This window comes from Kitasatospora sp. NPDC029312 (genome assembly GCF_055569215.1).
Window position 1 is genome coordinate 1 of the sequence record NZ_JBVHXY010000045.1, and the last position, 57,671, is coordinate 57,671.

At 73.1% G+C, this 57,671-nt stretch carries 43 protein-coding genes, 5 tRNA genes, 2 pseudogenes and 1 riboswitch (1 of these 51 running past the window's edge); of the genes and pseudogenes, 30 read left to right on the forward strand and 20 right to left on the reverse strand.

All coding sequences use genetic code 11. From position 1 onward, the window contains the following. Window positions 1-150: 150 nt before the first annotated feature. The gene (gene clpB / locus ACZ4WV_RS28825; RefSeq protein WP_465751561.1) at window positions 151-2,772 is read right to left on the reverse strand and encodes an ATP-dependent chaperone ClpB; all 2,622 of its coding nucleotides are present in this window, start codon (window positions 2,770-2,772) and stop codon (window positions 151-153) included. A 72-nt stretch (window positions 2,773-2,844) separates the two neighbouring features. Further along, window positions 2,845-3,846 carry a LysR family transcriptional regulator gene (locus tag ACZ4WV_RS28830; protein ID WP_465751562.1) on the reverse strand — a complete coding sequence of 334 codons (1,002 nt, stop codon included), beginning with the start codon at window positions 3,844-3,846 and terminating at the stop codon, window positions 2,845-2,847. 71 nt (window positions 3,847-3,917) lie between these two features. On the opposite strand from ACZ4WV_RS28830, the gene ACZ4WV_RS28835 reads away from it, so the two are divergent. From ACZ4WV_RS28835 to ACZ4WV_RS28845, 3 genes are all read left to right on the forward strand, one after another. Beyond that, the gene (locus tag ACZ4WV_RS28835) at window positions 3,918-5,048 is read left to right on the forward strand and encodes a TDT family transporter (protein ID WP_465751563.1); all 1,131 of its coding nucleotides are present in this window, start codon (window positions 3,918-3,920) and stop codon (window positions 5,046-5,048) included. Between the two features lie 621 nt (window positions 5,049-5,669). Further along, entirely contained in the window at window positions 5,670-6,662 is a 993-nt protein-coding gene (locus ACZ4WV_RS28840) for a LuxR C-terminal-related transcriptional regulator (protein ID WP_465751564.1), read from the forward strand. 217 nt (window positions 6,663-6,879) lie between these two features. Then, window positions 6,880-7,335: a helix-turn-helix transcriptional regulator gene (locus ACZ4WV_RS28845; protein ID WP_465751565.1), complete on the forward strand. Its 456-nt coding sequence runs from the start codon at window positions 6,880-6,882 to the stop codon at window positions 7,333-7,335. Between the two features lie 7 nt (window positions 7,336-7,342). Here ACZ4WV_RS28845 and ACZ4WV_RS28850 read toward each other — a convergent pair whose 3' ends face one another. The 6 genes from ACZ4WV_RS28850 to dnaK all read right to left on the reverse strand — a co-directional run bounded on the left by ACZ4WV_RS28850 (window position 7,343) and on the right by dnaK (window position 14,116). Continuing rightward, complete coding sequence (locus ACZ4WV_RS28850) at window positions 7,343-7,960, reverse strand: hypothetical protein (protein ID WP_392897097.1); 618 nt, start codon at window positions 7,958-7,960, stop codon at window positions 7,343-7,345. A 586-nt stretch (window positions 7,961-8,546) separates the two neighbouring features. Then, window positions 8,547-9,539: a hypothetical protein gene (locus ACZ4WV_RS28855; protein WP_465751566.1), complete on the reverse strand. Its 993-nt coding sequence runs from the start codon at window positions 9,537-9,539 to the stop codon at window positions 8,547-8,549. Between the two features lie 208 nt (window positions 9,540-9,747). Then, entirely contained in the window at window positions 9,748-10,275 is a 528-nt protein-coding gene (locus tag ACZ4WV_RS28860) for a heat shock protein transcriptional repressor HspR (protein WP_465751567.1), read from the reverse strand. A 7-nt stretch (window positions 10,276-10,282) separates the two neighbouring features. Then, window positions 10,283-11,434: a molecular chaperone DnaJ gene (gene dnaJ / locus ACZ4WV_RS28865; RefSeq protein WP_465751568.1), complete on the reverse strand. Its 1,152-nt coding sequence runs from the start codon at window positions 11,432-11,434 to the stop codon at window positions 10,283-10,285. Between the two features lie 223 nt (window positions 11,435-11,657). Further along, complete coding sequence (gene grpE / locus ACZ4WV_RS28870) at window positions 11,658-12,278, reverse strand: nucleotide exchange factor GrpE (RefSeq protein ID WP_465751569.1); 621 nt, start codon at window positions 12,276-12,278, stop codon at window positions 11,658-11,660. After that, a complete protein-coding gene (gene dnaK, locus ACZ4WV_RS28875; RefSeq protein ID WP_465751570.1) occupies window positions 12,275-14,116 on the reverse strand; it encodes a molecular chaperone DnaK in 1,842 nt (613 codons plus the stop codon). The genes grpE and dnaK overlap by 4 nt, the downstream gene beginning before the upstream one ends. A gap of 369 nt (window positions 14,117-14,485) precedes the next feature. Between dnaK and ACZ4WV_RS28880 the strand changes: the two genes are divergently transcribed. The 4 genes and pseudogenes from ACZ4WV_RS28880 (at window position 14,486) to ACZ4WV_RS28895 (ending at window position 20,306) form a co-directional block, all read left to right on the forward strand. Further along, window positions 14,486-16,711 (forward strand): (Fe-S)-binding protein, encoded by a 2,226-nt coding sequence (locus ACZ4WV_RS28880; protein ID WP_465751571.1) that lies wholly within the window; start codon window positions 14,486-14,488, stop codon window positions 16,709-16,711. A gap of 288 nt (window positions 16,712-16,999) precedes the next feature. Continuing rightward, a pseudogene (gene manB, locus ACZ4WV_RS28885) lies at window positions 17,000-18,073 on the forward strand (mannose-1-phosphate guanylyltransferase); the annotation flags it as partial. Window positions 18,074-18,258: 185 nt separating this feature from the next. After that, a complete protein-coding gene (locus tag ACZ4WV_RS28890) occupies window positions 18,259-19,329 on the forward strand; it encodes a Yip1 family protein (RefSeq protein WP_465751572.1) in 1,071 nt (356 codons plus the stop codon). Window positions 19,330-19,415: 86 nt separating this feature from the next. Then, window positions 19,416-20,306, forward strand: a complete 891-nt coding sequence (locus ACZ4WV_RS28895; RefSeq protein ID WP_465751573.1) for an alanyl-tRNA editing protein — start codon at window positions 19,416-19,418, stop codon at window positions 20,304-20,306. Between the two features lie 111 nt (window positions 20,307-20,417). Here ACZ4WV_RS28895 and dcd read toward each other — a convergent pair whose 3' ends face one another. Both dcd and ACZ4WV_RS28905 read right to left on the reverse strand, forming a co-directional pair. Further along, window positions 20,418-20,993: a dCTP deaminase gene (gene dcd, locus ACZ4WV_RS28900; protein ID WP_465751574.1), complete on the reverse strand. Its 576-nt coding sequence runs from the start codon at window positions 20,991-20,993 to the stop codon at window positions 20,418-20,420. A gap of 72 nt (window positions 20,994-21,065) precedes the next feature. After that, window positions 21,066-21,287 (reverse strand): hypothetical protein, encoded by a 222-nt coding sequence (locus tag ACZ4WV_RS28905; protein WP_465751575.1) that lies wholly within the window; start codon window positions 21,285-21,287, stop codon window positions 21,066-21,068. A 277-nt stretch (window positions 21,288-21,564) separates the two neighbouring features. On the opposite strand from ACZ4WV_RS28905, the gene ACZ4WV_RS28910 reads away from it, so the two are divergent. Both ACZ4WV_RS28910 and ACZ4WV_RS28915 read left to right on the forward strand, forming a co-directional pair. Further along, window positions 21,565-21,638, forward strand: a tRNA-Gly gene (locus ACZ4WV_RS28910). A 301-nt stretch (window positions 21,639-21,939) separates the two neighbouring features. After that, window positions 21,940-22,416 (forward strand): hypothetical protein, encoded by a 477-nt coding sequence (locus ACZ4WV_RS28915; protein WP_465751576.1) that lies wholly within the window; start codon window positions 21,940-21,942, stop codon window positions 22,414-22,416. Window positions 22,417-22,874: 458 nt separating this feature from the next. Here ACZ4WV_RS28915 and ACZ4WV_RS28920 read toward each other — a convergent pair. Continuing rightward, window positions 22,875-23,258: pseudogene (locus tag ACZ4WV_RS28920) on the reverse strand (LuxR C-terminal-related transcriptional regulator); the annotation flags it as partial. Window positions 23,259-23,517: 259 nt separating this feature from the next. Between ACZ4WV_RS28920 and ACZ4WV_RS28925 the strand changes: the two are divergent. The 6 genes from ACZ4WV_RS28925 (at window position 23,518) to ACZ4WV_RS28950 (ending at window position 29,629) form a co-directional block, all read left to right on the forward strand. Next, window positions 23,518-23,943, forward strand: a complete 426-nt coding sequence (locus tag ACZ4WV_RS28925; RefSeq protein ID WP_465751577.1) for a YunG family protein — start codon at window positions 23,518-23,520, stop codon at window positions 23,941-23,943. Between the two features lie 62 nt (window positions 23,944-24,005). Then, window positions 24,006-24,962 carry an NAD(P)-dependent oxidoreductase gene (locus tag ACZ4WV_RS28930; RefSeq protein WP_465751606.1) on the forward strand — a complete coding sequence of 319 codons (957 nt, stop codon included), beginning with the start codon at window positions 24,006-24,008 and terminating at the stop codon, window positions 24,960-24,962. Between the two features lie 171 nt (window positions 24,963-25,133). Continuing rightward, entirely contained in the window at window positions 25,134-25,712 is a 579-nt protein-coding gene (locus ACZ4WV_RS28935) for a flavodoxin family protein (RefSeq protein WP_465751578.1), read from the forward strand. A gap of 429 nt (window positions 25,713-26,141) precedes the next feature. Further along, window positions 26,142-27,293, forward strand: a complete 1,152-nt coding sequence (locus ACZ4WV_RS28940) for an LPXTG cell wall anchor domain-containing protein (RefSeq protein WP_465751579.1) — start codon at window positions 26,142-26,144, stop codon at window positions 27,291-27,293. Window positions 27,294-27,437: 144 nt separating this feature from the next. Then, window positions 27,438-28,670: a hypothetical protein gene (locus ACZ4WV_RS28945; RefSeq protein WP_465751580.1), complete on the forward strand. Its 1,233-nt coding sequence runs from the start codon at window positions 27,438-27,440 to the stop codon at window positions 28,668-28,670. Window positions 28,671-28,852: 182 nt separating this feature from the next. Continuing rightward, entirely contained in the window at window positions 28,853-29,629 is a 777-nt protein-coding gene (locus ACZ4WV_RS28950; RefSeq protein WP_465751581.1) for a MerR family transcriptional regulator, read from the forward strand. Window positions 29,630-29,648: 19 nt separating this feature from the next. Here ACZ4WV_RS28950 and ACZ4WV_RS28955 read toward each other — a convergent pair whose 3' ends face one another. Then, the gene (locus ACZ4WV_RS28955) at window positions 29,649-30,704 is read right to left on the reverse strand and encodes a helix-turn-helix domain-containing protein (RefSeq protein ID WP_465751582.1); all 1,056 of its coding nucleotides are present in this window, start codon (window positions 30,702-30,704) and stop codon (window positions 29,649-29,651) included. Between the two features lie 234 nt (window positions 30,705-30,938). Here ACZ4WV_RS28955 and ACZ4WV_RS28960 point away from each other — a divergent pair, with 234 nt between their 5' ends. Both ACZ4WV_RS28960 and ACZ4WV_RS28965 read left to right on the forward strand, forming a co-directional pair. Then, entirely contained in the window at window positions 30,939-31,616 is a 678-nt protein-coding gene (locus ACZ4WV_RS28960) for an RNA polymerase sigma factor (protein ID WP_465751583.1), read from the forward strand. Beyond that, entirely contained in the window at window positions 31,613-33,052 is a 1,440-nt protein-coding gene (locus ACZ4WV_RS28965) for a hypothetical protein (protein ID WP_465751584.1), read from the forward strand. Before ACZ4WV_RS28960 ends, ACZ4WV_RS28965 begins: the two co-directional genes overlap by 4 nt. 52 nt (window positions 33,053-33,104) lie before the next feature. On the opposite strand, the gene ACZ4WV_RS28970 is transcribed toward ACZ4WV_RS28965, so the two are convergent. Continuing rightward, complete coding sequence (locus ACZ4WV_RS28970; RefSeq protein WP_465751585.1) at window positions 33,105-34,604, reverse strand: aminopeptidase P family protein; 1,500 nt, start codon at window positions 34,602-34,604, stop codon at window positions 33,105-33,107. A 138-nt stretch (window positions 34,605-34,742) separates the two neighbouring features. Then, window positions 34,743-36,218 (reverse strand): PP2C family protein-serine/threonine phosphatase, encoded by a 1,476-nt coding sequence (locus ACZ4WV_RS28975; RefSeq protein ID WP_465751586.1) that lies wholly within the window; start codon window positions 36,216-36,218, stop codon window positions 34,743-34,745. Window positions 36,219-36,837: 619 nt separating this feature from the next. On the opposite strand from ACZ4WV_RS28975, the gene ACZ4WV_RS28980 reads away from it, so the two are divergent. Next, the gene (locus ACZ4WV_RS28980) at window positions 36,838-37,497 is read left to right on the forward strand and encodes a bifunctional DNA primase/polymerase (RefSeq protein ID WP_465751587.1); all 660 of its coding nucleotides are present in this window, start codon (window positions 36,838-36,840) and stop codon (window positions 37,495-37,497) included. 263 nt (window positions 37,498-37,760) lie between these two features. Here ACZ4WV_RS28980 and ACZ4WV_RS28985 read toward each other — a convergent pair whose 3' ends face one another. From ACZ4WV_RS28985 to ACZ4WV_RS29000, 4 genes are all read right to left on the reverse strand, one after another. Beyond that, entirely contained in the window at window positions 37,761-38,744 is a 984-nt protein-coding gene (locus ACZ4WV_RS28985; protein ID WP_465751588.1) for a DUF5926 family protein, read from the reverse strand. 190 nt (window positions 38,745-38,934) lie between these two features. Beyond that, window positions 38,935-39,510, reverse strand: coding sequence for an ATP-binding protein (locus tag ACZ4WV_RS28990; protein WP_465751589.1), 576 nt, complete (start codon window positions 39,508-39,510; stop codon window positions 38,935-38,937). Between the two features lie 227 nt (window positions 39,511-39,737). Then, window positions 39,738-40,562, reverse strand: coding sequence for a glycerophosphodiester phosphodiesterase (locus ACZ4WV_RS28995; RefSeq protein ID WP_465751590.1), 825 nt, complete (start codon window positions 40,560-40,562; stop codon window positions 39,738-39,740). Window positions 40,563-40,641: 79 nt separating this feature from the next. Beyond that, entirely contained in the window at window positions 40,642-41,940 is a 1,299-nt protein-coding gene (locus tag ACZ4WV_RS29000) for a purine-cytosine permease family protein (RefSeq protein WP_465751591.1), read from the reverse strand. A 118-nt stretch (window positions 41,941-42,058) separates the two neighbouring features. Beyond that, window positions 42,059-42,205, reverse strand: a riboswitch (TPP riboswitch). A gap of 383 nt (window positions 42,206-42,588) precedes the next feature. Between ACZ4WV_RS29000 and ACZ4WV_RS29005 the strand changes: the two genes are divergently transcribed. The 5 genes from ACZ4WV_RS29005 (at window position 42,589) to ACZ4WV_RS29025 (ending at window position 47,862) form a co-directional block, all read left to right on the forward strand. After that, on the forward strand, window positions 42,589-44,271 hold the full coding sequence (locus ACZ4WV_RS29005; RefSeq protein WP_465751592.1) for a S1C family serine protease: 1,683 nt from the start codon (window positions 42,589-42,591) through the stop codon (window positions 44,269-44,271). 60 nt (window positions 44,272-44,331) lie between these two features. Continuing rightward, window positions 44,332-44,419, forward strand: a tRNA-Ser gene (locus ACZ4WV_RS29010). 166 nt (window positions 44,420-44,585) lie between these two features. Further along, the gene (locus tag ACZ4WV_RS29015) at window positions 44,586-45,950 is read left to right on the forward strand and encodes an FAD-binding oxidoreductase (protein ID WP_465751593.1); all 1,365 of its coding nucleotides are present in this window, start codon (window positions 44,586-44,588) and stop codon (window positions 45,948-45,950) included. A gap of 456 nt (window positions 45,951-46,406) precedes the next feature. Then, entirely contained in the window at window positions 46,407-46,736 is a 330-nt protein-coding gene (locus ACZ4WV_RS29020; protein WP_465751594.1) for a hypothetical protein, read from the forward strand. Between the two features lie 355 nt (window positions 46,737-47,091). Continuing rightward, complete coding sequence (locus tag ACZ4WV_RS29025; RefSeq protein WP_465751595.1) at window positions 47,092-47,862, forward strand: pyridoxine/pyridoxamine 5'-phosphate oxidase; 771 nt, start codon at window positions 47,092-47,094, stop codon at window positions 47,860-47,862. Window positions 47,863-47,900: 38 nt separating this feature from the next. Here the strand turns inward: ACZ4WV_RS29025 and ACZ4WV_RS29030 are convergent, their stop codons facing one another. Beyond that, on the reverse strand, window positions 47,901-48,965 hold the full coding sequence (locus ACZ4WV_RS29030; protein ID WP_465751596.1) for an EamA family transporter: 1,065 nt from the start codon (window positions 48,963-48,965) through the stop codon (window positions 47,901-47,903). Window positions 48,966-49,117: 152 nt separating this feature from the next. On the opposite strand from ACZ4WV_RS29030, the gene ACZ4WV_RS29035 reads away from it, so the two are divergent. From ACZ4WV_RS29035 to ACZ4WV_RS29045, 3 genes are all read left to right on the forward strand, one after another. Continuing rightward, complete coding sequence (locus tag ACZ4WV_RS29035; RefSeq protein WP_465751597.1) at window positions 49,118-49,984, forward strand: DUF1906 domain-containing protein; 867 nt, start codon at window positions 49,118-49,120, stop codon at window positions 49,982-49,984. Window positions 49,985-50,033: 49 nt separating this feature from the next. Beyond that, window positions 50,034-50,192, forward strand: a complete 159-nt coding sequence (locus ACZ4WV_RS29040; protein ID WP_465751598.1) for a hypothetical protein — start codon at window positions 50,034-50,036, stop codon at window positions 50,190-50,192. 168 nt (window positions 50,193-50,360) lie between these two features. Further along, window positions 50,361-52,022 (forward strand): long-chain fatty acid--CoA ligase, encoded by a 1,662-nt coding sequence (locus tag ACZ4WV_RS29045; protein WP_465751599.1) that lies wholly within the window; start codon window positions 50,361-50,363, stop codon window positions 52,020-52,022. 81 nt (window positions 52,023-52,103) lie between these two features. Here ACZ4WV_RS29045 and ACZ4WV_RS29050 read toward each other — a convergent pair whose 3' ends face one another. Continuing rightward, a complete protein-coding gene (locus ACZ4WV_RS29050) occupies window positions 52,104-55,598 on the reverse strand; it encodes a hybrid sensor histidine kinase/response regulator (protein WP_465751600.1) in 3,495 nt (1,164 codons plus the stop codon). 177 nt (window positions 55,599-55,775) lie between these two features. Between ACZ4WV_RS29050 and ACZ4WV_RS29055 the strand changes: the two genes are divergently transcribed. From ACZ4WV_RS29055 to ACZ4WV_RS29070, 4 genes are all read left to right on the forward strand, one after another. Further along, a tRNA-Ser gene (locus tag ACZ4WV_RS29055) sits at window positions 55,776-55,866 on the forward strand. Window positions 55,867-56,043: 177 nt separating this feature from the next. Beyond that, window positions 56,044-56,119, forward strand: a tRNA-Arg gene (locus ACZ4WV_RS29060). Window positions 56,120-56,150: 31 nt separating this feature from the next. Then, window positions 56,151-56,226 (forward strand) — tRNA-Arg (locus ACZ4WV_RS29065). Between the two features lie 309 nt (window positions 56,227-56,535). Beyond that, window positions 56,536-57,671: the 5' end (the start) of an Ig-like domain-containing protein gene (locus tag ACZ4WV_RS29070; RefSeq protein WP_465751601.1), read on the forward strand. Its footprint extends 1,642 nt past the window's final position; only the first 1,136 of its 2,778 coding nucleotides appear in the window; the start codon lies at window positions 56,536-56,538; the stop codon falls past the right edge of the window.

Genomic DNA, 57,671 nt, shown 5'->3' on the forward strand with positions numbered 1-57,671 from the left:
TGGCCGGCGCCCACCCCCCATCCCACCCACCCCAACCTCCCCGACGCAAACCCCCAGGTTGCGGGAGGGATGACACCCGAACACCAACCCCCCCCCCCCCCCCCCCCCCCCCGGGGGGGGGGGGCCCCCCCCCCCCCGGGCCGGGCGCTGCTACTTCTCCAGCGGTCCGCGGCTGCGGACGGTGAGGTGGTCGCCCTCGTCGTCCCGCTCGACCAGGACGGTGTCCCCGTCGTGCACCTGGCCGGACAGGATCGCCCGGGCCAGCTGGTCGCCGATCGCGGACTGCACCAGCCGGCGCAGCGGGCGGGCGCCGTACGCCGGGTCGTACCCGGTGAGCGCCAGCCAGTCGCGGGCGGCCTCGGAGACGTCCAGGGTGAGCCGCCGCTCGCGCAGCCGCTCGCCGAGGCGGGCCACCTGGAGGTCGACGATCTGGCTGAGCTCGGCGGTGCCCAGCGCGTCGAAGACCACGATGTCGTCGAGCCGGTTGAGGAACTCCGGCTTGAACGCGGCCCGGACGGAGTCCAGCACCAGCGTCTTCTTCCGCTCCTCCGGGATGGCCGGGTCCACCAGGTACTGGCTGCCCAGGTTGGAGGTGAGGATCAGGATGGCGTTGCGGAAGTCCACCGTGCGGCCCTGGCCGTCGGTGAGCCGGCCGTCGTCCAGCACCTGGAGCAGCACGTCGAAGACCTCCGGGTGCGCCTTCTCCACCTCGTCCAGCAGCACCACGCTGTACGGACGGCGGCGGACCGCCTCGGTGAGCTGGCCGCCCTCCTCGTAGCCGACGTAACCGGGCGGGGCGCCGACCAGGCGGGAGACGGAGTGCTTCTCGCCGTACTCGCTCATGTCGATCCGGACCATCGCCCGCTCGTCGTCGAACAGGAAGTCGGCCAGGGCCTTGGCGAGTTCGGTCTTGCCGACACCGGTCGGGCCGAGGAACAGGAACGAGCCGGTCGGGCGGTCCGGGTCGGCGATGCCCGAGCGGGTGCGGCGCACCGCGTCCGAGACCGCCCGCACGGCCTCCGCCTGGCCGATCAGGCGCCGACCCAACTCCTCCTCCATGCGCAGGAGTTTGGCGCTCTCGCCCTCCAGCAGGCGGCCGGCCGGGATGCCCGTCCAGGAGGCCACCACGTCGGCCACGTCGTCCGGGCCGACCTCCTCCTTGACCATCGAGGCCGACGCGGGCCCGGACTCGCCGTCGGCGGTCGCCGCGCGCTCCTGGGCGTCGGTGAGCTCCTTCTCGGCGGCCGGGATCTCGGCGTACATCAGTTTGGACGCCCGCTCGAAGTCCCCGTCCCGCTGGGCCCGTTCGAGCGCACCGTGCAGTTCGTCCAGCCGCTCCTTGAGCTCGCCGACCCGGTTGAGGCTCTTCTTCTCCTGTTCCCACCGCGCCGTCAGCACGCTCAACTGCTCGTTCTTGTCGGCGAGGTCACGCCGCAGACGGGCCAGCCGGTCGACCGAGGCCGGGTCGGACTCCTTCTCCAGGGCCAGCTCCTCCATCCGCAACCGGTCGACGGCGCGCTGGAGTTCGTCGATCTCGACCGGGGAGGAGTCGATCTCCATCCGGAGCCGGGAGGCCGCCTCGTCGACCAGGTCGATGGCCTTGTCGGGCAGGAAGCGGGAGGTGATGTAGCGGTTGGACAGCGTGGCGGCCGCGACCAGGGCGGCGTCCGAGATCTGCACCTTGTGGTGCGCCTCGTACCGGCCCTTGAGACCGCGCAGGATGGCGATCGAGTCCTCCACGCTGGGCTCGCCGACCAGCACCTGCTGGAAGCGGCGCTCCAGGGCCGGATCCTTCTCGATCCGCTCGCGGTACTCGTCCAGCGTGGTGGCGCCGACCATCCGCAGCTCGCCGCGGGCCAGCATCGGCTTGAGCATGTTGCCCGCGTCCATCGCGGAGTCCCCGCCGGCGCCCGCGCCGACCACGGTGTGCAGTTCGTCGATGAAGGTGACGACCTGGCCGTCGGAGGCCTTGATGTCGTTCAGGACGGCCTTCAGCCGCTCCTCGAACTCGCCGCGGAACTTGGCCCCGGCCACCATCGCGCCCAGGTCCAGCGCGACCAGCCGCTTGCCGCGCAGCGACTCCGGCACGTCGCCGGCCACGATGCGCTGGGCCAGGCCCTCGACCACCGCGGTCTTGCCGACGCCGGGCTCGCCGATCAGGACGGGGTTGTTCTTGGTGCGGCGGGAGAGCACCTGGACGACCCGGCGGATCTCGTGGTCACGGCCGATCACCGGGTCGAGCTTGCCGTCCCGGGCGGCCTGGGTGAGGTCGGTGCCGTACTTCTCCAGCGCCTTGTAGGTGCCCTCCGGGTCCGGCGAGGTCACCCGGCCGCTGCCCCGGACATCTTTGAAGGCGGCGAGCAGCGCCTTGGGCGTCGCGCCCTGGTGCACCAGCAGCTCGGCCACCGGCCCGCCCTCGGCGGCCAGGCCGACCATCAGGTGCTCGGTGGAGACGTACTGGTCGTCCAGGTCGTCCGCGCGCTTGCCGGCCTCGGTGAGCACCGCGAGGGTGTCCCGCGCGAGCTGCGGGGCGGCGACCGTCGAGCCCATCGCGCTGGGCAGGGCGGCCAGTTGGCGGCGCGCCTCGGCGTCGATCCGCGCGGCGTTCGCCCCGACCGCCTCCAGCAGGGGCCGGGCGATGCCCTCGGGCTGCTCCAGCATGGCGATCAGGATGTGCACCGGCCTGACGTCCGGGTTGCCGGCCGCGCCCGCCTGCCGGATCGCGGCGGACAGGGCGTCCTGCGTCTTGGTGGTGAACTTGCTGGCGTCCACTGCTGGGGGATCCTCCCTCGTCGTCCTTCACTGCTGCTACCTACAGCATGCACTAACTTGAGTCTATTCCGCTCAACTTTCGATTCGGCCCGCAATCCGCTGCTCGTCCCGGCCTTCCGTCCGGGTGCTTCCGCCCAGGGTCCGGACCTTCCGCTTCAGGGTCGGGCTGTTCGTCCGCCGGGTCAGTCCCAGCAGTTCCCGGGCCGGTCCGCCCGGTCGGTGCCCGGCCGGCCACACCGCGCGCAGCGGCCGCCGCAGGTCCAGCTCCTCCGCCAGCCGGACCTCGACCAGCCGCCGGGTGGCCAGTTCCTCCACCACGGCCAGCTCGCTCAGGCAGACCGGCCCCGCCCCGGTCATCGCCGCCGCCTTCAGCGCGGTGGACGAGGCCAGTTCCAGGCGGGGCCGCGCGGCGCCCCCGTACGGTGTCAGCGCCATCTCCAGCACCTCCCGGGTGCCCGAGCCGGGCTCGCGCAGCACCAGCGGGGTGGCCGCCAGCTCGGCCCCGCTCAGCGGGGTGCGCCGACGCGCCCAGGGGTGGCCGGGCCCCACCACGACCACCAGCCGGTCCGCCGCCACCACCACGCTCGCCAGCCCGGGCGGCGCGGACGGGCCCTCGACGAAGCCGACGTCCGCCTCCCGGGCCAGCACGTGCCCGGCGACCTCCGCCGAGTTCGCCGTCCGCAGCGTCACCGCCGTTCCCGGACTGGCCTCGGCCAGTGCCAGCAGCCAGCCGGGCATCAGGTACTCGGCGACGGTCAGGCTGGCCACCACCCGCAGCTTGGCGTCCCGCCGGTCGCGCAGCGCGTCGATCCCGGCGTCCAGCGCCTGCGCCGCCTCCACCACCTGCCGGGCCCACTCGACGACCAGCCGGCCCGCTTCGGTCGGCCGGCTGCCCCGCGGCGAGCGCTCCAGCAGCGCGACGCCGATCTGCCGCTCCATGCCCTTGATCCGGGCGCTGGCCGTCGGCTGGCTGACGCCCAGCTCGGCCGCCGCCCGGCCGACGCTGCCCAGCCGGGCCACCGCGAGCAGCAGTTCCAGTGCGCCGAGTTCGGGGACGTGCGGGGAGAGAGGCATAGATTCAGCCTATGTCCCCATAGGATCCGCGGCGCTACCGGAGGCCGGGCCGCCGGGGCAGGGTGGTCTCCATGTCCACCTCGGCCGTCGCCCGCCCGCTCATCCGCCCCGCCGACCGTCCCGGCGACCGTTCCCGGGCCGCCCGGTTCGACCTCTCGCAGCTCGGCCCCAACTGGTACGCCGCCGTGATGGGCACCGCGATCACCGCCAACGGCGCCGCGGCCCTGCCGGTACGGCTGCCCGGCCTGATCGGCTTCGGCGAGGTGATGTGGGCGCTCGGACTGGCCGCCCTGGTGGTGCTGGTGGCGGCCCGGCTGGTCCACCTCACCCGGCACCGCACGGCGGCCCGCGCCCAGCTGCTGGACGACCCGGCCACCGCCGTCTTCTACGGCTGCCCGCCGATGGCACTGCTGGCGGTCGGGCTCGGCACCCTGCTGCTCGGTTCCCGGGTCATCGGCACCGGGCCGGCGGTCGCCGTGGACGCCGTGCTGTGGGGCGTCGGCACGCTGTACGCGCTGACCGTCGCCGCCGGCATCCCGTACCTGATGATCACCCGGCACCCGGTGTCCGCCCTGGCGGCCAACCCGACCTGGCTGCTGCCGGTGGTCGCGCCGCTGGTCGCCTCCGCCTGCGGCCCCGTCCTCGTCCCGCACCTGCCGGCCGGTCAGCCGCAGCAGGCCCTGCTGTACGGCTGCGGCGCGCTGTTCGGGGTCGGCCTGCTGGCCACCCTGGTGCTGCTGCCGGTGGTGTTCACCGAGCTGTTCCACACCAAGCCGCCCACCCTGGCGCTCACTCCCGCCCTGTTCCTGGTGCTCGGCCCGCTCGGCCAGTCCGTCACCGCGGTCCACCAGCTCGCCGACGCCGCCCGCCCGGTGCTGCCCGGGCCGGCGCCCGTCCTGCTGCCGTTGGCCGAGCTGTACGGCGTCGCGGTGATCGGCGTCGCGATGCTCTGGCTGGCCGTCGCACTCACCGCCAACCTGCGCGCCCGCCGGGCCGGGATGCCGTTCGCGATGACCTGGTGGGCGTACACCTTCCCGATCGGCACCTGCGTCACCGGCTCCGCCGCGCTCGCCCGGCACACCGGCTTCGGCGGCTTCACCGCTCTGACCACCGGGCTCTACCTGCTGCTGCTCGTCGGCTGGGTGCTCGCGGCGGGGGGCACCGCGGCCGGGCTGGCCCGCGGCCGGCTGCTCGCGCGCTGAGCCCGCCGGGGCTCCCGGGCGCCCGCCGGGTCGGGAGCCCGCCGCGGTTGCAGGAACGCGCAGCTGCAGGATGATCGTGCACCGCCGACCGGCGGAACCGCCGACCGCCGCCCGCACCTCGCGCTGGCCTCGGCCTTTACCGGAATCCGGCCCGCCGCCCGGGCCCGCGACCCCCGCCCGCGTGCAGGTAACTGCAATTGCGTGAACCTGCACTCGGGCGCCACTTGTCCACCGGGCGTCACGGCTGTGAAGGTGGAGGCACGCCAGGTCGTCCGGGCAACCGCAGCCCGATGGTGGCGACTCGCTCTTCAGAACGACCGCGACTGCGACACCCGCAGCCGTGGAACGGGGGGGAAGAGCACCGACCGGGGTCCATGTGTGGTGATGGACGCCGGATCCGGATCCGGCGAGGCGTTGCTGCTCCGCCTCGCCGGAAGCGCCTTGGCATGGCGTACCGATGGCGGTCCCCGGGCACCGGTGTGCGACGGCACCCGGCCCCGGGGGTCCGCCGTTCGACGGGTACCGTGATCACGCCCGGCAACAGGTACCGCGCAAGCCCACGGCCGCGCGTACGGCCGGGGGCAGCACCACGGCAGAGGCGTCCGGCAGGGAGAGTGCGACGTGACGGCGGAACCGGCGGTCACGCCGCACCAGACGGTACCCGCGGGCGGCGAACCCGACGAGGCGGCCCGGCAGTTGTACCTGGCGATCATCGCCGAAGGCGGCCGCATCCCCTTCACCGACGTCCCGGACGGCGACCGCGACGCCCTCCGGCAGCTCCTCGACATCGGCCTGGTCATGGCCAACCGGATGGACCGCTGCTACACCGCCGTCAGCCCGCGCTCGGTCAGCGACCGCCTCGGCGCCGAACTGCGCAGCCAGGCCACCCGCCTGCTGGTCCGTGCGGAGAGCCTCCCCGGAGCCCTGGACACCCTCACCCGCGCCTACGACGGGATGCCCCGCCCGTCCGGCCGCCCCGGCGGCGCGGTCTACGTCGAGGGCCACGTCCACATCCGCCAGCGGATCTCCCAACTCGTCTCCGACTGCCGCTCCGAGGTGCTCACCGCCCAGCCCGGCCACCGACCCGCCGACACCCTGCAGATCGCCCTCGCCCAGGACGTCCAACTCCTCCAGCGCGGCTGCTCGCTGCGCACCATCTACCAGCCGGTCGCGCTCGCCGACCCGCCCGCGCTCGCCTACGCCGAGGAGGTCACCCGGCACGGCTCCCGGATCCGCGTCCTCGACGAGCCCTTCCAACGGCTGATCGTCTTCGACCGCAGCGTCGCCGTCATCGCCGCCAACGACGACAACAGCACCGCCGCCTTCATCACCGACCCGGCCGCCCTCGCCTTCCTGATCGGCGCCTTCGAACGCGACTGGGCCCGCGCCGACACCACCGAGGCCGCCGCCTGCCTCGGCCAGGGGCCCGCCCGCACCATCCCCGACCGCGTCGGCCGCCTCCTCGCCCGCGGCCTCACCCAGCGCGCCGTCGCCACCCGCCTCGGCCTGAGCGAACGCACCGTCGCCGCCCACATCTCCCGACTGCGCGACCGCTACGGCGCCCAGACCCTCTTCCAACTCGGCTGGCTGATGCGGGGCTCCCGCCATGACTGACGAGCCGAGCCCGGCCCGCCGATGAGAGGAGAACGCTTATGACCGACCGCACCCTCGCCCTGCCCGACGAGGCCGCCCGCGACCTGTACCGCGCGATCCTCCGCGAGGGCGGCCGGATCCGGATCGCCGACGTCCCGGAGCAGGACGCGGAGACCGTACAGGCCCTGCTGGACGTCGGGTTGTTGAAGCCGTCCGTCTCACGATCTACGAGGCGTCGGTGCTGTCCGACGGCCCGACGGCCCGGCTGGCGGCACGGCTGGTCGCGGCCGGGTGCCACATCCGGGTCCTGGCCGTGCCGTTCACGAAGATGATGGTCCTCGACCGGACGGTCGCGGTGATCCCTGCCGCTCCGGACGGCAGCAGCGCCGCCTTCGTCGAGGACCCGGTCGTGGTCGGCTTCCTGGCGACGAGCTTCGAGACGCACTGGCAGCAGGCCGAGTGCGTGAACCGGGCAGCGCTGGCGGACGGTTCGAGTGAGTCCGCGACCCAGCGGCAGGTGGGCCGCCTGCTCGCCCGGGGGCTCACGCAGCGGGCGATCGCCAGCCGGATGGGGCTGAGCGAGCGGACCGTGGCCGGTCACATCGCCCGGCTGCGCGAGTCGTACGACGCGGAGACGCTGTTCCAACTGGGCTGGCAGGTGCGGGGCGCCCGGACGGGGGAGTCCGGTGGGTGAGCCCCGCTCAGCCGGTGGCGGCGCCGGTCGGCCAGTAGCCGGGGAGGGCGGACTTCTGCCGGGGGACGTTGAACTGCTCGCCGGGGGCGGTCCAGAAGCCCTCGCGGAGGGAGAGCGCCATGCCGGCCCAGTCCAGGGCGGTCTCCACGGTGTGGTTGAGGGCCTCCTGCGACCAGGTGTCGTCGAAGACCAGCGGCAGGACGGGGGCGACCTGCTCGATGGTGGCGATCAGCGGGTTGTGGGTGATGGCCTCGTCGACGAGCAGGACGATCGGCTTCCGCAGGGCCGACGCCCAGCCCAGCTCCAGGCTGACGCCGGCCGAGAGCGGCGCTCCGACGTAGGCGAAGACCAGGTCGGCGGACTGCAGGGCGCGGAAGTCGGAGGGCACCCGGGGCTCGGGGGCGCGCCCGGCGACGGTCCAGGCGTCGCTGTGGTGCGCGCTGTACACGGCGGCCCCGCTGCGCAGGAGCGTGGTGCGGAGCGTCGTCAGCCGCGTCCGGCTGGCGAGGGTCACCACACTGTCCGCCGGGCCGGTCAGGCGCATCAGCGGCGCGGCCAGGAACACACGTGCACGCCGACCCTCAGGGGCCTGGCTGTCGTGGTGACGCAGGTAGGGCTCGGTCATGTCGACTCCGGGGAAAGGCCGACCGGGTGGGGATGCGGTGCCGGTAGGCGCTGCGGTTGGTTGCTGCTTCGGAAAAGCCGGTGAGTTCAGCCGGATATTTGACGGTACAGCGGCAAGTTTGCGCTTTTCGCTGCACCATCGGGGACGAAATGATCGTCTATCAGCGGTCGCAGCCCCGTCCAGCGTCCCGCCCTGTCATCTGGATGACTGGCAGAGAGATGACGCTCCTTGTGTAGTCGGGGAGATGACACGCTGCGAGGTCTGCGGCATCATGTGGACGCTAGTGCTATTAGATCCAGCTCACGGAGCTCTTGAGAGAAGGAGGGGTGGGTCCGTGTCCCCTATGTACCGACTCGTCCGCACGGTTGCGATTTCGGTTGTCCTCGGCGCGGCTGTGCTGGCTGGGATTCAGGCTGCTGTCGGCGGCGAGCAGGCCGGCGTCTCCCCGACCGCGGCGGTCGCCGTGAGCGACGACATCCACTGGTGAGGCGTGGCCCGTTGGGTCATCAGGACTGGAGGATGAGTCCGTGTCGCGCTGACGGGCCGGCCGAAGTGCTGGAAAAGCCGCTCCTTTGGAAGAGCGTTCCTACACGTCTTCTTCTCGCGGGGAGCGGCCCAGCACATATCCGAGTTGGAAGAGGGAGTCGACGTTGTAGTCCTCCCTCATCTCGGCGATATGCCGGGCGAGCGTCCGCTCACTGATGCCGAGCCGTCGCGCTATGACGCGGTGGTTCGTTCCGGAGAGCAGGAGCTCGATGATGGTCTGCCGGAGTTGCGACACGACCTGGCGCGGGACCGTGCGATCCCCCTCGAACTCGAGCGCCCTGTTCCAGCTCCGCTCGAAGACCTCCTCGGCGAGGAAGTTGATGACGGCGGGGTCGTAGATGAACGCGGCGATGTTGTCGCCCGCCACGGGAATCACCGCCAGTTTCCGATCGACCACGATCAGCCTGGTGTAGGGCTCGTCGAGCGTGCGGAACTGCCAACCGGCCTTGGCCAGCTGAGCCACATAGTCCCTGGTCGGCTGGTGGTAGCGAGTGCTCGCGTGGTAGATCGTCCGCATCGACGCGCCGTGACGGAGCATGTCGAGGTCGCGGTCCAGGAATGCGGTCAGCAGCTCGGCCGGGCGCGGTCCGCCCGGTTGCATGGCGAGTCCCTCCGTCCATCCGCCGGCCGCGGATTGCTGAAGCCGTTGATTGATGAGGGCGCGGCCTCTGACGTATTCGATGGGGCCGCCGGATTGGTTCGGGGCGTGGAAAGCCTCGGCCAGTTCGCTGAGCTCCGTCGGCAGCGCCACCGCGCGCGACAGGAGGTCGAGCGCCTGCCGTTGCCACGCCGAACTCAGACTCGCCGACAGCTGTGTCGGGTCGACGGCGAAATAGGCGTCCGGCTCTTCGTTGTCGAGAATTAGCAGTCCGAGATCCAGCAACTCTTGGAGGGCGGAATCCTCGCCGGTCGCACAGGCATTCCGGCTCAGCCGGCCGCTCTCGCTCACGGCCTTCAGATAGAGCGTGCGGGCGTCCTCCGACAGGACCCGGAGTCCGCCCGGCGCGGCACCTGCTCCTTCTCGCCCACTCATTCTTGGTCTCCTTGTGTTGACCGGACAAGTTAGTCAACGCGCCGGATGGCTACTGCAGCAAGGATCTTAAGCGGCCCGCAGGACCCGGCCGGAGTCGTCCCGGATGGTGACCGCCTCCCTTGCCGCAGCACTCTCTCACCACACGCCAGCCGCCGGCACCCCCCGAACAGGAGGGAGCCGGCGGCTGGCGGGGCGGCGGGGCCGCGGGTCAGCGCTTGGGGCGCCAGACGACGAGGGCGCTGGACTGCGGGGTGGGGGGCTGGTAGGGGACGAGGTCGCGGCGGTAGGAGGCGTGGACGGCGGCCTCGCGCTGCTGGAGTGCGGCGGCGGCGCCCTCCAGGGAGTCGACCAGCTCGGTGATGCGGGCCTGGAGGGCGGCGACCTGGTTCTCCAGCTCGATGATCCGCTTGATGCCGGCCAGGTTGATGCCCTCGTCCTGCGAGAGCCGCTGGACCTCCCGCAACTGCTGGATGTCGCGGGCGGAGTAGCGGCGGCCGCGGCCGGCGGTGCGGTCGGGGCTGACCAGGCCGAGGCGGTCGTACTGGCGCAGCGTCTGCGGGTGCAGGCCGGACAGCTCGGCAGCCACGGAGATGACGTACACCGGGGTGTCTTCGGTGAGCACGTACTGCGGCGGGGCGGTGGCGGTGCGCCGGGTGCGGCGGGTGCCGTCGCCGGGCAGTCCCTCGCCGAGCCCGGGGCCGATCGGGCTGTCGGGGGTCATCGAGTCGGGGTTCATCTGGTCGTCACGCTCCCTTCGCCGCCCGGAACAGGGCGGCTCGTGGGTCGTCGGAGGCGGTGGCCTCGCGGTACTGCTCCAGGGCGTTCAGCGCGTCGCCGGTGACGTGCTGCGGCACCACGACCTCGACGGTGACGAGCAGGTCGCCTCGGGTGCCGTCCTTGCGGGTGGCGCCCTTGCCGCGGGCGCGCATGGTGAGCCCGTTGGCGCTGCCCGGGGGCAGCTTGAGCTTGACGGTGGGGCCGCCGAGGGTGGGCACCTCGATGGTCGCGCCGAGGGCGGCCTCGGGGAAGGTGACCGGGACGGTGACGGTCAGGTTGTCGCCCTTGCGCCCGAAGACCGGGTGCGGGTCGACGTGCACGGTGACGTAGAGGTCGCCGGGCTGGCCGCCGCGTTCGCCCTGGGCCCCCTTGCCCTTGAGCCGGATCCGCTGGTCGGCCTGGACGCCGGCCGGGATGCGGACCTGCATGGTGCGGGCGGAGTTGGCCCGGCCGCTGCCGTGGCAGTCGGCGCACGGGTCGTCGACGATCATGCCCCGGCCGCGGCAGTCCTTGCACGGCTCGGAGAGCGCGAAGGCGCCCTGGCCGCGGCTGACGGTGCCGGCGCCGACGCAGGTCGGGCAGACCCGCGGGGTGGTGCCGGACTTGGCGCCGGTGCCGTTGCAGGTGCGGCAGGGGGCCTGGCTGGTCATCCGCAGCGGGACGGTCGCGCCGTCGACCGCCTCCTCGAAGGAGAGCGTCACCTCGGTCTCGACGTCGGCGCCGCGCCGGGGCTGGGCCTGCCGGGCGCCGCCCCGGTTGAAGAGGCCGCCGAAGACGTCGCCGAGGCCGCCACCGCCGCCGCCCTGGCTGCCGCTGAAGAGGTCGCCGAAGTCGAAGCTGTAGCTGCCGGTGCCGGGGCCGCCGGTGCGGAAGCCGCCGTTGGCGAAGAGGCTGCGGGCCTCGTCGTACTCCTTGCGGCGCTTGTCGTCGGACAGGACGTCGTACGCCTCGGAGATGTCCTTGAAGCGTTCCTCGGCCTTGACGTCGCCCTTGTTCGCGTCCGGGTGGAACTCGCGCGCCAGCTTGCGGTACGTCTTCTTGATCTCGGCGGCGGTGGCGTCCTTGGGCACGCCGAGGACCTTGTAGTAGTCCTTCTCGACGAAGTCCTTGCCGCTCATGCGCCCACCTCGCTGCGCTCGGCAGCCGCTGAGCGGTCCGCGCACCCCTGGATGGTTCGCTCGCTGCGCTCGCTCACGGCTCCCGCCACCTCCCGATGTCCATCGTCACTGTGCTGTCAACCGCCCCTGGAAGAAGAGCCGTTGACAGCGCGCTGCGGAGCCGGCCGCTCGTCTTGCCGGCGTTCGACTCCGCAGCGCACTGGTTGTCAGCTGTCACAGCTCGTCAGCTGTCCGCGCCACCGTCGGACTCGTCCGTGTCGGCGGGCTTCGCCTCGGCGTCCGGGGCGGACGTCGTCTGGGTGCCCGGCTGGGGCTCCGCGACGGCGACCATGGCGGGACGGATGATCCGCTCGCCGATGCGGTAGCCGGGCTGGAGGATCTGCACACAGGTGTCCACGGTGACGTCCGAGGAGTAGCTGTGCATCAGCGCCTCGTGCTGGGTCGGGTCGAAGGGCTCGCCCTCCTTGCCGAACTGCTGGAGGCCCAGCTTGGCGACGACCGTCTCCAGGGACTCGGCGACGGACTTGAAGCCGCCCGTCACCTCGCCGTGCTCGCGGGCGCGGCCGATGTCGTCCAGGACCGGGATCAGCGACTCCAGGATGTTGGAGATCGCGATCTCGCGGACGGTCAGCCGGTCGCGCTCGACCCGCTTGCGGTAGTTCTGGTACTCGGCCTGCAGCCGCTGCAGGTCCCCGGTGCGCTCGGCCAGCTCGCGCTTGACCGTGGCGAGGTCGTCGGAGCCCTCGCCGGCGCCCGCCGAGGCGGCTTCCTCGGCAGCCTTGATCACGGCCTCCTCGGCGGCGGAGTCGTCGCCGGGCTTGCCGCCCTGCGGCTTGTCCGTCATGCCGACGCACCGCCCTTGGGCTTCTCGTCGTCCACGATCTCGGCGTCGACGACGTCGTCGTCCTTGGCCTGCGCGGACTCGCCGGCCCCGGCCGCCCCGGCGGCGTCGGCGTTGGCGTAGAGCGCCTGGCCGAGCTTCTGGGCGGTGGTGGAGACCTTCTCCGAGGCCTCGCGGATCTTCGCGATGTCCTCGCCCTTCAGGGCCTCCTTGAGCTCGCCGATGGCGGTCTCGACCTCGGTCTTGACGTCGCCCGGGAGCTTGTCGGCGTTGTCGGCGATGAACTTCTCGGTCGAGTAGACGAGCTGCTCGGCGGAGTTGCGGGTCTCGACGGCCTCGCGGCGCTTGTGGTCGTCCTCGGCGTACTGCTCGGCCTCGCGGCGCATGCGGTCGACCTCGTCCTTCGGCAGCGAGGAGCCGCCGGTGACGGTCATCTTCTGCTCCTTGCCGGTGCCGAGGTCCTTGGCCGCGACGTGCATGATGCCGTTGGCGTCGATGTCGAAGGTGACCTCGATCTGCGGCAGGCCGCGCGGCGCCGGCGGCAGGCCGGTCAGCTCGAACATGCCGAGCTTCTTGTTGTAGGCGGCGATCTCGCGCTCGCCCTGGTAGACCTGGATCTGGACGGACGGCTGGTTGTCCTCGGCCGTCGTGAAGATCTCGGAGCGCTTGGTCGGGATCGTGGTGTTGCGCTCGATCAGCTTGGTCATGATGCCGCCCTTGGTCTCGATGCCGAGGGACAGCGGGGTGACGTCCAGGAGCAGGACGTCCTTGACCTCGCCCTTGAGGACACCGGCCTGGAGCGAGGCGCCGATGGCGACGACCTCGTCCGGGTTGACGCCCTTGTTGGCGTCCTTGCCGCCGGTCAGCTCGCGGACGAGCTCGGCGACGGCCGGCATGCGGGTCGAGCCGCCGACGAGGACGACGTGGTCGATCTCGGAGAGCGAGATGCCGGCGTCCTTGATCACGTTGTGGAACGGGACCTTGCAGCGCTCCAGCAGGTCCGCGGTCAGCTGCTGGAACTGGGCGCGGGTGAGCTTCTCGTCCAGGTGCAGCGGGCCCTCGGCGGAGGCCGTGATGTACGGCAGGTTGATCGAGGTCTCGGAGGACGAGGACAGCTCGATCTTGGCCTTCTCGGCGGCCTCGCGCAGACGCTGCAGGGCCATCTTGTCCTTGGACAGGTCGACGCCGTGGCCGGCCTGGAAGACCTTGACCAGGTGGTCGACGACGCGCTGGTCCCAGTCGTCACCACCGAGGTGGTTGTCACCGTTGGTGGCCTTCACCTCGACGACCCCGTCGCCGATCTCCAGCAGGGAGACGTCGAAGGTGCCGCCGCCGAGGTCGAAGACCAGAATGGTCTGGTCGTCCTTGTCCAGGCCGTACGCGAGGGCGGCCGCGGTGGGCTCGTTGACGATGCGCAGGACGTTCAGGCCCGCGATCTCACCGGCCTCCTTGGTGGCCTGGCGCTCCGAGTCGTTGAAGTACGCCGGGACGGTGATGACGGCGTCGGTGACGGTCTCGCCCAGGTACGCCTCGGCGTCGCGCTTCAGCTTCTGCAGCACGAAGGCCGAGATCTGCTGCGGCGTGAAGTCCTTGCCGTCGATGTTGATCTTCCACCCGGTGCCCATGTGGCGTTTGACCGAGCGGATGGTGCGGTCGACGTTGGTGACCGCCTGGCGCTTGGCCACCTCGCCGACCAGGACCTCGCCGTTCTTGGCGAAGGCGACGACGGACGGCGTGGTCCGAGCGCCCTCGGCGTTCGTGATGACGGTGGGCTCGCCACCCTCCAGAACGCTGACGACCGAGTTCGTCGTGCCGAGGTCGATGCCGACCGCGCGTGCCATCGTTGGTACCTCCACGGAAGAGTTGAGCTTTACAGGCTCAAGGATGCACTACCTGGCCGGGGCCGTCAACAGCTTTGAGTTCGAGCGGCTCAACTTTGCTGAGCCCGGAAGTCGGACGGAGGTCGGCCGAAGGGCGGTCGGCCCACGGATTTGGGCGGTCGGCCCGCCGGATTCCGCTCGGGCGCGCTCGGGTGCGGCGCGTGGGAGTCACGTGACTGCCGCCATAGCTTGGGAACCTTCTGGTGGCCTGTTGTTGACAGGTAATGTCCGGGCCGTCGGCCCGGAAAGTTACCGACCAGTACACTCACCTCAGAAAACCGTGGAACCACAGACCCTGCTGAACCGCAAGCCGCAGGAGACGGAGAGCCGATGCAGCTAGCAGCGATCGTCATCTCGCTGGTCACCTTCGTGATCGGCACCGCGCTCGCCCTTCGTGCGGCGTGGCACATCTTCCGGGTGGTGCTGACCGGCTCGCCGGACTCCACCCGCTTCGGGAAGCCCGCCCAGCGGGTGAAGACCGTGGCGGTCGAGTTCATCGGCCACACCCGGATGAACCGCTGGGGGATCGTCGGCGTCGCCCACTGGTTCGTCGCCGTCGGCTTCTTCAGCCTGGTGCTGACCATCGTCAACGCGATGGGCCAGCTCTTCGACGCCGAGTGGGAACTGCCGATCATCGGCCACTGGATGATCTGGCAGCTCTTCGTCGAGCTCGTCGGCACCCTGACCACCCTGGGCATCGTGACCCTGATGGTGATCCGCCTGATGAGCCTGCCGTCCAGGTCGGGCCGCAAGTCCCGGTTCGCCGGCTCGATCGCCTGGCAGGCCTTCTACGTCGAGTACACGATCCTCGGCATCGGCCTGTGCATCCTGATGCTCCGCGCCCTGGAGGGCGCCCTGTCCGGCGTCGACTCCTACGGCCCGGAGCACCTGGTCTCGTACCCGATCGTCTCCGCGCTCAGCGGGCTGTCGCACGGCACCCTGGAGAACCTGGTCTACCTGTTCGCGATGCTGAAGATCTGCATCTCGTTCGCGTGGGCCACCACCATCGGCCTCAACCCCTCGATGGGCGTGGCCTGGCACCGCTTCCTCGGCTTCTTCAACATCTACTTCAAGCGCGAGGAGGACGGCGGCACCGCGCTCGGCGGGCTCCGTCCGATGACGAGCAAGGGCCAGCCGATCGACTTCGAGGACCCGGCCGAGGACGCCGTCTTCGGCGTCTCCCAGGTCGAGCACTTCTCGTGGAAGGGCATCCTCGACTTCTCCACCTGCACCGAGTGCGGCCGCTGCCAGTCGCAGTGCCCCGCCTGGAACACCGGCAAGCCGCTCTCGCCGAAGCTGCTGATCATGAGCCTGCGCGAGCACGCCTACGGCAAGGCGCCGTACCTGCTGGCCGGCGGCGGCAAGGACATGGAGGGCACCGAGCAGGCCACCGCCGAGCAGCTCAAGGACGTCCCGGCGGCCGCCCTGGCCGAGGCCGACCGCCCGCTGATCGGCACCGCCGAGGAGAACGGCGTCATCGACCCGGACGTGCTGTGGTCCTGCACCACCTGCGGCGCCTGCGTCGAGCAGTGCCCGGTGGACATCGAGCACGTCGACCACATCGTCGACATGCGCCGCTACCAGGTGATGATCGAGAGCAACTTCCCGACCGAGGCCGGGACGATGCTCAAGAACCTGGAGAACAAGGGCAACCCGTGGGGCATGGCCACCAAGGCCCGCCTGGACTGGGTCAAGGAGCTCAAGAAGGAGACCGGCATCGAGGTGCCGGTGATCGGCGAGGACATCGACCCCGCCGAGGTCGAGTACCTCTACTGGGTCGGCTGCGCCGGCGCCCTGGAGGACCGCGCGAAGAAGACCACCAAGGCCTTCGCCGAGCTGCTGCACACCGCGGGCGTGAAGTTCGCGATCCTCGGCAAGGAGGAGACCTGCACCGGTGACTCCCCCCGCCGCCTGGGCAACGAGTTCCTGTTCCAGATGCTCGGCGCGCAGAACGTGGAGACGCTGAACGCCGCGCTGGAGGACGCCCCGACCAAGCGGATCGTGGCCACCTGCCCGCACTGCTTCAACACCATCGCCAACGAGTACCCCCAGCTCGGCGGGCACTTCGAGGTGATCCACCACACCCAGCTGCTCCAGCACCTGATCGACGAGGGCAAGCTCGTCCCGGTCAACCCGGTCGAGGGCCTGATCACCTACCACGACCCCTGCTACCTGGGCCGCCACAACAAGGTCTACAGCCCGCCGCGCGAGATCATGGACAAGGTCCCCGGTCTGCGCCAGCAGGAGATGCACCGGCACAAGGAGCGCGGCTTCTGCTGCGGCGCCGGTGGCGCCCGGATGTGGATGGAGGAGCGCATCGGCAAGCGGATCAACACCGAGCGCGTGGACGAGGCGCTGTCCCTCAACCCGGACATCGTCTCCACCGCCTGCCCGTTCTGCCTGGTGATGCTCTCCGACTCGGTCAACGGCAAGAAGAACGAGGGCGCGGCCAAGGAGCACCTGAAGGTGGTCGACGTGGCCCAGCTGCTGCTCGACTCGGTCAAGGCGATTCCGCCGGCCGCGGCCGAGGACGAGCCGGCGACGGTCGACGCGTAGCGGCCGCTGTTCGACAGTTCTGCTACAACCGCCCGGCCCGGTGGACGCGCCCAACGCGCCCGCCGGGCCGGGCTTTCGGCGCCACGGCCGACGTCCGAGGACACCGCGGGCGGACGGGGAGTGACGCCGATCGCACAGCCGCCGGACTGGCATTCGGTCGGAAGGAAATACAGTAGGCGCCGGACCGGCCGCGCGCCGGTCGGCCCGTTCCGGACGGGCCGAACACACCGACGGAGGTATCGGCCCACCGGGCCGGGCCGCAGAGACACAAGGGGAACAGCGCAGACCATGACCGAGGCGATCATGCTCGTCGGTGGTAAGGGCACGCGACTGCGTCCGCTGACCACCCACACCCCCAAGCCGATGCTGCCCGTGGCGGGTGTCCCGTTCATCGCCCACCAGCTGGCCCGCGCGGCCGCCGCCGGGGTCACCCGTGTGGTGCTGGCCACCTCGTACCTGGCCGAGGTGTTCGAGGACCACTTCCAGGACGGCACCCCGTACGGGATCGAGCTGGTCTACCTCACCGAGCGCGAGCCGCTGGGCACCGGCGGGGCCATCCGCAACGCCGCCTCCGGCCTGACCTGCGGCCCGGACGAGCCGGTGCTGGTCTTCAACGGGGACATCCTGTCCGGGCTGGACATCGCCGCCCTGCGTGACGGCCACGTGGCCGCCGGGGCCGACGTCACCCTGCACCTCACCCGGGTCGAGGACCCGCGGGCCTTCGGCCTCGTCCCGACCGACGCGGACGGGCGGGTGCTGGAGTTCCTGGAGAAGCCGGAGACGCCGGAGCAGATCGTCACCGACCAGATCAACGCCGGCTGCTACGTCTTCACCCGGTCCGTCATCGACCGCATCCCGGCCGGCCGGGAGGTGTCCGTCGAGCGCGAGACCTTCCCCGAGCTGCTGGCCACCGGCGCCCTGCTGCGCGGCGTCGTCGACACCTCGTACTGGCTGGACCTCGGCACCCCGGCCGCGTTCGTCCGCGGCTCGGCCGACCTGGTGCTCGGCAAGGTCGACTCCCCGGCCGTCCCCGGCCCGACCGGCGACGCCCTGCTGCTGCCCGGCGCCACCGTCCACCCGCGCGCGGTGCTCAGCGGCGGCACCGTGGTCGCCGAGGACGCGGTGATCGAGGCCGGTGCCATCGTCGAGGGCAGCGTGATCCTGCCCGGCGCGGTGATCGGCCCGGACACCCTGGTCAAGGACTCGATCGTGGGCGCCTTCGCCACCGTCGGCGACCGCTCGGCGCTGGACGGCGCGGTGATCGGCGACGGCGCGATCGTGGAGCCGGACAACGAGCTGCCCAACGGGATCCGGATCGCCTGCGGCACCCTGCTGCCGGTCGGCGCGGTGCGGACCTCGGCCGGCCCGGGCGGCTGCCCGGCCGGCACCACCGCGGCCGCCGCCGTGCACGGGCCGTCGGTCAGCGCCCAGCGGTAGCGCCGGCGCTCCGGGGGCTTTTCGGCCCCGTTCGTCTCAGGCTCGCTGCAAACCGGCCCCGGCTCCGTCCGGGGCCGACGTGCGCTGGGCCGGACGGGTACCTTCGGAGCGTGGCTGGTAATCGATACGACAGGGGTCAGGGCGCCGATCGCCCGCACGGCGGGTGGTCGGCCGCTCCGCCGCCGGCGGGGGTGGCCGGGGGGTACGGGCAGCCGGAGGGGCCGGAGTACTTCACGGCCCAGCACCCGACGGCGGCCGGCGGCCCGGGCGGCCCGGGGGGCGCGGCCGGTGTTCCCGGCGCTCCCGGGGGCCCCGGGGGCGCGCCCGGCGACGGGTACGACCCGTACGCGGCCGACCGGCCGGGCAGCACCCGCGCCTTCCCGGTCGCCGACCCGTACGGCGGACAGGCGCCGTACCAGGCCCAGCCGGGCCAGGACCAGGGCTGGTACGGCCGGGAGCCGGGCCAGGACCACCACGACGGCGGCTACGGGCCGTCCGCCCCGTACGGGCACGACCAGCACGCCCCGTACGGCCAGGAACCGCAGCCCCCGTACGGGCAGGAACCACAGCCCCCGTACGGGCAGGACAACGTCGCCGTCTACCGGGCTGGCGGCCAGTCCGCCCCGCACGTCGCCGGGCCCCGCCCGCAGTGGCGCGAGCTGTTCACCGGCCTCCTGCGCAACCCGACCGCGATCTTCGACCGCACCCGCGACCACCAGGTCTGGCTGCCCGCCCTCACCGTCTCGCTGCTGTACGGCGCGCTCGCGGTGCTCGCCATCGGGCTGACCCGCGACGACATCGTCAACTCGACCTTCACCGTCGCGCTGACCGGCCTGCTGGCCGGCGCCGTCTGCTTCACGGTGGTCGGCGGGGTCTTCGGCGCGGTCACCTACGCGCTGGCCCGCCAGCTCGGCGGCGACGGCCCGTGGAAGTCGACCGTCGGCCTGGCCGCGCTGATCGGCTGGCTCACCGACGCGCCCCGACTGCTGCTCGACCTGGTGCTGCCCTCCGGCAACGCGGTGGTCCAGGCCGTCGGCTGGGCCACCTGGATGTTCTGCGCGTACCTGCTGACCGCCATGGTCCGCCGGGTGCACGACCTGCCCTGGGGCAAGGCGGCCGCCGCCGGCGCGGTGCAGCTGGTCGCGCTGCTCGTGCTGATCAAGCTGCCGACACTGGGCTGAGAAGCGGAAGGCACAATGGTGGGCGGGTCCGGGCCGGAAGGCCCCGGCCCGCCCGCCCTCGTTCGCCCCAGCCACCGGAGCCAGTCATGACCCTCCCCACCACCCACGTCAGCTTCCCGGCCGGGGCGGTCACCGGAGAGTCCCCCGTGCTCGCGGTGCACCCGCTGGAGGACGGCCGGTACGCCGTGGTGACCGAGTCGACCCCGTTCCACCCGCTCGACCACACCTGGCCCGACCAGCCGGCCGACCATGGCACCCTGACCGTCGACGGCGCCGAGCTGGCCGTGGTGGACTGCCTCACCGGCGCGGTCGGCCCGGACGGCGGCGTGCCGCTGGTCGGCGCCGCCATCCCGGTCAAGCGCGGCGACGAGGACTGGTCCTGGCTGGTCCTGCACGTCCTGGACACCGACCCGGGCGACATCACCGGCCGCACCGCCGTCCTCGCCGTCGACGCCGAGCGCCGGGCCGCCCTGAGCGCCTCGCACAGCGGCTGCCACCTGCTCGCCCTCGCTCTGAACGCCGCGCTCGCCCCGCGCTGGCGCAAGGACCCGGGCCGCTCGGACGCCTTCGGCAACCCCGACTTCGACAGCCTCGCGATGGCGAGCTCGGTGATGGACACCCAGGCCAGCACCGACACCTACCGGCTCGGCAAGTCCCTGAAGAAGAAGGGCTTCACGGCGGACGCCACCGAGGAGTTCCCGGCCCTCGCCGACGCCCTGCCCGCCCTCACCGAGGCCGTCAACGCCCGGCTCGCCGCCTGGGTCGCCGCCGACGCCCCGGTCCGGATCGAGGTGCCCGGCCCCGAGCTCACCGCCCGCCGCCAGTGGCACTGCGAGCTGCCCGAGGGCGGCGCCGAGATCTTCTGCGGCGGCACCCACCTGCACCACCTCGGCGAGCTCGCCGAACTCCGCACCGAGCTGCGGCTCTCCGAGGACGGCACTGAGCTGGTCGCCGTCACCAGCCCCAAGCGGGCCTGACGGGACCCCGCGGGCGGCCCGACGAACCCCGCGGGCGGCCCGATGAACGCCGCGGGCGGCCGCCCCTCACGATGAGGGACGGCCGCCCGCCGTGCGTGCGCTCCGCCGGGATCAGACCTCGGTGCGGTGGAAGTTCAGGTACGAGCGGGACGGCGTCGGGCCGCGCTGGCCCTGGTAGCGCGAGCCGTAGCGCGCGGAGCCGTACGGGTGCTCGGACGGCGAGGAGAGCCGGAACAGGCAGAGCTGCCCGATCTTCATCCCCGGGTAGAGCTTGATCGGCAGCGTCGCGACGTTCGACAGCTCCAGGGTCACGTGACCGCTGAAGCCCGGGTCGATGAAGCCGGCCGTGGAGTGGGTGAGCAGGCCCAGCCGGCCCAGGCTCGACTTGCCCTCCAGCCGGGAGGCCACGTCCTCGGGCAGCGTGATGACCTCGTACGTCGAGGCCAGCACGAACTCGCCCGGGTGCAGGATGAACGGCTCGTCGCCCTCCGGCTCGACCAGCCGGGTCAGGTCCGGCTGCTCCTCCGAGGGGTCGATGTGCGGGTACTTGTGGTTCTCGAACACGCGGAAGAAGCGGTCGAGGCGCACGTCGATGCTCGACGGCTGGATCATCGCCGGGTCGTACGGGTCGATGACGACCCGGCCCAGGTCGATTTCGGTCCGGATGTCCTTGTCAGAGAGCAGCACGGTTCGAGGTTACGTGCACGACGGGGCCCCGGACGAATCCGCCCGGGGCCCGTTGCGTCCATCCGACGGCCGTCAGGCCAGGAACTCCGCGGCCTCCATCCGCATCGCCCGCGCCAGTTGCGTCGTCGACAGCTCCCGTACGTCGGCCAGCACCGAGCTCCGGAGCCGTCCGCACTGCGGACAGCGGATCAACCGCCCGGGCCCGAGCCGACCGGGACCGAGGTTCTGCATCGGGAACGTGGTGGTGCTGAACAGGTGCCCCTCGGCACAACGAACGACGGCGCGCTGCTCCATCGATCCCCTTCCCATCCCTAACCCAGTACTCACCCGTACTCATCGCGCCCCGGTGGCCAGGCCCCGGGACAGCGTCACATTAGGGGATGTTCCGGACATTCCACACCATGGCTCGCCGCCCCGACCCCACACCCACCGGAGCACCACACGCGGCCCAAACAGTACGCCCCCCACCCACCCCCACCCCGCTCCGCCACGTCCTCCGACCAGCCGTGCAACCACAGTCACGGATGGGGTACAGTGGCACCGGATCGAGCGGTCTCTGACCACTCATCAGGCGGGCGTAGTTTAATGGTAGAACATGAGCTTCCCAAGCTTAGAGCGCGAGTTCGATTCTCGTCGCCCGCTCCATCACCGAAAGCCGCAGGTCTTCTGACCTGCGGCTTTCTTGTTTTTCGGCGACCTCCGGGGTTGGTCGTGGTCGGCATCCGGCCGGGCCGCCTGGCCGGGGAAGTAAACCGTGCGGTGCAGATCGGTGGCGGGGCGGAACTGTCCGTGCTCGGGTGCCGTCCATGCAGTGACGGGATGCCTGCCCGGGTTGAATGCCGGGAGGAGTGCGGAGGACCCAGTGCAGTCAGGTGGTGCCGAGCTGAATCTCGGGTGCCCGGGTGGTTGTCGCGACGGGTCCCCGGTCGCGCCCGACTGGTGGCCGGTGCTCGATTCCGAGGTGACGGGCGGTCGGCTCGATGCCGCGCGGCGGTGCGAGGGGCTGTTGGGGGACGCCCTCGACGCTGTGCGGCCGGTGTTGGTGTGGCGGGCGGCGGCGCCTCGGGAGGGGGCGCGGTTGCCGCTGCCGGGGCGGGAGTCGGAGGCGCACTGGTATGTCGCCCGCGGCCGGGATCTGCTCACCGTCGTGTCGCCGGTGCGCTGGGCGGAGTTGGCGGGGGTGGTGGAGCGGCACTGGCGGCGGCAGGGGTGGACGATCACCTCGTTGAACGCCGGGCGGGAACGGCCGGGAGTGGCCGCTGTCACCCGGGATGGGTATCGACTGGTGTTCGGCATTGGTGAGTTCGGCGAGGTGGCGGTGACCGCGAGTTCTCCCGGGGTGGCCGGCCCGGTCCCGCGTGCGGCCGGGGATGTCGCGCCGCTGCCGCAGGTGCGCTGTCCGTACTGGAGCGCGTCGATGTGACGTGGGGGGCGGGGGAAGCGTGGAGCGGGTCCCCCCGGACCCGCTTCACGCCGCCTCGTCGCGCGGCTTCGGCGCTGCCGCTCCCCCCGACACCCCGGCAGTCCCGCCGTTCCCCCTGGCCAACGCCCTCCGGCGAGAGCGGTCCGCACAGACCCCGGCGAGCCCCCACCCCCGGGACGTCGTTGGTTCAAACTAACAAACCGCGTGGTTGGTTTGTCAATAGTGAATTCCACGAAAAATCCACAATCGGGGTGGCCGGCTTCGAAGCCCGCCACACTTCCCCCACCAGGCAGTTGTGGGCCCTGTCAGGGCGGTGCGCCGGGGCGGCGCCCGTTCAGGGTGCCGGTCCGGGAGGGGTGATGGCGGTTCCTGGAATCCGGCATTCCGAGAATCATGGCAGTACCCAGTGACACGGCGCGAATGCCCAGCGCAGCCGACGGGGGAACGCCACCTCGGCGCAGCAGTCGGCGCTCCTTGGCCACGGCCACCGCCCCGGCCCGGGTATCCGCGCCCAACTCGGCGTAGATCCGCCCCAGGTGGGTCTTCACCATCGCCTCGCTGATGAACACGCCCCGCGCGATCTCGCGGTTGCCCAGGCCCTGCGCCAGCTGTTCGAGGATGTCCTGCTCCCGCTCGGTGAGCTGCCGCGCGGGCGCCCGCAGCTGTGCCATCACCCGGGAGGCGACCGACGGGGAGAGCACCGTCCGGCCGCGGGCGGCCGCGCGGACGGCGGCGAACAGTTCCTCCGGCCGTTCCGCCTTCGGCAGGTAGCCGGTCGCGCCGGCGGCGATCGCCCGGGTGATGTCGGCGTCGGTGTCGTAGGTGGTGAGCACCAGGCGCCGGACGATCAGGGCGCAGGCCGGCGTCGCCGCCCTGGGCAGGTGACGCGCCCCCGGCACCGCCCCGGCCGAGTGACGGGCGGTAGCCGCGCATCCGGCCGGTCGGCCCACCCCCGTGGTCGACCGGCCGGACGTTCGCATTTCGGACGAGGCGGCGCGAATGTCCTCGTTCGGGTGAACACCGGGAGGGTCGTCGCAGGACAGACGGTGACCCTTTGAAAAGCCGGTGTCGTTGTCAGTGCCGCGTGGCAGGCTTCCCGCTATGACGGCGTGGACCCTCAACGACATCGAACGTGCGATCCGCTCCTCCTGGGGTGTCGACACCTGTGCGCCCGAGGACCTGGCCCACTGGCGTCCGGACAATCCCGCTCGCGGCCAGTGCGGGGTGACGTCGCTGGTGGTGAACGACCTGCTCGGCGGCGAGCTGATGATGGGCGAGGTGCACGTCGACGGGGTCCGGACGGACCTCCACTGGTGGAACCGCTTCGCCAGCGGCTTCGAGATCGATCTCACGCGTGAGCAGTTCGGGCCGGCCGAGTTGGTCGGCCCCGGCCGCCCGGTCGCCCGACCGGCCCGCCCCGGGCGGCTTCAGGCCCAGTACGAGCTGCTGCGCCACCGCGTGATGTCCGAGCTGGAGCGCGCCGCCGCCGCCAACCGCAGCCACCGGCGGGCCCGCGTCTGCGCCTGACGGCTCCGGTCCTGCTTGCCCCGGCGCCGTGCCACCCCTGACGTACAGTCGGCCACGAGCAAATCGGCCGCGAGCAATGGGCCGCGAACGGGTGGCTACGAACGGGCGGCTACGGCGACGGGAGTGCGCGGATGACCGGGACGATGACGGTCGGCTTCGTGGGGCTGGGTGCGATGGGGCGGGGCATGGCCGGCAGCCTGCTGCGGGCCGGTCACACCGTACGGGTCTGGAACCGCTCGCCCGAGCCGGTGGCCGAGCTGGCGGCCCGGGGCGCGCAGGCCGCCGGCACGCTCGCCGAGGTCTTCGCCGCCGACACGGTGGTCTCCATGCTGGCCAACGACGAGGCGGTCGAGCAGCTGCTGCTCGACCCCGGGCTGCTGGCGGGCGCGAGCGCGACCCTGCACGTCAACATGGCCACCGTCTCGCTGGCGCTCGCCGAGCGCGCCGAGGCGCTGCACGCCGAGCACGGCATCGGCTACGTCGCCGCGCCCGTCCTCGGCCGGCCCCCGGTCGCGGCGGAGGGCAAGCTCAACATCCTGGCCGCGGGCGCGCCGGAGCTGCTGGAGCGGGCCGAGCCGCTGTTCGCCGCGATGGGCGAGCGCACCTGGCGGTTCGGTGACAGCCCCCGGCAGGCCAACACCGCCAAGATCAGCGCCAACTTCCTGCTGGCCTGCGCGATCGAGTCGATGGCCGAGACGTGCAGCCTGGCCGAGGCGCACGGGGTGCGGTCGGCCGACCTGGTCGGGATGCTCACCGGCACGCTCTTCCCCGGGCCGGTCTACTCCGGCTACGGCTCGATGGTCGCCGAACGCCGGTACGAGCCGGCCGGTTTCCGGCTCCCGCTCGGCCTCAAGGACGTCGGACTGGCCCTGGCGGCCGGGGCCGAGCGCAACGTCCCGCTGCCCTTCGGCGGCATCCTGCGGGACGCCTTCCTGGACGCGTTGGCCCACGGCGACGGCGACAAGGACTGGGCCGCCGTCGCCGAGGTGGCCCGCCGCCGGGCCGGGCTGCCCGACTGACGCACCGTGCCCCCAGGGCGACCGGACTCCCAGGACGATCGGGCTCCGAGGACGGACCGGACTCCGAGGACGTGACCGGACTCCGAGCCCAGGGAACCTGCCGGCGGAATAACGGGCGCTGGACGGGTGCTCGCACTCGGCGTCCGCACCACCCGACCGGGGGAGTCTCCGATGGCCGACCAGCCGTCCGGCGCCGAGGCGTCACGCCGTTTCCTGTTCCTCGACGCGAGCGCGCGCGTCGGCGGCAACTCCGAGCAGCTCGCCCGGCTGGCCGCCGGGACGAGTCTGCCGCCCGGTGCGGAGCAGCACTGGCTGCGGCTCGCCGACCACCCGCTGCCGCCCTTCCAGGACCTGCGGCACACCGGCGAGGGCCGCTACCCCGAGCCGGTCGGTCACGAGCGGACGCTGCTGGAAGCCACCCTCGCGGCCACCGACCTGGTCTTCGTCGCGCCGCTGTACTGGTACTCCCTGCCGACCGCCGCCAAGCTCTACCTCGACCACTGGTCGGCCTGGTTGCGGCTGCCGGGCCTGGATTTCAGGGCCCGGATGCGGGGCCGCACCCTCTGGGGCGTCACCGCCCTCGCCACCGAGGACGACAAGGCCGAGCCGTTGATCGGCACGCTCCGGCTGACCGCCGAGTACATGGGGATGCACTGGGGCGGCACGCTGCTCGGCAACGGCACCCGCCCCGGGGACGTCCTGCGCGACGAGCGGGCGCTGATCGCGGCGAAGTCCTTCTTCGCTGACTGAGTACGGGAGCCGCCGACGGCCATCCGCCCCTGTCGCCGTCAGCCGCCCTGCCGACCGTCAGCCTCAACCGACAGCCCGCAGCCCTCAACGCGCGCAGCCCTCAACGCGCGCATCCCTCAACGCCCACAGCCCCCGGCGCCGCACAGTGACGCATTCACGCCACCCACTCCCGGTGCGGTAGCGTCATCCGGACGTGTACCCGTCACTCCGGGGCGCTTCGCACACAAGCGCAAAAGCCGTACCGGCGGACGCAGTTGGACGATTCGGACGCGCCGGGGCCGGGCGCGGGCCGCAGCATGCCACCTGCCTTCCGGAGTGGCCGGATCGTTCGATACTCTCCGTCGGACTTTCAGCTTCGCGGGGGGTACGTGGCGTCTGCGGCCTCCCCCTCGCGCCCGGGCCTCGCCCGGAAACTTCCGTGAGGTCTCCTTGTCCATTCGTCGCAGTCTTGCCCTTGCCGGCGCCGCCGCGCTCGCGTCCTCGCTCGTGCTGGCCGGCGCCCAGGGCGCCATGGCCGTCGGCGCCACCGGCACCCCGTCCGCCGCCGCCCAGGCCGAGAAGGCGGGCCACCAGAGCCTCGACCTCTCGGTGCACGGCGTTCCCGGCACCTTCATCGCCGGTGGTGACGCCCGCGAGTTCACCTACCGGATCGACAACTCGACGAAGACCGACTTCGTCGCCTTCCCGCTGCTGAAGTTCAAGAACAAGGCGGGCTCGCTCAAGGCGAAGGACTTCAAGCTCGAGTACCAGCTGCCGGTCTCGCTGCCCGGCGGCGGCACCTGGAAGACCGCCACCGTCGCCCCCGGCGGCGGTGACGGCGACGACAGCGCCGTGCTGATGTTCCTCGGCGACGTCACCGACGGCGGCGACGCCGCCGACGGCGCCCTGCTCTACGTGGCCCAGGGCAAGAAGATCGACATCAAGCTCCGCGCCTCCTTCACCAAGGACGCCCCGCTGGGCAAGGCCGGCGTCGTGCCGGTGGTCTACTCCGCCGACGCCAACGACGAGAACGACCACGGCCGCTTCAGCTGCGACGGGATCAAGGGCGCCGGCTTCACCATCAAGGCCGGTGGCGGCAAGCCCAGCCCGACCCCCACCCCGACCAAGACCGGCAAGCCGACCCCGACCGGGAGCGGCTCGCCCACGGCCAGCCACACGCCCACCTCCAGCGCCTCGCCGACGGCCACGGCCACCGCCACCGCGACGGCCACCTCGACGCCCACCATCGAGCCGACGACGGCCCCCGCGACGCCGACCACCCCGGCCACCGGCACCGCGTCCCCGTCCGCCCCGGCCTCCACCTCCGGCGCGCCCACCACCCCGGCCGGGTCCGAGAGCAGCTCCGACGCGCCGCAGCCGATCGACTTCCCGGTCCAGAACCCGACGGTCACCCCGCCGAAGATCACCCCGGCCGGCGTCACCCAGGCCAAGACCGCCGCCGCCACCGCGGACAAGTCCCTCGCCACCACCGGTGGCGGAGACCACACCACCGCGATCGCGGCCACCGGCGGCGCCGTCCTGGTCGCCGGTGTCGGCACCCTCGTGGTGCTGCGCCGCCGCAAGTCCGGCCAGCAGAGCTGATCCCAGGGGGCTCTGCGAGCCCCCGCCGTGCCGCCCGTGCCGCGCGGGTGTCCTTCCGAACGGACACCCGGGTGGCACGGGCGGTTCTTTTCCGTCCCATAGGATGTCCGGCCGGAGGGGGCGGAACGGCGGGGAGAGGGACAGGTGCGGGCAGCAAGCGCGGCACAGGCCACCACCGACTACGACGCTGCGGCCGGGCGGATCGCGGGACTCCCGCTCCGCCGGCACCACGTCCTGCTGACGGCCTGGACGGTGCTCTGGTTCTTCCTGGTCGAACCCAGCGGCGGCTTCTCCTGGCACTACCTGCGCCAGGGCGAGCAGCTGCTGTTCAGCCACCAGCCCGACGGCGGCCTCTCCCTCTACGCCCACCACCCCGAGCTGCAGATCGGCCCGGTCAGCCTGGCCGCCGCCCGGCTCACCGCACCGTTCCCGCCGCACACCGGCGAGTTGATCGCCGAGGCGGTGAGCGCCGGGCTGGGTCTGGTGATGCTCGTCCTGGTCGGCCGCACGGCCGCGCTGTACTACCTGGGCACCGGCACCAACCACCGCCGGCTCCAGCAGCGCCTGCTGATCGCCGGGCTGGCGTTCATCCCGATGTGGGTCGAGGTCTCGGTCCGCTTCGCGCACCTGGACGACGTCCTCGCGCTGTTCTTCACCACTCTCGCCGCGCACGCCCTGGCCCGTGGCAAGCCCGGCCAGGTCGCGGTCTTCCTGGCCCTCGCGGTCGATTCCAAACCGTGGGCGATCGCCTTCGCCCCGCTGATCCTGGCGCTGCCCAGGCCCGCCTGGCTGCGCACCGCGATCTGGTTCTGCGTCCTGGTGGCCGTCGCCTGGCTGCCGTTCTACCTCGGCAACCTGGACACCATGGCGGCCGCCAAGTTCACCATCCCCAACCAGCCCGCCTCCGCACTGCGCTGGTTCGGCGTCACCGACCCGGCCACCCCGTGGTGGGACCGCCCGACCCAGTTCGCGCTCGGCATCGGCCTCGGCTGCGTCGCCGTCCGGCGCGGCCGCTGGCCGGCCGTGGTGCTGCTCGGCGCGGACGCCCGGATCCTGCTCGACCCGAGCGTCTACACGTACTACACGGCCTCGATCCTGCTCGGCACCCTGCTCTGGGACGCCGTCGGACAGAAGCGGCTGGTCCCGTGGTGGAGCTGGATCGCGCTGGTCGCGCTGTACGGCGGCACGCTGCTCCTCCCGTCCGACGCGGCCCGCGGCTTCGTCCGGCTCGTCTTCGTGGTGGTCTCGGCCGCGTACGTGCTGCTCTGGCCCACCCAGCGGACCCGTCGGCCCCGCCCACCGGCCCGGGGCGGTGACGGCCGCCGCCGGACGGCCGGTCGGCGGCGCGAGCGGGTCCTGGCCGGCGCCGGCACCTGACCGACCCTCTGAGCCGGCGACCGAGCCCCCTCCGAATCCGAGGCACGGGCACCCGCCGCGCCCGGCGCCCGAGCCCCTCCGGAGCCGATGCCCGACCTCCCCGCAGCCCCCGGCAGTGTCGGCTTGACCCTCACGCGACGTGAGAGCGGAGAGTCGTGGTCAGCACCAGGGAGGAAACCCCGATGAACGAGAACGAGGGCTACTCGGTCGGCGCCGTGGCGAAGATCGCCAAGGTGACCGTCCGCACCCTGCACCACTACGACGAGATCGGCCTGCTGTCCCCCGCGGGCCGCACCCGGGCCGGCTACCGCCGGTACGTGGACGCCGACCTCGACCGGCTGCAGCAGATCCTGTTCTACCGCGAGCTCGGCTTCCCCCTGGAGGACATCGCGGCGATCCTGGACGACGACTCGGTCAGCCCGAGCGAGCACCTCCGGCGGCAGCACCGGCTGCTGACCGACCGGATCAGGCACCTCCAGGAACTCGCCACCGCCGTCGAACACGCCATGGAGGCACGCAGGATGGGCATTCAACTGAGCCCGGAGGAGAAGTTCGAGATCTTCGGCGAGGGCTACCAGGAGGAGTGGGAGCAGGAGGCCGAGCAGCGCTGGGGCGACACCGAGGCCTGGGCGGAGTCCCAGCGCCGCACCGCCGGCTACAGCAAGGCCGACTGGCAGCGCATCCAGACCGAGATGACGGAGCTCAACGACCGTCTGGTGGCGGCGGCCACCGCCGGCGAGCCCGCCGACGGCGCCGTGGCCATGGACCTCGCCGAGGCCCACCGGCAGCACATCTGCCGGAACTTCTACGACTGCACGTTCACCATCCACCGCGGGCTGGCCTGCCTGTACGTCTCGGACCCGCGCTGGACCACCACCTACGAGGACCTCGCCCCGGGCCTGGCGCAGTGGCTGCACGACGCCATCGTCGCCAACGCGGACCGGAACGAAGAGGCGTAGCCGCCCGCCCGGAGGGCGGTCACGCCACCCCGTGCCCGAAGGAGCGCCGGTACGCGGTCGGCGAGGTGCGCATCACCCGACCGAAGTGGTGGCGGAAGGTCGCGGCGCTCTCGAAGCCGACCGCCGCGGCGATCTCCTCCACCGTCCCGTCCGGGGACTCCAGCAGCGGCAGACTGGCCGCGATGCGCTGGGTGACGACCCAGCGCATCGGGCTGGTGCCGTTGCGAGCCGTGAAGTGCCGCAGGTACGAACGGTCCGACATCCGCGCCGCCCGGGCCAGCACCGAGACGGTCAGCGCTTCGGACAGGTGGTCCAGCGCCCACTGCATGCTGCGGGCGACCCCGTCGTCCTCCTCCTCGACCGGCCGGACCGCCGCCTCGATGAACTGCGCCTGCCCGCCGTCCCGGTGCGGCGCCACCACGAAGCGGCGGGCGACGCTGTTGGCCACCTTCGCGCCGTGGTCGCGGCGCACCAGGTGCAGGCACAGGTCGATCCCGGCGGCGCTGCCCGCGCTGGTCAGCACGTCGCCGTTGTCCACGTACAGCACGTCCGGATTGACCCGCACCCTCGGATAGCGCTGCTGGAGTAGCTCGGCGTACCGCCAGTGGGTGGTCGCTTCCCGGCCGTCCAGCAGCCCGGCGGCGGCCAGCGCGAAGGCGCCGGAGCAGATCGACACGATCCGGGCGCCGCGCTCGTGCGCCGTCCGCAACGCCGCCACCAGCCCGGGGGTCACCTCGCCGCCGAACGCGTTGCGCACACCCGGGACGACCACGGTGTCGGCGGCCGCCAGGTCGTCCAGCCCGTGCCGGGCCGTCAGCGTGAAACCGCCCACCGCCTCCAGCTCCGTCCCGGGCCGGTCGGCGCACACCTTCAGCCCGTACCAGGGGGTGGCCAGCAGGCCGCTCAGCTCCGGCCGCGCCAGCCCGAACACCTCGACCACCACCCCGAGTTCGAACGGCGCCATGCCCTCGAAGGCGTACACCGCGACATCGTGCACGGGCTCCGGGCGCCGACCGATGGCGACGGCCACCGGGCGCGACCGGCCGACCCGGTCCTCGGCGATCTGCTCGGCCATGCGAACCCCCTGTTCACGGGTGGCGGAATGCCGGTGAGTGTAGCCGTCCCGGCCACCCCGAAACCCGCTCCGAACTCCCCTGCAACCTGCGTCCGCCCCACACGTCCATCACTACGGGGGCGGAGGGAACCGGGCCGTGGGCGGCTGCGAGGATCTCCCCGATCACGAACTTGATCAGTTGGGCCTGACGGGCCGGCGAACGCCGTCACCGTCCTGGGGGAAAGCAGACCGCACATGTCCATGGCCATCGGGCCGATCACCGCGCCGGTGGGACGGCGCGGCTTCTCCGTCCGCGGAGCGGTCGCCGCGCTGTTCGGCGTGCAGGAGGCCGGCGAGCCGGTCGTCGGCCCCACCCCGGACCAGCAGGCGGCCCAGCGCCGCTCCGGCTTCCGGCTGCTGCGCGGCGGCCGCAAGCCGGCCGAGGACCGGCCCACCCTGACCGACCTGTACCACGCCCACCGGCTGGGCCTGGTACGGATGGCGGTGCTCCTGGTGGACCACCAGGATCTGGCCGAGGACGTCGTGCAGGAAGCCTTCACCCAGCTCTACCAGCGCTACGGCGAGGACCTGGACGACCTCGACAACGCCCTCGGTTACCTGCGGACCTCGGTGGTCAACGGCGCCCGCTCGATGCTGCGCCGCCGCAAGACCGCCCGCGAGTACGTGCCCCCGCACGAGGCCGACGCGCCCTCCGCCGAGGACCACGCGGTGCTCAACGACGAGCACCGCCGGGTGCTCGTCGCCCTGCAGGAGTTGACCCCCCGCCAGCGTGAGGTGCTGGTGCTGCGCTACTGGTCCGACCTGCCGGAGGCGCAGATAGCCGAGACCCTGGGACTGTCCCGGGGTGCCGTGAAGTCCACCGCCAGCCGGGCCCTGGACGCTTTGGAAAAGCACCTGGAGAAGGTTCGATGACCGACAAGTTCCCCCGCCCGGGCGGCGGTGACGGCGACGAGCCGGCCGAGACCCCCACGGAACGGCTGCTCCGCGAGGCGATGAGCGCCCGGGCGTCCATGGTCACCGCACACGGCCTGCGCCCGGCCGCGCCCCCGAAGAACCGGGTGCGCAGGCTCCGCCCGCTGTACCTGACCACCGCGCCGATCCTCGCCCTGGCCGCGTCCCTGGCCATCGGCGTGCTCACCTTCCACGGCGACCCGGTCGCCAAGCAGGACGTCCCCCCGCCCCCGGCCGCCGGCCTCACCACCTCCCCGACCCCGACGGCCAGCCCGAGCGCCACCCCGAGCCCGACGGCCGCCCCCACCGACACCCCTACCGACCCCCCGGAGACGGACGAGCCGCTCGCGGACGTCACCCCGAGCTCGACCCGGACGCCCGGCGGCACCCCGGCGGGGTCGGCCAGCTCGTACAGCTTCCGGGGCGTGAAGTTCAACGTCCCGGCGGGCTGGAAGGCCGTTCAGGTCTCGGACCGTGGGGTGTGCGTCCTGAGCCCGGGTACGCCGACCGATCCGCAGCAGAACCGGTCGACGGGCATGTGTGCGCCGTACGGCGTCCTGCTCGTCGCCTACGACTCCCCGGACGAGCTCACGGGCGGCGCCTGGCCGGTGGAGGGGGACATGGAGTCGCCCGACGGCTGGAGCCACCAGGGATCCTGTCCGGTCTGGGGCAATCCCCACACGCCCGTCGCGGGGGAGCTGAACAGCGGCGCTCCGGACCGGACCTTCCCCACTGTGGCCGGTCGTTCCGCGTACAAGTCGCAGTGGCAGGTGAGCTGCGGCAAGGACTCCTTCACGGCTCAGATCTGGGAACTGCCCAAGGACCAGGTGTTCGTCGCGGCGGCGGGTCTCAAGGACGACTACCAGGCCGGAATGACCTCGATCGTCAACAGCCTCGACGTGAGCGGACACCAGGCCCCGGTGGTGTCCCCCGAGGCCAGCAGGGACGACATCGTGGTCAGCTACGACGGTCTAGCGGACGGCCAGAAGGTGGTGGCCGGAGGCCCGGTCGTCACCTTCTCGGTGACCTATCGCAACACCGGCCACAGCACGTACAGCCAGCTGGAGCCGCTGGTCGTCACCGACTACTACCCGGGTTCGCCGCCGGCGCAGGTCGTGTGGTCGGGCAACGACGGCAAGCTGGAGCGCCAGGACGGCGGCACCTGGAAGCAGGTGGCGATGTCACCGGGCACCGACAAGGGCTACGCGGTGGCCGACCCCGCGTCGCTGTTCTCCTTGGCCCCGGGCCAGACCAAGAAGGTGAGCTACCGGATGACGGTCGGTGCCGGCAACGGTCCCGGGAACATGCCGGTGAAGGCCCAGGTGATGCTTCCCTACAGCGGCAGCGCCATGACGGTGCTCGGCGAGAAGGACATCACCGTGAAGATCACCAAGTGACGCCGAGGGCCCGGCCTCCCCGCCGGGGAGGCCGGGCCCTTCGGCATTCGGCTCAGGTCAGCGAGGCCATCCAGGCCTCGACGTCCTCGGAGCGGCGCGGCAGCCCCGCCGAGAGGTTCTCGTTGCCCTCGGGCGTGACCAGGATGTCGTCCTCGATCCGGACGCCGATGCCGCGGTACTCCTCCGGCACGGTCAGGTCGTCCTGCTGGAAGTACAGGCCGGGCTCCACGGTGAGCACCATGCCGGGGACCAGCAGGGCGTCGACGTGCTCCTCGCGGCGCGAGTGGGCGCAGTCGTGGACGTCCAGGCCGAGCATGTGGCCGGTGCCGTGCAGGGTCCAGCGGCGCTGCAGGCCGAGTTCGAGGACCTTCTCGACGTCGTACGCCGAGGCGTCCAGCAGGCCCCAGGCGAGCAGGCGCTCGGCGAGGACGCGCTGCGAGGCCTCGTGGAAGTCGCGGAAGCGGGCGCCCGGCTTGACCGCGGCGATGCCGGCCTCCTGGGCGTCGTACACCGCGTCGTAGATCTTGCGCTGCAGGTCGGTGAAGCGGCCGTTGATCGGCAGGGTGCGGGTGACGTCGGCGGTGTAGAGGGTGTGGGTCTCCACGCCGGCGTCCAGCAGCAGCAGCTCTCCGGGGCGCACGTCGCCGTCGTTGCGGACCCAGTGCAGGGTGGTGGCGTGTGGGCCGGCGGCGGCGATGGTGCCGTAGCCGACGTCGTTGCCCTCGACCCGGGCGCGGCGCCAGAAGGTGCCCTCGATCCAGCGCTCGGACGTGGCGACGGCCTGGCCGAGTTCGCGGACCACGTCGGTGAAGCCGTTGACGGTGGCGTCGCAGGCGGCGCGCAGCTCGCCGATCTCCCACTCGTCCTTGACCAGCCGCAGGCCGCTCAGGAACTCCTTGAACTCGGCGTCCTTGTCGGCGTCCAGCACCTCGGCGAGCGCGGCCTCCAGGCCGGCGTCGTAGCCGCGGACGATGCGGGTGGGCACGGCGGAGTCGGCGGCCTTCGCGACCAGCTCCTCGGCGGCCTTGCGGACGTCGCGGGCCGGCAGGCCGAGCAGCTGCTCCTGCTCGCTGAGGCTGTGCCGGCGGCCGACCCACAGCTCGCCGTAGCCGTCGAGCCAGAACTCGCCGTTCTCGCGGTTGGAGCGGGGCAGCAGGTAGAGGGTGAACTCGTGGCCGGCCCGGCCGGTCGGCTCGGCGACGAGCACCGCGTCCTCGGTCCGGTCGCCGGTGAGGTGCACGTACTCGCTGGCGGCGCGGAAGCCGTAGTCGGTGTCGTTGGAGCGGACCCGCAGGTTGCCGGCCGGGATGACCAGGCGCTCGCCGGGGTAGGCGGCGGAGAGCTTGGCGCGGCGCTCGGCCGCGTAGGGGGCCTGGGCGATCGGGGCGAGGCCGTGCAGTTCGGTGTCGGCCCAGCCGGTCCTCATCGAGGCGGACAGCTCGTCCGAGATCTCGCCGTAGAGGCCGTTCTTGCGACCACTGAACTGCTGCGGCTCCTCGCCGCCCTCGGCCTCGGGGTTCTCGGCCACTGCGGGGGTCCGGTCCTCGGTCACGTGCAACGCCTCCTTGGGGTGGTACCGCCGCCCGTCGGGGGAGGTGTCGGGTCGCGACACGCGCGGGCGGCCGTGCGTCCATGGTACGGACGCCCGGCCGCTCGCCGGCTGGGCCCCTGGGGGCGGGCCCGCTGCCCCCTACTCGAAGCGCGCCCCGAGCATCATGAGGTCGTCGGTGGCAGAGCCGGCGGAGCCGGCGGAGGCGGCCGTGAGGGCGGCCGGGTCGGGGCAGACGGCCAGCAGGTGGGCGCAGAGCCGGTCCGGGTCGATCCGCACGTCGCGCGGGGCGTCGGCGGCGGCCCGGCGCAGGTTGGCCTGCCCGGCGTGCAGGGTGGGGCCGCAGCGGCGGGCCAGGCCCTCGGTGTAGAGCAGCAGGATGTCGCCGCGTTCGGCGGTGAGCTCGACGCCGGGGGCCTCCCAGCAGGCCAGCATGCCGAGCGGTGCGGAGAGCGAGGTCTCGACGAACTCGGCGCCGTGCCGGCCGACCAGGATCGGCGGGCAGTGCCCGGCGCCGGCGAGGGTGATCCGGCGGTCCTCGGGCTCGATCCAGGCGTAGACGGCGGTGGCGGTGCGGGTCGGCTCGGTGGTCTTGAGCAGCAGTTCCAGGTCGCCCAGGACGGAGACCGGGTCCTCGCCCTCGAGCACCGCGTAGGCCCGCAGCGCGGCCCGGACCCTGCCCATCGCGGCGGCGGCACCGGGGGCGGAGCCGGGGCCCGCGCCGGGGCCGTCGCCGGAGACCGAGCCGACGGTGAGGCCGACGGTGCCGTCCGGCAGCGGGATGGCGTCGTACCAGTCGCTGCCGCAGGAGCGGTCCAGGCCGGCCGGGACGAGCCGGGCGGCCAGCCGCAGCCCGGCCTGCTGGGGGAGCCGGTCCGGCAGCAGGCCGCGGCGAAGCGCCTCGGTGGTGCGCAGGATGCGCTCGGTCTCCAGCTGCTTGGCGAGCAGCGGCGCGGCGATTTCGCAGTAGTGGCGGGCGAGTTCGCGCCGGAAGCCGGTGGGGGAGGCGGGCCGGTCGTAGAACCAGACGGCGGCCGCGAGCGGGCCGTCCTCGGCGGTGGCGAGGGGCAGGCCGAAGGCGCCGCCGAGGCCGAGGTGGACGGCGAGTTCGCGCAGCCGGGCGCCGATGGCCGGGTCCTCGGCGAGGTCGGCGGAGTGCAGCTGTTCGGGGCGGTCCCGTTCGCGCAGCAGCATGGCGAGCAGGCTCTGCTCGGTCGGGACGGTCTCCAAGGCGCCGAGGCTGGCCCGGTCGAGGCCGAGGCCGATCGGCTGGCCGGGGCCGCCGCCCGGCATCAGGGTGACCAGGACGCCCCGGTCGGCGCCGAGCAGCGCGGCGCCGGAGGCGAGGACGGCGTCCAGGGTGGCGGTGAGGCCGCGGGCGCGGGCGAGCCGTTCGGTGTGCTCGTGCAGGCTGGTGATATCGGACAGGCGTCCGGCCAAACGGTCCTGCACCGTGGCGGACGGGGCCGTGAGGTCGCCCGCGGTGCCTTCCGGGGTGTCGGTGGGGCCGGGCAGGCCCGGCGGGTCGAGGACGGTGAGCCCGCCCGAACAGCCGGGTTCGCAGAGCTCGGAGGTCGTCGGCGACGGGTGGGACGTCGACGGGTGGGACTCGTTCATGCCGCCACTCCTGACGCGGTGCTACGTGCCATGCGGAACCCCCAGGTACGGCCGATGTGGAGCGAGCACGGCCAAAAGGCGTGTTTCGCCTCGATTCGCTACTTCTCGTCATTGATCGACAGCAATGCCACCACTTCTACACAGGCCATTCGGGGCATGTCCAGATCCGGGACGACGTGGTGGCCGCTTCCGCCTCGTCATCACCCCGCTCGGGGGCGCGAACGGTTCGTGCGCGTGCCGGTCGGGTCCGGAGGCATGGAGCGGGCCGGGAGCGGGCAGAACCGTGGGGACGGACCGGGCGGCCGTCCGGATCGTATGCCCGAGCCGCCCGCGCGCTGGGCTGGCCGGAAGTCTCTCACTCGTACGGTGGAACCAAGCGCGCCCGGGCGGCGTCCATCCGGTCGCATACGGGATTCTCGTTCCAAGGGCCTGTTCCAGTGCGCGGCCCTTCTCATGTCGTGCTCCACACCGTGCTCCACGTCGTAGCCGCGCCGTCCGCCATGCCGCCCGCCCCGCTTCGCGCCGCCCGGGGCCGTGCCGCCGCGGGCCCGTGTGGCGAGTCCCGATGGATGCCGGTGGGGCGGAGCGAACCGAGCGGTCAGGGAAAGGAACGAGCGCCATGCGTGAGAACCCGAAGAGCCGGTCGAAGGAGTCGTCCGCCCGGTTGGACGCGGCCCTGACGGCCGCCGTCGAGTACCGCTGGCCCGTGGTGCCGGGCACCGTGCTGTGCGGCGGGCGCTGCTCCTGCGCGGACCCGGACTGCCCGGTGCCCGGTGCGCACCCGCACGACCCGTCGCTGCTGGCGGCCACCACGGACTCCCGGATGGTGCGCTGGTGGTGGGAGCGGCAGAGCCCGGACGCACCGGTGCTGGCCGCCACCGGCTCCGCCGTCGCCGCGGTCTCGCTGCCCGCGGCGGCCGGGGCCCGGGCCCTGGTCTACCTGGGCGCGCTGCGGCTGCCGCTCGGCCCGGTGCTCGCGATGCCGGGGCGCTACGCGCTGCTGGTGGCCCCGTACTCACTCGATGCGCTCGGCGAGATGCTCGCCCAACTGCCTTGGGTTCCGGGCTCGTTGCGCTACCACGGGCCGGGCGGCTTCCTCCCGCTGCCACCCGGGGCGGCCATGGGGGTCCCCCCGGCCGGAGGCTGGGGGAGGGTGCGCTGGGTACTGGCACCGAAGCCGGCGGCGAGTGGTGGCGTCCGGCTGCCGCAGGTCGGGCCGCTGCTGGGCGAGTTGGTGGATGCGACGGTCCGGCTGGACAGCGGTCGCTCGGCGCACTGACCGGCGCCGGCGCTGCAGGCCGTCCGCGGCCGGCTGCGGACCGTCCGAGGCGGCTCGGGCGGGCCGTTCGCGCCGATCGTTCGGGCGGGCCGCTCCGGAAAACAAAAGATCCGGCCGCTGGCGACGGGGGATGCACCAGCGGCCGGACTCTTTAGACAGTAACAAGGATCCGCGCCCGCGCCAATTTCCAAGACGCCCTCCACGGCCGGAAATTGCCCCTTCACGGCGACAATGTGACGCGTATCACCCTAATCCAGCGGGCTTTAGTTCAAAGTGACCTGACGGTTCACCAGGTTCGCGCGGGCGCGCCGCTCCTCGGCGGTCAGCGGGGTCTCGTCGGCGAGGACGGCCGCCAGGCGCTCGGCGAACTCGGCGGCCGGCTTCTCGCAGTCGGTGGCGGTCATGGCGAGCGGGAGGTCCCACACCGGGACGGTCAGGCCGTGCGCGCGGAAGGACCCGACCAGGCGGGTGTCCGGGCCGAGCGAGGCCTCGCCGGCGGCGTTCAGCCGGGCCAGCGCGTCCAGCAGCTTCTCCTCGGGCACGGTCATCACCCAGCGCAGGTGGTTCTTGTCCGGGGTGCCGCACCAGTAGGCGGCGTCGAGGCCGGCCAGCTTCTCGGTCGGGATGGCCGAGGCGTTGGCGCGCTCCAGCGAGGCGGCGACCTCGCCGGTGGCGGTCTCGGCGTCCTCCAGCCAGAACTCGAAGCCGGTGTGCACGGTGGGCGTGAACTCGGCGGTGCCGTCCAGCAGGTCCTGCAGGCGGCGCCCGCCCGGGACGGTCCGGCGGGCCGGCACCGGGGTGCCCGGCTCGGTGGCCAGGGCCAGTTCCAGCGCGTCCGCGAGGTCACGGCTGAGGTCGCCGGAGGCGGACTGGGTCTGCAGGCCGAGCAGGATCGAGCCGTCCTGGCGGCGCAGGGCCGGCCAGGCCAGCGGCAGCACGGTGGCCAGGGTGACGGAGGGCACGTCACCGTTGGCCGTCTCGGCGACCCCGGCGGCGAGCGTCAGCGGCGCCGTGGCGGCCGGCACCAGCTCGCGCAGCGCCACCCAGTCGGCCTCGCCCGGCAGACCCTCGAACGGGCGGTGGACCAGCTCCTGCACCGCGTGCGAGGCCTCCCGGCCGTGGCAGGCCTTGTACCGGCGACCGGAGCCGCAGGGGCAGTTCTCACGGGCCCCGACCACGGGGACCTCGCCCGTGACGGCGGTGGTGGACTGGCGCTGCGGCGCCTTCTTGGCGGCCTTCTTGCCCATGGTGCGGCTCTCCCGGGAACGGTGGTCCTTTTCTCCGGGAAGCCTACTGACGTTCCGCGGGCGTGCGGGAACGCGCCGGCGACGGGCGCGGTACGGGCGTCCGGCCGGGCGCCGTGCGTCCCGCGCGCTGCGCCTCACGCGCCGCCCGTCACGCGCTGCGCCTCACGCGCCGCCCGTCACGCACTGCCCGTCACGCGGTGCGCGCGTCGCCGCCGGTGCGCCGGGCGTGCCGGGCCCGGGTGGGCAGCGCCGCCCAGACCGTCACCTCGCCGGGCGCGTCGCGCACCCCCCAGTCAACGGCCAGTTGGTCGACGATGCTCAGGCCGCGGCCGCCGCGCGAGGTCAGCGAGGGGCTGGCGGGCAGCGGCCGGGTGGTCGCGCCGCCGTCGGTGACCTCCAGGGTGAGCAGGCCGTCCGCGTGCACCTGCCAGCGGACCAGTACTCCACCGTCCGGCTCGTCCGTACCGTCGCCGGGCTCCCGGCCGCCCGACCCGGGGTGCGCCCCGGAGGGGACGCCGACCAGCAACTGGTCCACCACCTCGGCGCGGGCGCCGCGCCCGAGGGCCTGGAGCGGGCCGAGCGGACGGGCGTACCGACAGGCGTTGCTCAACAGTTCGGAGAGGATCAGGACGGCATCGTCGACGACCGGTTCCGGTACCCGCCGCTCACCCAGATCCCGACGCAGTCGACGCCGCGCGACCCCGACGCTCGCCGGGCCGTGCGGCACCGCCATGGTCCATGAAGTCGGCCCGACTTCTGCGGGCACAACACGCGCCACCATCAACGCCACCCCCGGACCTCCTTCAGCGTATGCCGAGGGATGGATGCCCCTTGGTAATGCGTCGGAAACGACCGCCGGAGGATCCCGCGGGTCCATTTCCGGCGACGCGACTCAGGGTCGCCGAGAAGAGATTCCGTGCTCACCCTCCGTCGCGCGGCAGCAGGAATTCCGGCAACACCGTGCACGGAAGGTTTGGCTGCCGACCGGAGCGATCACCGCCCGAGCTGCGCCAGCACCTCGGCGGGCCGGTTGGTGATGATCGCGGACACGCCCAGCTCCAGGCAGAGTTCGACGTCGGCGGGCTCGTCCACGGTCCACACGTGCACCCGGTGCCCCAGCTCGCGCAGGCGGGGGACGAGCTGCGGCCGGGCTCGGACCAGGTCGATGCCCGGGCCGGCGATCCGGGCCCCGCCCGGCAGCGGCCTGCCCGGCCGCAGTTGACCCAGTAGCGGCAGCATCCGTTCGAACAGGAACACCCGCTGGTACTCCGGCGCGCTCGCGGCCACCCGGTTCAGCGCGATCGAGGAGAAGCTCATGATCCGGGCGGACGGGCGGTCGCCCTCCCGGAACGCGCCGATCTTGAACCGCTCCAGCATCCGCAGCAGTTCGGCCTCGACCCGGCCGCGGAAGCGCACCGGGTGCTTGGTCTCGATCGCCAGGTCCACCGGGCGCCCGCAGTCCACCACCAGCTCCAGCAGGCGCTCCAGCCGCAGCACGCTGCGCAGCTCGGGGTCGGTGCTGGGGCGGCCGGTCTTCCACGCGCCGAAGTCGTACGCCTCCAGCTGGGCGAGCGTCATCGCGGAGACGGTGCCCTGGCCGTTCGACACCCGGCCGATCCGGCGGTCGTGCACGCAGACCAGCTCGCCGTCGGCCGTCACCCGGACGTCGCACTCGACGGCGTCCGCGCCCTCGTCGAGCGCGCGCCGGTAGGCCGCGAGGGTGTGCTCGGGCAGGGAGTGGGAGGAACCGCGGTGGGCGATCACCTGGACGGAGGGCTCGGTGCGCACCTCGGCCGAGGACAGGTCTGGGCTGGTCACGGCCCCAACGATAGGCGGCGGAGGTGAAGCGGAGGCGAAGACGGCCCCAACCCACGGGGCCGGCTCCGCCTCCGGTGCCTCAGCTCCGCGCGGCGCGCCGGGCCAGCGGGGTGAGTGCCCAGGTGGCCAGGGCCGGCACCAGGAAGGCGAACAGCGAGGCGGAGGTCCACTCCTGCGGGGTGAAGTGCAGCGCCCGCTGCGCCGAGGTCCAGAAGTCCGTCCACCAGTCGGCGACGGCGGTCGGCGCGATGAACTGGTAGACCGCGAAGCCCAGGACCCACGGCAGCAGCATCAGCCAGCGGGACGGCGCCGTCTCGGAGAGGTTCCAGCCGTGCCGGCCGGCGCCGAGGAAGTAGTCCACCGCCAGCACCGCCAGCAGGGGGACGAACACCGAGCCGATCAGGCCGAGGAAGTTGCTGTAGGTGTCGGTGAACTTGTCGATCCGCAGCGCCAGCACGGTGGTCAGCACGCCGATCCCGCCGCTCAGCACCCGGCGGTCCACCCGCGGCAGCAGGTTCTGCAGCGACATCGCGGTCGAGTACACGTTGGCGAAGGACTGGTCGGTCTCGCGCAGCACCAGCACCAGCAGGAACAGCCAGCCGGCCCAGACGCCGAGGAAGGAGTCGAACATCCGGCTCGGGTCGCCGTCGGACTGCAGCAGCGCCATCAGGCCGAGCACGTAGCACCAGACCTGGGCGACGGTGTAGCCGGAGAAGCTGCCCCAGAAGGCCGACCGCGCGGTGCGCGAGTGCCGGGTGTAGTCGGCGGCCATCGGCACGAAGGAGATCGACACCGCGATCATCGCGTCGGTGGCGCCCAGGAAGCCGTGCCAGTTGCCCGCGCCCGGGTCCGGCACGCCCTGACGGCCCAGCTGGACGGTGAAGTACACCATCGCGACCGCGACCGCCCCGGCGACGAAGCGGCGCAGCACCGCGATCGCGCCCAGCGGCCAGATCGTCAGCGCGGTGGTCAGCGCGCCCGCGAGGAGCACGAACAGCCAGCGGTAGCCGCTGGTGTGGGCGACGGTCTGCGCGCCCGCCGAGATGGTCAGCAGCTCGAACACGCCCCAGCCGACGCACTGGACGATGTTCAGCACGGTCGGCAGGTAGGACAGCCGGGTGCCGAACAGTCCGCGCAGGTTGGCCATCGCGGGGGCACCGGTCCGGGCGCCGATCAGGGCGGCGACGCCGAGCATCGCGGTGCCGACGGCCGTACCGGTCACGATCGCGGTCACCGCGGCGGCCAGCGACAGCTCGCTGCCCTTCTCGCCGAGCACGGTGGCGGCGGTGGAGAAGCCGATCAGGCTGACGCCCAGGTTCATCCAGAGCGCGAAGTGGTCCCGGAAGCGCAGGGTGCGCGGCGGCTCGGTGTCCAGCACCAGCGGTGCCTCGACCCGTTCGGCGGCCGCGGGGCCGGTCGGGTCGGCGCTCCCGCCGTCGGGACGATCAAGGAAATCCTTGGACGCGGACGCGTTCGACGAAGAGGATGACGAAGCAGGCGGCATGGCCGATACTCCCTACGCCGGCATTACCCGGACAGGTTCCGGCGGTCAGCGCCCCCTCGACGGTCCGCCGGTGTGGCTTGGCGTACGGTCGACATGCGCACTCTCAGCCTGGTCGGTCCAAGCTCCCGCGTGTCAGTTATGAGCGACAGGCTAACCGGCACGGGTGCGAACGCCAAGGCCACGGGCTGTGCCGTCCGCATCGCGGAACGCCCGGACGGGGGGAGGGGAGCCCCTCGACCGTCGCTGCCGGCGCCCTCGTCGGGGCTGGCGTCGGCACGGGTTTCCGGGGCTGTCGTCGGTACCGGCTAAGGATTCTTATGAGTTCTTCAGAGGGGTCCTTACGGCAATCGAATCGGTGGTGCGAAAAACTATGGTCCTTGGTTCTGTCAGCTATGGAGGTCGTCCGTGAGCACCGAGCGCGAGGTTGGGCCCACCGGGCCGCAGGGGGAGCAGCCCGCGGGTCCCCAGGAGGCGGCAGGAGCCGCTCCCGAAGGCACCGCTCAGGGAGGCCACAAGCCGACCATGGCGTTCAGCCGGGTCCCGGCGCCGGAGGCCGGACCCGCGCCGGCCGCCGCCGAGGCCGCCGCTGCCGCCGAGGGCGCCCCGGCCGAGGGCGGTCACCGGCCCACCGTGGCCTTCGGCAAGGTCCCCGCGCCCGAGGCCCCGGCGGCGGCCGCCGCCGAGGAGCCCGCCGCCGACCCGGCCACCGGCTACATCGACGCCCCGCCGCCGGTCCTGCCGCCCGCGCCGCACGCCGCGCCCGCGGCCCCGGCGGCCGTGACCCCGGCCGCTCCGGCCCTGCCGCCGGCCGCCAACCCGTACGCGACCCCGTCCCACGGCGTGCCCGCCGCCGGCGCGCAGGAGCCGTACGGCGCCGGGCCCGCCGGTGCGTCCGCCCAGCACGGACAGCACGGCCAGCACGCCCAGCACCCGTTCGGCGCCGGCCAGCCGCTCGGCGGCTGGGGCGCCGCCCACGACGCCACCGCCGGCGGCGCGGGCTACCCCGGCGGCCCGAACGGCCCCGGCGGCCCGCTCGGTTACCCGGCCGACTACCCCGGCGGCCCGAACGGCCCCGGCGGCCCGCGCAAGAAGCGCGGCGGCCTGGTGGCCCTGCTCGCGGCCGTGGCACTGGTCGCCGGCGTGGCCGGCGGCGCGATCGGCGTGGTCGCCACCGACCGCAACGACAGCAGCAGCTCGGTGAACGACCACCGCAGCACCACGGTCCAGGCCGGCAACACCCAGAAGAACGAGCCCGCCCCCGGGTCGATCGCCTCCATCGCGCAGAAGGCACTGCCCAGCGTCGTCACCATCAAGGCGCAGGGCAGCACCGAATCGGGCACCGGTACCGGCTTCGTCTTCGACACCGAGGGCCACATCCTCACCAACAACCACGTGGTCGCGCCGACCCTGGGCGGCGGCAAACTGACCGTCAAGTTCGCCGACGGCACGTCCTACAACGCCTCGGTGCTGGGCCACGCCGAGGGCTACGACGTCGCCGTGGTCAAGATCGACAACCCGCCGAAGGACAAGCTTGCGCCCCTGGCGCTGGCCGACTCCGACAAGGTCAACGTCGGCGACGCCACGATCGCGATCGGCGCGCCGTACGGCCTGGAGTCCACCGTCACCAGCGGCATCGTCAGCGCCAAGGACCGCCCGGTCGCCTCGGGCGACGAGACCGGCTCGCAGGCCTCCTACATGAACGCCCTGCAGACCGACGCCTCGATCAACCCCGGCAACTCCGGCGGCCCGCTGCTCGACTCCAGCGGCGCGGTGATCGGCATCAACTCGGCGATCCAGTCCAACGCCTCCGCCAACGGCCGGGCCGGCAGCATCGGCCTGGGCTTCGCCATCCCGATCAACCAGGCGAAGTGGGTCGCGGACACCCTGATCAAGACCGGCAAGCCGGTCTACGCCAAGCTCGACGTGCTGCGCAACGACGACTACAAGGGCGACGGCGCGCAGATCCAGACCCGTGACATCCAGGGTCAGCCGGCCGTCACCCCCGGCGGCGCGGCCGACAAGGCCGGCCTGAAGCCGGGCGACGTGATCACCAAGCTCGGCGGCGCGCCGATCGAGAACGGGCCGGCCCTGGTCAGCCGGATCTGGACGCACAAGCCGGGCGAGACCGTGGACGTCGAGTACACCCGCAACGGCCAGACGTTCACCACCAAGGTCACCCTCGGCCAGCGAGACGGAGACCAGTGACCGGGCACACGGAATCGTGTGCGCCGAACCCCGCCGGACCCGTTAGGCTGACCTCCGCCTGGAGAGCTGCCCGAGCGGCCTAAGGGAACAGTCTTGAAAACTGTCGTGGCGTGACCCGTCACCGTGGGTTCGAATCCCACGCTCTCCGCCGGTAGGAGAACCACCTGCACAGGGCGGGTGCCGAGAGTCTCGGCACCCGCCCTCGGCGTTCCCGGGGGCCGGCGCACCGGCGGGGTGAGGCCCACTTGCCCGGCCCCTGCCCTCGGGGCAGAGTGCGGAGGGCGGGGGCGGGCGGGCGTGGAGCGGAGGCGGCGATGGGTGATCTGACGGACCGGCTGGCGCAGGGACTCCCGGCGGAGGCCGTCGTAGTGGACCCCGATGTGACCGCCGCCTACAGCCACGACATGGCCGGCTTCTGCGCCGCGGGCACGCCCGCGGTGGTGGTGTTCCCGGAGACGGTGGAGCAGGTGCAGCACGTGCTGCGCACCGCCACCGAGCTGCGGGTCCCGGTGGTGCCGCAGGGTGCGCGGACCGGGCTGTCGGGGGCGGCGAACGCGGTGGACGGCTGCGTCGTGCTGTCCCTGGTGAAGCTGAACCGGATCCTGGAGATCGACCCGGTGAACCGGATCGCGGTCGTGGAGCCCGGCGTGGTGAACGCCGAACTGTCGCGCGCGGTCGAGGAGTTCGGGCTGTACTACCCGCCGGATCCGTCCAGTTGGGAGTCCTGCACGATCGGCGGCAACATCGGCACCGGCGCGGGCGGCCTCTGCTGCGTGAAGTACGGGGTCACCGCCGAGTACGTGCTCGGGCTGGACGTGGTGCTGGCGGACGGGCGGCTGCTGTCCACCGGGCGCCGGACGGCCAAGGGCGTGGCCGGGTACGACCTCACCCGGCTGCTGGTCGGTTCGGAGGGCACGCTCGGGGTCGTGGTCCGGGCGGTGCTGGCACTGCGGCCCGCGCCGGCGCCGCAGTTGGCGCTGGCAGCGGAGTTCCCGAGTGCGGACGCGGCCGGGGCGGCGGTCTGCGAGGTGATGGCGCGCGGGCTGTCCCCGTCGCTGATGGAGCTGATGGACGCGGTCTCGGTGCGGGCCGTCAACGAGCTGGGGCGGATGGGCCTGCCGGAGACGACCCAGGCGCTGCTGCTGGTGGCCTTCGACGGGCCGGACCGGGAGGCGGAGTTGGCCAAGGTCGCCGGACTGTGCCGGGAGGCCGGGGCGACCGAGGTGGTGCCGGCCCAGGACCAGGCGGAGTCGGATCTGCTGCTGGCGGCCCGGCGGCTGGCGCTGCCCGCGATGGACCGACTGGGCACCACGATGATCGACGACGTGGCGGTGCCGCGCTCCCGGCTGGCCGAGATGCTGAACGGCGTCGCGCGGATCGCCGAGCGGCACGCGCTGACCATCGGGGTGGTCAGCCACGCCGGGGACGGCAACACCCACCCGATCGTGATCTTCGACGCCGTGGACGCGGAGCAGGCGGCTCGGGCCCGGCGCTCCTTCGAGGAGATCATGGCGCTCGGGCTGGAGCTGGGCGGCACCATCACCGGGGAACACGGCGTCGGGCTGCTCAAGCGGGACTGGCTGGCGCGCGAGCTGGGGCCGGTCGCGCTGGAACTCCAGCGGCAGCTGAAGGCGGTCTTCGACCCGCTGGGAATCCTCAACCCGGGGAAGATGGTCTGATTTCCGGTTACCCGCTGTCGGTATGGATCGACGCGCCATTCTTCCAGATATTCCATATGACTTTCAGATGGTCTATGAATGGCTGAAAAAAGTCGACATGGAAGGGTGATCGAACTTTTCCGGGGCGCATCCGTCAGGGGACCGCGCGGGGTGGTGCGACCGGCGACTCGGGTGAATTCGTGGCGACGCCTTCTGAAGGCTGAAGATCAGCGCCAGTTCGGGAGAAATCGCAGGTAGTCAGCGGTTTTTCGGCGAGTTGTCCGAGCCTTCGGCCGATATGCGCCACCCGGGTGGATATCACGCGAACGGGGGAAAAATGCGCCGTCGGCTAGTGCTTTGTCGATTTGTTGCGGAAGTCTGTCTTCCGGCGTCGCAGTCGGCAGGCGTTCGTCTGGCCGACGAACTCCCGCATCTCATGCTCGGAATTGCACGATGAACATCTTCTCGGAGGTTCACATGGCTCGCAAACGCACCCGTCGGGTGTGCGGGTTCCTGCTCACCGTCCCGCTGGCGGCCGGCCTGCTGCTGGCGGGCGCCGGCGCCTCGGCCGCCGACGACGGCGCGGGGGCCGCCGTCGGCTCCAACGCCGGCGTGGTGTCCAACAGCGGGACGGGCAACGTGTTCGGCGGGGTCGACGGCAACTACGTCTCGAACCAGCAGACGGCGACCGGCTCCGGGGCCTCGAACCAGGCCAACACCCTCGCGGCGAAGGACAACGCGGGCAACCTCCTGACCGGTCAGGGCAACAAGAACGTCAACGTCAGCTACGCGCCGGTCCCCCGCTGACCGCCCCGGGCACCACCGACGGCGGGGGCGCCGGAGGTGGACGACCGCGGGTGGACCGACCACCCGCGGAGGGGCCCGGAGCAGTCCCCGGGCGGGTTCCGCCCGGGTGCGGATCGGATCGGATGCATTGACCGGCAAGCGGAAAGGGTCGCCGCGAAACCGGCCTCGTGGGCGGTGCCGCCATCGGCACCGCCCACGAGCACGTCCGGTGCCCGGCCCCTTCACCGAGGGCCCGCGCCGGAAGCCGTCGGTCCACGGCGGTACGGTTGCGCTCCGACAGCGCACCACGTGCCGGGCCCGGAACGGACCGGCCCGGCCGGCGCGACGACCGCGGCAACCGAAGGAAGGGCGCGCGATGGCGGCGGAGGACGACGACCTGACCGGTGCGGACGGGGCCGGGCCCGCACCCGAGCCGCAGGCATGCCCCGCGCCGCCGGCCGAGCACCGGCCGGAGCCGAAGTCCGTCCCCGAGCTGCTGCTCGGCCGCCCGCCGATGGCCCGCCCGCTGCCCTCCTTCGACCACGAGGCCGCCCCCGTCGAGCCCGGCCCGCTGTTCGTGGACTGGCTCGCCACCGCCCTGGACGCCGGGGTGCTGGACCCGCAGGCCTTCACCCTCTCCACCGTCGATGCGGAGGGCGTGCCGGACGCCCGGGTGCTGGTGCTGCGCGACGTCGACGCGGCCGGCACCGGCTGGAACTTCTCCGCCGCCGCCGACAGCCCGAAGGGCCGCCAGCTCGCCGACCACCCGGCCGCCGCGCTGTCCGTCTACTGGCCGCAGCTGGGCCGCCAGGTGCGGGTCCGCGGCACCGTCGAGCGGGCCGTCGACCTGGTGGCCGCCGCGGAGTTCGCCACCCGTTCGCCCGCCGCCCGGGTCGGCGCGCTGGTCGGGCGGCAGAGCGAGCCGCTGGGCGCGCTCACCGAGTACGACGAGGCGGTGGCGGTCGCCCGTCGCCGGCTGGAGGCCACCCCGGACGCCGTCGCACCCGGGCACGCGGTCTACACCCTGTGGGCGCACGAGGTGGAGTTCTGGCAGGGCGACGCCCAGCGCCGGCACGTCCGGCTGCGCTACACCCGCACGGGCCCGGTCCGCAGCCCGGAGTGGTCGCGCACCCTGCTCTGGCCGTAGCGCCCCCGGCCGGACACCCCGGCCGGCCTCGGCGGGCCCTACCGCCGCCCGGTCAGCGTTGCCCCCACGCTGGCCGCCACCACGCAACCGATCCCGGCCAGCTGCGCCGCGCCCAGCAGCTGGCCGAGCACCACCAGCCCGACCAGCGCGCTGACCGCCGGCTCCAGGCTGACCAGCACGCTGAACACCCGCTGCGGCATCCGGCGCAGCGCCGTCATCTCCAGCGCGTACGGGATCACCGGCAGCAGCAGCGACACCCCGGCCACCGTGGCGAGCAGCACCAGCGGCGAGGCGCCGGGCGCGGTCAGCCCGTCCCAGGCCTCGGCGAGCCCGAACGGCGCCAGGGCCAGCGCGCCGACCGTCATCGACACCGCCAGGCCCTGGAAGCCCTGGAAGGCGGCGCCGACCTTGTCGGTGAACAGGATGTACGCCGCGTAGCAGGCGGCCGCTCCGAAGGCGTACAGCAGGCCGACCGGGTCGAGCGAACCGCCGCCGTCACCCTCGCCCAGCAGGGTCAGCAGCGCCACCCCGGCCGCCGCGAGCAGCGCCCAGAGCAGGTGGCTGGCCCGCCGGGCGAAGAGCAGGGCCACGGCGAGCGGGCCGAGGAACTCGATGGTCGCGGCGGTGCCCATCGGCAGCCGGTCGACGGCCCCGGCGAACAGGAAGGTCATTCCGGCCGAGGCCATGCCGAGCAGTGCGGCCGCGGCGAGGTCGCGCGGGCGCTTGTCGCGGAGCCTGGGCCGGGTGACGGCGAGCAGGACGACGGAGGCGAAGCCGAGCCGCAGGAAGGTCGTGCCGCTGACCCCGAGCGGGCCGAAGAGCGGCTTGGACAGCGCGATGCCGGTCTGCACCAGGAACATCGCGGTCAGACAGAGAAGCGGCGCCGGGATCCTCTCCGGGCGCCGCAGGGCCTTGCCGAACCGGCCGGTGGATCGGCCGGTCCCCGCCCCGGGGGGCGCCGCGGAGCCGGGCTCCCCGCCTCGTCGCCGGCTGCCCCGCTCGCCGGCCCGTTCGCCCGTGGGGGCGGGCGGCATGGCAAGGGCCTCGGCGACGGCGGCGGCCGAGGTGGGTGCAGCGGTTTCGCTGGTACGGGAGACGGGCATGCTGACGAGTTTGCCGTAAGGACCGAGGAACCGGCAAGCTCGTTACCAGAATCGGGACGGATACGGACGGGTGCGCCCGAAAAGGTGGACTCGCGCGGGACGTGCGGCGTGGCTGGCGCGTTCGTCCGATGGTCCGTCAGTATCAAGGCCGGATGCGCTACATCCGCCCGGCGGCGCTCCTCGCCGCCTCCCTCGTGCTCCTACTGGCCACCGATGGGACGGGCGTGAACGCCGAGGCCTCCGCCCGGACCGCCGCCCGGCGCATCCGTGCCTTCACCCTCCCCGACCGGACCGTCCCGCCCTCGGGCCGCGACGAGTGGAGCGGCCCCGCCTTCGACGCCTGTAGCGCGCCCGCGCCCGACACCCTGCGGGCCTGGCGCGCCGGCTCCCCGTACGGCGCGCTCGGCGTCTACGTCAGCGGCTCCCAGCGCGGCTGCGCCCAGCCCCGGCTCACCGCCGACTGGATCCGCCAGGCCCGCGCGATGGGCTGGCGGTTTCTGCCGGTGCACGTCGGACTCCAGGCGCCGTGCGCCGACCCCGTCCGCAAGCCCAAGCGGATCGACCAGGCGAACGCCGTCCGGCAGGGCCAGGACGAAGCCGCCGAGGCCCTGGGCGCGATGCGCTCGCTCGGCCTCGGCAAGGGCAGCCCGGTGTACCTGGACATCGAGTCCTACCCGATGCACGACGCCGCCTGCGGTCAGGCCGTGGTCGACTTCGCCCTCGGCTGGACCGAGGCGCTGCACCAGGCCGGCTACCGCTCCGGCTTCTACTCCAGCCTCGACTCCGGCATCGCCGACCTGGCCGCCGCCGCCCGGGCCGGCAGCTCCCCGCTCCCCGACGCCGTCTGGTACGCCCACTGGGACGACCACGCCGACACCGGGGGCTCCGGCCCCCTCGCCCCCGACCTCTGGCCCTCCCGCCAGCGCGTCCACCAGTACCGCGGCAAGGTCCAGGAGACGTACGCCGGAGCCACCCTCACCATCGACCGCAACCAGGTCGACGGCCCGACCGCCGGTTGACCCCCCGTCGATAGGGTGTCCCCCCCGACCGGCGCAGGGGGGATGGCGAATGGCGAACGGCCAGGAGCACGGCGGCGCGCACGGGTACCGAGGCGCCGGCGCCCACCGGGCGCTGTGCATCGCGGCCGAACAGGGCCGGGCCCTCGACCCCGCCTACGTGCTCGACCCGGCCAACGCGCTCCGACTGTGCCGCCCCGACCACCGCTGAGTCGCCCTGGCCGGCGAGCGGGAGAAACCGGGCGAATCAGTGATCCGTTCAACGGCTTCGGGATGCTGACAGCGGGCGGGCGGAGCGGCACAATCGGGCACGTCCGCGCGCATTACCCCCCGGTAGGTGCCGCAGGAGCCGCCAGTGCCGCCAGGTCGAGGAGGACCCGTGTTCAGCACGATGCAGGACGTACCGCTCACCGTCGCCCGGATTCTCGAGCACGGGTCCACGATCCACGCCCGCTCCACCGTCACCACCTGGGACGGCGCCGGTCCCGTCGTCCGCAGCTACGCCGAGGTGGGCGCCCGCGCCGCGCAGCTCGCGCACGCACTGCGCGACGAGCTCGGGGTGACCGGGGACGACCGGGTCGCGACCCTGATGTGGAACAACGCGGAGCACCTGGAGGCGTACCTCGCCGTCCCCGCGATGGGGGCGGTGCTGCACACGCTCAACCTGCGGCTGCCCGGCGCCCAGCTGTCGTTCATCGTCAACCACGCCGCCGACCGCGTGATCATCGTCAACGGCAGCGTCCTCCCGCTGCTCGCCGCCGTGCTGCCGGAGCTGGCGCCCACGCTCAAGCACATCGTGGTGGCCGGGCCCGGTGACCGCTCGCTGCTGGCGGGCTTCGCGGGCGGCGTGCACGACTACGAGGAACTGATCGCGGACCGGCCCGTCGCCTACCCCTGGCAGGAGGACATCGACGAGCGCCAGGCCGCCGTGCTCTGCTACACCTCCGGCACCACCGGGGACCCGAAGGGCCTGCTCTACAGCCACCGTTCGATCTACCTGCACTGCATGCAGGTCAACACCGGCGACAACTTCGCCTTCACCCCGCGCGACACCGCGCTGCCGGTGGTCCCGATGTTCCACGTGAACGCCTGGGGCATCCCGCACGCCGCCTTCGTGTCCGGTGCCAACCTGCTCATGCCGGATCGTTTCCTCCAGCCCAAGCCGATGGCCGAGATGATCGCCGCCGTCCGCCCCACCGTCAGCGCCGCCGTCCCCACCATCTGGAGCGGCCTGCTGGACGAGCTGGACGCGGGCGACTACGACACCTCCAGCCTGCGCATGGTGGTCATCGGCGGCAGCGCCTGCCCGCCGTCGCTGATGAAGGCCTTCGACGAGCGCCACGGCATCCGGGTGCTGCACGCCTGGGGCATGACCGAGACCTCCCCGCTCGGCTCCTTCGCCCAGCCGCCGGGCGGCCTCACGCCCGAGGAGGAGTGGCCGTACCGGATCACCCAGGGCCTCTTCCCGGCCTCCGTCGAGGCCCGGCTGATCGGCCCGGCCGGCGAGCGGATGCCGCACGACGGCGTCTCGGCCGGCGAGCTGGAGGTGCGCGGCCCCTGGATCGCCGGGGCGTACTACGGCGGAGCCGGGCAGGACCCGGTCCGTCCGGACGACAAGTTCTCCGAGGACGGCTGGCTGCGCACCGGCGACGTGGGCACCATCACCGCCGACGGCTACCTGACCCTCACCGACCGGGCCAAGGACGTCATCAAGTCCGGTGGCGAGTGGATCTCCTCGGTCGACCTGGAGAACCAGCTGATGGCCCACCCCCAGGTGGCCGAGGCCGCCGTGGTCGCCGTCCCGGACGAGAAGTGGGGCGAGCGCCCGCTGGCCACCGTCGTGCTGCGCCCGGGCGCGACCGCCGGGCTGACAGAGCTGCGGGCCTTCCTGGCCGGGCGGATCGCCTCCTGGCAGCTGCCGGAGCGCTGGGCGATCGTCGAGTCCGTGCCGAAGACCTCGGTCGGCAAGTTCGACAAGAAGGTGATCCGGGCCGAGTACGCGGCCGGCGCGCTGGACGTCACGGTGCTCGGCAAGGAGTAGGAGCCCGGCACGGAGTAGGAGCGGAGCAACGGCGAGGGCCGGCACCCCGATGGGGGTGGCCGGCCCTCGGAGTACCGGGGTTCAGCCGGCGGCGGCGACGCCCGCCTCGCCCATCGCGCCGATCCGCCCGAGCAGGTCGACGATCCGGGACTGGACGTCCTCGGTGGTGGAGCGCTCGGCGAGGAACAGCACCGTCTCGCCGGTGCGCAGCCGCGGCAGTTCGCGCGGATCGAGGTCCACCGAGGTGTAGACCACCAGCGGGGTGCGGTGCAGTCGGTCGTTGGCGCGCAGCCAGTCCAGCAGGCCGACCCGGCGGCGGCGGATCTGGAACAGGTCCATCACCACCAGGTTCGGCTGGACGCTGGCGGCGCGAGCGACGGCGTCGTTCTCGTCCGTCGCGTGCTCGACGTGCATGCCGCGCCGCTCCAGGCTGCTGATCATGGCGGCGGCGATGTCCGGATCGCCCTCGACCAGCAGGACGCGCGGGGCGTGGTGCTCACCGTCGCGCGGGGCGAGGGCACGCAGCAGCACGGCCGGGTCGGCGCCGTACGCGGCGTCCCGGGTGGCCTGGCCGAGACCGGCGGTGACCAGCACCGGGACGCGGTTGTCGAGCGCCGCGGTGCGCAGCGACTGCAGGGCGGTGCGGGTGATCGGGCCGGTCAGCGGGTCGACGAAGAGCGCCGCGGGGAAGCCGGTGACCTGGGCGGCCACCTCGTCCCGGGAGCGGACGATCACCGGCTGGTAGCCGCGGGACCGCAGGGCCTGGTTGGTGGCCGGGTCGGGCTCGGGCCAGACCAGCAGCCGGCGCGCGTTGGCCAGCTCACCGGTGCCGCCCCGCGGCTGCTCTCCGGCGGCGGCCCCGCCGGCGGCCGGCAGCTCCGCCATCGGTCGCGGCGCGGTCCGCGCCTCGGCCGGTGCCGGCGGCTGCGGCGGTACGGCGGGCACCGGCGCACTGCCGAGCGGGCGCGGCGGGCTGAGCTCGGCCAGGCCACTGCCCACCGGCCGCGGGGTGCTCGGCTCCTCGGCTGCGGGCAGCGCGGGGCGGGCGGGCTCCAGCGCGCTGCCGGGGCCCGAGGCGCCCGGGGTGCCCGGCTCGGCGGCGGCCTCCGGGGCCGGCCCGGGCGGTACGGAGAGCCGGCGGCGGCGGCCGGTCGGCGGGGCGGTCGGCTCGGGCGGGGCGGGCGCCGGGCCGACCGGCAGGGCGTGCTCCAGGCCGGGGTAGACCGGGGTGTCGGCCACCCCGGGCAGCGCGAACCCGCTCGAGGAGTCCTCGGCGGCGGGCAGGGCGCGGCGCCGGCGCGGCTTGGCCTCGCCACCGTCCTCGGCGGACCCGGAGGCGGCGGGTGCCGGTGGCGCGGCGGCGTCGGAGGGCGCGGGGCCGAGCGCGAGCGGCTCACGGCCGGCGGACCGGTTCTGCTGGGGGCGTGCGCCTTCGACGGGTACGGCGTAGGCGGGCCCGGAGCCGCCGTCGTCCGTGCCCCACGGGTCGCTGTGCGCCCCGCCCGGCCCGGCCAGGCCCAGGCGGCCGTAGGCGGGGTCGTTGCCGGTGCCGTTCCACTGCTCGGGGACGGCCCGCTCGATCCGAGCGGGGGCGTTCGGCCACTGGTCGGCCGGGACGGCGGGGGCGGTGCCGGCCGCGGGAGCCGGCGGTGGCGGCGGGACTGGGGGAGCCGCAGGAGCGGTCGGGGCCTGCTCCTCGGCGGCGGGCCGGCCGCGGCGGCCGCGGCGCTCGACCGGGGGCTCGTCGGCGGATGCCCGCTCGGGCCCCGGGGCCTCGGAGCCGGGCTGCTCGGCCGCCGGGGCGGCCCCGGTCGCCTCGCCGCTGCTGGGCAGCTGCGGGATGCCGGGCAGCTCGGGCAGGACGGCGCTGTCGCCCTCCTTGGGCCGGTCGGAGCGGCCTTCGGCGGCCGCGCGCTCGGCGGCGGCCTTCGCGGCGGCCGGGTCCAACGGCAGCTCCACCACGTACGTCGTCCCGGACTTGCCGGGCAGCTCGTGCGGCTGGAGCACGCCACCGTGGCGCTCGACCACCGCGCGGGCTATCGGCAGGTGGACGGGGCTGCCGCCGACGCCGGGGCCGCGGATCTCGACCCGGGCGACCTCGCCGCGCTGGGCGGCGGCCAGCACCACGGTCGGCGGCTCGGGAGCGGTGGTCGGCGCGGTGGGTCCGCCCAGCCCCGGCACGGACAGCCCCGGCACGGACAGTCCCGGGACGGCCAGACCGGGGGACGAGGAAGTGGTGGGCGCGTCCAGCGACAGGCCGACACCGCTGACGTCGGCGACGAGGTGCGCCAGCGCCTGGGCGAGCCGCCGCTCGTCGGCGATCACCTCGACGGCGGCGGCGTGCACGGAGAACCGCACCCGGCCCGGGCCGACCAGCCCGCCGGCCTCCTCGACGGCCCGGCGGACCACCTTGTCCAGGCCGACCGGCACCCGCTTCAGGGGCTTCCGTCCGTCCCTGCCGTCCCTGCCGTCCTTCTCAGCCTTGTCGGAATTGGCGTCCCCGGCCTCCGCCGGGCCGCTCTCGCCGGCCTCGGAGCGCTGGTGTTCGAGCACGCCGTCGATCAGCTGCCCGAACCGCCGGCACTCCTCGGCGAGCCGGCGCAGGGTCCAGTTGGCCTCCGGCCAGAGCTGCCCGGCCGGGTCGGCGGCAAGCGCGTCCAGCCGCTGGTTCAGCACGGTCAGCGCGCCGCCGAGCTCGCTCTCCAGGACGGCGGTGAGGTGCTCGTTGCGGGCGACGAGGGCGAGCTCGCGGCTGCGGTCGGTGAAGGTCATCACCGCTCCGACCAGCTGGTCGCCGTCCCGGACGGGGGCGGTGGTGAGGTCGACGGTGACCGGACGGCCGTCCTTGCGCCACAGCACGGTGCCCCGCACCCGGTGCTTGCGCCCGGAGGTCAGGGTGTCCAGCAGCGCGGACTCCTCCAGCGCCAGCGGGGTGCCGTCGGCCCGGGAGTGCTGGATCAGCGGGTGCAGCTCGCGCCCGCCCAGCTCGCTCGCCCGGTACTCCAGGATGTGCGCGGCGGCCGGGTTGACCAGCACGCAACGGCCTTCGAGGTCCACGCCGAGCACGCCCTCGGCGGCGGCCCGCAGGATCATCTCGGTCTGCTTGTGCTGGCGGCGCAGCTCGGCCTCGACGCCGAGCCGGCCGGAGAGGTCGCGGACCAGCAGCAGGAGCAGGTCGGAGGAGGACGGCGAGCGCGAGCCCTCGCGGTACGGGTCGTACGGCGCGAGCGGGGAGCGCGTGTAGCCGTCGTCGTCGGCGAAGTCGTTGCCGGACACCTCGACCGGGAAGGTGGTGCCGTCGGTGCGGTGGGCGGTCATCCGGACCGGGCGGTCCAGGGCGTCGCCGTCGCGGGTGGCCGGGCGCATCGAGCCGGGGATCCGGCTGGGGTCGAACTCGGGTAGCAGGCCCAGGACGCCCATGCCGACCAGTGAGGTGCCCGGCGCCTGCAGCGCCTGGACGGCCGCGCTGTTGGCGTCCACGACGGTGCCGTTGCTGTTCACCAGCAACAACGCATCGGGCAGGGCGTCGAGTATGGCGGCGAGGCGAGCAGCGCCTCGGATCGGCCTGCTGCTCACGTCGACAGGTCTCCTCGGCTCAGGGCAGCTCCTCCGGAGTCGGCAGTATCTCATTCTTCTTTGCGGCGGGGACGACCCGCCTAGTAACGTTGGCGGTGGTTGGTGCCGGACCCCAGGGTTGTGGCATCATCGCTGACACACGGAACGGGTCCGCTCGCGCGGGCGTGGTCCCTGTGGGGAGGCTTCGCCTAGTCCGGTCTATGGCGCCGCACTGCTAATGCGGTTTCGGGGTTATTCCTGATCGAGGGTTCAAATCCCTCAGCCTCCGCAGCCCGGGAGCCCCGTCGACGATCTTGTCGGCGGGGCTCTTCGCATGTCCGGGGGCGGATCCCCGGCCGGCCCCGGGAGGGCGGGGTCGGGGGCCGGATCAATCGATTTCGTCCTGCGTCGCAGGTCATGTAATGTTGTCCCCGCAACGCCCCGGAGGCACGGTTCGCCGGGGCGAGCGCTCATAGCTCAACGGATAGAGCACTTGACTACGGATCAAGAGGTTGCAGGTTCGAATCCTGCTGAGCGCACCAACCTCCGCAAGATCGGGTTCGCCCGTTCCTTGCGCTCATAGCTCAACGGATAGAGCACTTGACTACGGATCAAGAGGTTGCAGGTTCGAATCCTGCTGAGCGCACCAGCGAGAAGCCCCCGGCCGTCGGCCGGGGGCTTCTCCCGTTCCCGGCCCGTCTCCGGTGGCGGTCGTGCCGGCTCACCCGGCCCGGTCCGGTTGATCCGCCTCTTCGAACGGGGCCCCTGACCGTCTCGGGGCCGGACTGCGCCCGTTCCGCGCTCTCCCGTCCTGCCGTCCGGACGGCCCGCCGAACGGGTGGCACACGGTCGGAGGCACAGGTGTCGCCGTAGCGCCGCTCCGGGATCGTGGTTCCTTTTTGTCGGATCTTGTGACCGGGCTGCTCGTCGCCCGGCAGCCGACGCGAAGGAGAGCCGGATGAGCCGACGGTTTCCCCGCACAGCTGCCGCCCTGGCTGTCCTCGCGGCCGGGCTGCTGACCGGTCTGAACGCCCCGCTCTCCCTCGCGCAGCAGACCCCTGACAGCTGGTCGCCGGAGCACCGGGCGGTCCTGCCGTCCGGGCTCTCCGTCCAGTTCGACTTCGCGGCCGCGCCCGGCACGGAGGTCACCGCCGAGCCGGGCCGATTGGTGGACCGCTCCGGTGGGGGGAATTCCGGCGGAACGTACGCGGACGGAATCAGGCCGGGGGATTCCGCGCAGACTTTCACCCCCACCCCGGTCCGTCCGCAGACGGACGGTTCCTGGCGCACCGTCGGGACGCTCCGGCTGAGTTTCTCCCGGCCGGTCCGGAATCCCCGGCTGCACCTCAGCGGACTGGCCGCGATCGCCACCGGGGAATCCGGCACCACCAGCACCGCGGCCCGGCTGACCCTCACCGGCGGCTCGCCCGCCGCGCCCACCCTGGTCGGCCGCACCGGCTGGCGCGGCTGGACCGTCGACGGCAACGCCCTCGCCCCCGGCGGCGGCGACGGATTTGCCGACGGCGCGGCCGGCTCCGCCGCGGAAGGCACCCTGGAGCTCGCCGGGACCTTCCGCACGGCGGTGTTCCGGGTCGAGCAGCGCTCCACCTCCCGGGCCGGGAGCACCACCGCACCGCCCGTCCTGCGCCAGGCCTACACCGTCACCGTGGACGAGGTCCTCGGGACGGCGCCGCAGGCCTACGGCAACGCCTCGCACGTGGTCTCCGACCTCTTCCTGGGCACCGACGCCACCACCACCCCGGCCCGGCGCGACCGCGCCCCCGGCCCGAGCGCCGCCCCCGCGGCGGAGGACGGACCGCTGGTCCAGCTCGACCACGGGGCCGCCCGACGGGCCACACCCCTGGCCAACCCGTACGCCGGCTCGTACGCCGGCTCGCCGCCGGCCAAGCCGCAGCCCGGGCGCGGCGAGTACCAGGGCGCCGACCCGTCGATCAGCTTCCCCGCCGAGGCCGCGATCGGCCGCTACTACCGGGTCACCGTCCCGGTCGCGGTGAGCGACCAGCCCGCGACCCTGGCCGGATGGATCGACTTCGGCCACAGCGGCCGGTTCGACCCCGCCGACCGGGTGCAGAC

Bases quoted from the DNA above. Each gene is read 5' to 3' on its own strand.
- ACZ4WV_RS28960 (WP_465751583.1), top strand. From the start codon at position 30,939: ATGTCCATGGCCATCGGGCCGATCACCGCGCCGGTGGGACGGCGCGGC.
- ACZ4WV_RS29005 (WP_465751592.1), top strand. From the start codon at position 42,589: ATGGCGTTCAGCCGGGTCCCGGCGCCGGAGGCCGGACCCGCGCCGGCC.
- ACZ4WV_RS28925 (WP_465751577.1), top strand. From the start codon at position 23,518: ATGACGGCGTGGACCCTCAACGACATCGAACGTGCGATCCGCTCCTCC.
- ACZ4WV_RS28905 (WP_465751575.1), bottom strand. From the start codon at position 21,287: ATGGAGCAGCGCGCCGTCGTTCGTTGTGCCGAGGGGCACCTGTTCAGC.
- ACZ4WV_RS29020 (WP_465751594.1), top strand. From the start codon at position 46,407: ATGGCTCGCAAACGCACCCGTCGGGTGTGCGGGTTCCTGCTCACCGTC.
- dnaJ (WP_465751568.1), bottom strand. From the start codon at position 11,434: ATGAGCGGCAAGGACTTCGTCGAGAAGGACTACTACAAGGTCCTCGGC.
- ACZ4WV_RS28850 (WP_392897097.1), bottom strand. From the start codon at position 7,960: ATGACCGAGCCCTACCTGCGTCACCACGACAGCCAGGCCCCTGAGGGT.
- ACZ4WV_RS28985 (WP_465751588.1), bottom strand. From the start codon at position 38,744: ATGGGCAAGAAGGCCGCCAAGAAGGCGCCGCAGCGCCAGTCCACCACC.
- ACZ4WV_RS28835 (WP_465751563.1), top strand. From the start codon at position 3,918: ATGTCCACCTCGGCCGTCGCCCGCCCGCTCATCCGCCCCGCCGACCGT.
- ACZ4WV_RS29040 (WP_465751598.1), top strand. From the start codon at position 50,034: ATGGCGAACGGCCAGGAGCACGGCGGCGCGCACGGGTACCGAGGCGCC.
- ACZ4WV_RS28855 (WP_465751566.1), bottom strand. From the start codon at position 9,539: ATGAGTGGGCGAGAAGGAGCAGGTGCCGCGCCGGGCGGACTCCGGGTC.
- ACZ4WV_RS28880 (WP_465751571.1), top strand. From the start codon at position 14,486: ATGCAGCTAGCAGCGATCGTCATCTCGCTGGTCACCTTCGTGATCGGC.
- ACZ4WV_RS28980 (WP_465751587.1), top strand. From the start codon at position 36,838: ATGCGTGAGAACCCGAAGAGCCGGTCGAAGGAGTCGTCCGCCCGGTTG.
- ACZ4WV_RS28830 (WP_465751562.1), bottom strand. From the start codon at position 3,846: ATGCCTCTCTCCCCGCACGTCCCCGAACTCGGCGCACTGGAACTGCTG.
- ACZ4WV_RS29015 (WP_465751593.1), top strand. From the start codon at position 44,586: ATGGGTGATCTGACGGACCGGCTGGCGCAGGGACTCCCGGCGGAGGCC.
- ACZ4WV_RS28895 (WP_465751573.1), top strand. From the start codon at position 19,416: ATGACCCTCCCCACCACCCACGTCAGCTTCCCGGCCGGGGCGGTCACC.
- ACZ4WV_RS29035 (WP_465751597.1), top strand. From the start codon at position 49,118: ATGCGCTACATCCGCCCGGCGGCGCTCCTCGCCGCCTCCCTCGTGCTC.
- ACZ4WV_RS28955 (WP_465751582.1), bottom strand. From the start codon at position 30,704: ATGGCCGAGCAGATCGCCGAGGACCGGGTCGGCCGGTCGCGCCCGGTG.
- dnaK (WP_465751570.1), bottom strand. From the start codon at position 14,116: ATGGCACGCGCGGTCGGCATCGACCTCGGCACGACGAACTCGGTCGTC.
- ACZ4WV_RS28935 (WP_465751578.1), top strand. From the start codon at position 25,134: ATGGCCGACCAGCCGTCCGGCGCCGAGGCGTCACGCCGTTTCCTGTTC.
- ACZ4WV_RS28950 (WP_465751581.1), top strand. From the start codon at position 28,853: ATGAACGAGAACGAGGGCTACTCGGTCGGCGCCGTGGCGAAGATCGCC.
- ACZ4WV_RS28965 (WP_465751584.1), top strand. From the start codon at position 31,613: ATGACCGACAAGTTCCCCCGCCCGGGCGGCGGTGACGGCGACGAGCCG.
- ACZ4WV_RS28860 (WP_465751567.1), bottom strand. From the start codon at position 10,275: ATGAACCCCGACTCGATGACCCCCGACAGCCCGATCGGCCCCGGGCTC.
- ACZ4WV_RS28975 (WP_465751586.1), bottom strand. From the start codon at position 36,218: ATGAACGAGTCCCACCCGTCGACGTCCCACCCGTCGCCGACGACCTCC.
- grpE (WP_465751569.1), bottom strand. From the start codon at position 12,278: ATGACGGACAAGCCGCAGGGCGGCAAGCCCGGCGACGACTCCGCCGCC.
- ACZ4WV_RS29025 (WP_465751595.1), top strand. From the start codon at position 47,092: ATGGCGGCGGAGGACGACGACCTGACCGGTGCGGACGGGGCCGGGCCC.
- ACZ4WV_RS29030 (WP_465751596.1), bottom strand. From the start codon at position 48,965: ATGCCCGTCTCCCGTACCAGCGAAACCGCTGCACCCACCTCGGCCGCC.